We start from the raw sequence: 45,076 nt of genomic DNA, 5'->3' as shown, positions 1-45,076 counted from the left end.
ACTTTCACATGTAATTGTGGATAAATTTTTTAATAACTTATTATTTTTCCTATTAAAATCTATTAAAAATTTCCTCAAATCCTTATTAAATCAAGTAAATCTAGTGTATTTTTTTTAAAACAAATAGTTTGTGGATAAAATTGTGAATAAATATTATTTTTCTTTGAAAAAATAGTCTTTTCTAAGCTAGAAATGAATTTTACACTTAATTATCCACTTGTATAAATTCATTACAAACTTATGTGAATAATAATTAAAAATATCGGTATTTTTAAGAAAATTTTAATGAAAATTTTGTTGATAACTCTGTTTAAAACATTTAATCTACATAATTCTATTTACATAAACAATAAATAATAAATATATTTATTATTTTAATATTTTTAGCAATAACATGAAGCAAATTATAAATCCATTAAAAGGAAATGATAATAAAATACCTATTTGGTTTATGCGTCAAGCAGGTAGATATTTGCCGGAATATAAAAAAGTAAGAGAAACAACAAAAAATTTTCTAGATTTTTGTTACGATGTTAACAAAGCAACGGAAGTAACCTTACAACCGATAAAACGTTATGGATTTGATGCAGCTATTATTTTTTCCGATATATTAGTTTTACCTCATGCTTTTGGATGGGAAGTGGATTTTAAAGAAAATATAGGGCCTATATTAAAGCAATTCAAATCACAAGAAGATTTTAAATATCTGCAAATCAATCCGAATGATAAATTAGAAAAGGTTTATGAAATAATAAAAAAAGTAAAAAAAGAATTACCATCCCCCACTTCTTTAATAGGATTTGCAGGTAGTCCTTGGACAGTGATGAGTTACATGCTAGAAGGAAAAGGAAAACAGGATTTTAAAACGAGCAAAAAATTCATATATGAAAATAAAATACTTGCTGAAGAATTATTAAATTTTATTACGGAAAAAACAGCTGATCATCTTATAAATCAAGCAAAATCTGGAGTAGATGTTTTAAAGCTTTTTGATTCATGGTCAGGAGTACTTGCAGAAGAGGAATTTACTGAATTTGTAATAGAGCCGACAAAAAAGATTGTACTAAAAGTAAAAGAAGTTTTTCCAAAAACTCCTATAATTGCTTTTCCTAAAGGAGCGGGATTATTGTACGAAAAATTTATAAAAGAAGTACCGATAGATATTTTAGCTGTAGATCAAATGGTCCCTCTTGAAAAAATGAAAGAGTGGAGTGATAAAGTAATAGTACAAGGTAATTTAGATCCGGTTGTATTATTAACTAATAAAGAAATTATTAAAGAAAAGACTTATAAAATTCTTCAGGCAATGAAAGGAAAGAATTTTATCTTTAATTTAGGACATGGTATTTTGCCTGAAACACCTACGGAAAATGTAGAATTTTTGACAGAATATGTTAGGTTATATGAAGAAAAGAATAGCAATAGTACTTTTTAATTTAGGCGGTCCAAAAGACCTTAAATCAGTGAAGTCTTTTCTATTTAATCTATTCTATGACAAAGCTATAATTAATCTACCAAATCCTTTGCGTTATATTATCGCTAAAATAGTTTCTATTACTAGAGAGAAAAAATCTCAAAAAATTTATTCTTTAATCGGTGGTAAATCTTCTTTACTTCAGGAAACAGAGGAGCAGAAATTAGCACTAACCGAAAAGCTAAAGCAACTTATAAAAGAAGATTTCGCTATTTTTATAAATATGAGATATTCAGCACCTTTTGCTAAAGAAGTAATAGGTCAAATAAAAAAATATAATCCAAGCGAAATAATATTATTGCCTCTATATTCTCAATTTTCAAGTACTACGACAGGATCATCGGTTAAAAATTTTTTACAAAACCTTGATATTGATATTCCAATTAAAACAATTTGCTGTTATCCTCTAGAAAAAGATTTTATAAAAGCCCATGTTTCATTAATTAAAGAAAAACTATACGATAAAAATTTTCGTATATTATTTTCTGCTCACGGGTTACCCGAAAAAATAATAAAAGCAGGCGATCCTTATAGTTTTCAAATAAAAGAAACAGTACAAGCAATAGTTAAAGAATTAAATATAAAAGATCTAGATTATAAGATAACTTATCAAAGTAGAGTAGGACCTATAGAGTGGTTAAAACCGAATACGGAAGACGAAATAGAGCTAGCAGGAAAGTTAAAAAAAGACATAATTATCGTACCTATATCCTTTGTGTCCGAGCATGTTGAAACACTAGTAGAACTTGATATTGAATATAAATTAATCGCAGATAAATATGAAATTCAATATACCCGAATTCCGACACTTGGAACAAATAAAATTTTTATTAATAGTTTGACAAATATATTGCTACGATTTATTAGTAAGGTTGATACTAATTTAGTTATAAGTAGCTCTAGTACAAGAATATGTCCAAACGAATTTACTAAATGTTTGTGTAAGTTAACAAATTAATAAGGAAAAGAATGGCAAGTTACTATCTATGGTTTAAGTCGGTCCATCTGATATCTGCTATATGTTGGATGGCAGGACTTCTTTATTTACCTAGAATATATGTTTATCATACCAAAGCTAAAATAGGTAGTGAGCTAGATAGTACTTTACAAGTAATGGAGCTAAAATTACTCAGATTCATTATGAATCCGGCAATGATTAGCACATTTATTTTTGGTTTAATAAATGCTCATGTTTACGGGTTTGTTGCTCTTGATACTTGGTTTCACGTTAAAATGTTTGCAGTATTAATTTTAGTGATATTTCACGGTTTACTTGCAAGATGGCGAAAAAATTTTGCAAATGGTAAGAATGTCCATTCAGAAAAATTTTATCGCATAGTTAATGAGATTCCGGCTATTTGTATGATTGTTGCAGTGATTATGGTTATAGTGAAACCATTTGACTAGTACTCTTTTTATTTGAAAAGGGATTGTTAAAGATATATCGTCATTGCGAGCAGCGGTAAGCTGCGTGGCAATCTCATGAGATAATAACAAACTCCTAAGGTTGTTTCGTCAATTACTTACGTAATTTCCTCGCAATGACGTTAAAACCGATCCATGCGGGCAATGTTTTTCCGTGAAAGGAAAGCAGGAATGACATAAATAAAGCAATGTTTGTTTATCTATACTTTAGCAATACCAAATATTGCTTCTAATTCTGCTAAGCGTTTTCTCTATTGCGTTGATATCTCTCTTTTTCAAAGGTCTTTCTAGCAACTCTGCTATCTCAACTTTTAGGATTTCTAAATTTTCTTTTGAAGTAAACTCTGCTACGGGTTCAGGTAGGCTCTTGTTAGTTTGGTTGGACATGTAGTTACTCCCGATTAATTAAACTTAAATTGCTTAAGTTTCAACCACCGAAGAGAAATAAACCCTTGGTGGTCAGGGAGTTAGCAAAACTGCCAAAAGTCAGCTATAATAGGTTTTGCTTAAAGAAATGCTTTAAGCTCTGGACATACCTATTATATCCCCGACCATAAGGTCGAGGATTACATCAGTTATGTGAGAGATTTTCTCACTTTTGGTTACACCCCGAAATAGTGTTTTACTATTTCAGTTAAAGCTTATACCTAACTTCCTTTAAAAGTCAATCTATAACTTATTTTAAACTAATAGTTTATTTATCTAAAAGATTTTTTATTTCTAATATAAGTTGTAAAATTTATTTAGAATATCTATAATTCATAAAAAATAATTGGAACATTATGAATAATAGCGATGAACTTAATAAGTTAGTAATCTTTAAAGATAAAACCATTAGAAGAATTTTGCATAATAACAAATAGTGGTTTTCGGTAGTTGACGTAGTAGGAGCATTGACTGATAGTAGTGACCCTGGAGCTTATTGGAGAAAACTAAAACAAAAGTTAAACGAAGAAAAAAGTGAAGTCGTGACAAATTGTCACGGACTGAAATTAACTGCCACAGATGGAAAAAATATATAACATACAGAGTCATTACTTCGTATTATACAATCTATTCCGTCTCCAAAGGCAGAACCGTTTAAAAATGGCTTGCTAAAGTCGGTTATGAGAGGATTCAAGAAATTTCTGATCCGGAAAAGTCAATTGATAGAGCAAGGGATAATTGGAAACGACACGGTCATAGCGAGAAATGGATTCAACAATGTATGATGTGGATGGGGCAGGAAACACGAAATAAATTAACTGATTACTGGAAAAATCATGAAGTAACAAAAGAGAATGAATTTGCTATATTAACTAATATTTTTCATCAAGAATGGGCTGGTATAACTGTTAAAGAACCCAAAAATATAAAGGGCTTAACAAATCAAAATTTACGTGATCACATGAATGAAGCAAAATTAAATTTTACTGCTCTTGCTGAATTATCTACTCATCAGGTAGCAGAAACTAATAATGCAACAGGAATGGAAGAAAATAAGGTTGCAGGTAAAATAGGAGGAAGTATAGCTAAAAACGCTAAAACGGCCTTGAAAAATAAAACTGGTAAAAAAGTAATCTCAACACACCGAAATAGCATTTTGCCATTCCGGTTATGATTTTAAAAAAGTCAATTAAACTTTACTTCAGGTGGCAATGACATTAATATTGCTTCGACATTTCCATCGGTCATTAAGCCGAATTTAGTACCGCGGTCATATAGCAAATTAAATTCTACATATCTACCTCGCCTTATAAGTTGGTATTCTTTCTGCTCGGTTGTCCAAGGTAAAAATAACTTACTTCTAACGATTTCAGGATATACCGACAACAAAGCCTTACCTACGTCCTGTGTAAAGGCAAAATCCTGTTCAAAATTATCGTTATTTAAGTAATCATAGAATATTCCGCCTACTCCTCTCGGCTCTTTTCGATGCTTTAGATAAAAATATTCATCACATTGCTTTTTGAATTTAGGATAATAGCTAGAATCATACTTATCGCACGCTTCTTTAAAAACTGCATGAAACTTTACAGTTTCGTTTTCTTCCGGATAAAAAGGTGTTAAATCGCCACCGCCGCCAAACCAACTTTTAGAAGTTTCTATATAACGAGTATTAAAATGCATAGCGGGAATTAGCGGCGATTTAAGATGTGCGACTAATGAAATGCCTGTTGCAAAGAATTTCCCGTCTAGCTCTGCTCCTGGAATTTCGCTGCGGAATTCGGGAGAAAATTCACCGAATACGGTAGATATATTAACCCCGACTTTTTCAAATACTTCTCCTTTCATGAGAGACATGACACCGCCACCGCCGCCGTTACGTTGCCAGCTTGAGCGTACGAACTTAGCCGGTTTTAAACCTTTGGTTTGTGCATATTCTTCTTCGATTTTTTCAAATTCTTTGCACAATAAATCACGTAAATTAGTAAACCAACTACTTGTTATTTCTTTATTTTCTATGTTCATAATTATTAAGCAACGATTTAATTATTTTCCTCATCATATACATAATCACTAAAAATACGGCAGTAATGATCATAATATAAAAAGCCGGAGCATAGAATAAGCCTGTGCGCTCTACAAGCCAACGAGAAATAATAGGTGAAGTTCCGCCGAATATCGCTATTGCAAAATTGTAGCTGAAAGCAACACCGGTAAATCTTTGTTCTGCCGTAAACAAGGATATAACGAATATATAAGCTGTACCTGCTATGCTTCCTGCGAGCATACCAAGCATTGTAAGAGCTATAATTTGTTGCCACATCTCTTCTGTCGACATAAGTAACATGGTCGGTAAAATCAATATCAAGATAGCAACACCAACAAGCATTGCCATTTTAAATTTTCCGATAATATCGGCAGTACCGCCAGCAAGCGGCATCGCTATCATCGCAATAAACGAACTATACGCTAAATATGATAAAGCAATAGTATTACTAAGATGCATTACATTATAATAGAAAACATTTATATATGTTTTTACTAAATACATAACGCTGCTAGCGATAGCACCTATACACATAGTTAAAAACATCGATCTCCAAGCAGTTCTAATTACATTGGAAAAAGGTGCTTTAAGAACTTGTTTCTTTTTCTCAAGCATTTTAAAAATCGGTGTTTCCGATATACGCAATCGCAAGTAAAATCCTGCAAGACCCATAAATCCGCCAAGCAGAAAAGCAAAACGCCAAGCAAAATCTATATGAGAGAAATAACGTTCTATTATAATACCGATAAATGTTGCAATTAAGGTACCGGCGATATTTGAACCATGTACTAAACCTGCTGTAAAACCCGGTCTTAAATTTTGACGATGTTCAAGGATAAAAATTGCCGCTCCCGTTCCTTCACCGCTAATACATAAACCTTGAATAAGTCGCATTATAACTAGAGTTATAGGGGCATAAATCCCAATACTTGCATATGAGGGTATGAGACCCATAATAAAGGTCGGAATAGTCATACCTAGCATCGAGATTATTAAAGCGATACGTCTACCGTATCTATCACCGATATAACCGAATAATATGCCTCCTATCGGTCTTGTCAGAAAGCCAACCGCAAATACTCCAAGGCTTAGAAGAATTCTAATGAATTCTGATTCGCCTGGAAAAAAAACTTGTCCAATAATCAGCGAAAAAACTGAATATACCGTAAAATCATAATATTCGAGTACATTACCTGAAATAGCAGATAAAAAAATGAACTTAGACCTATTCATCGAGCTTTAAATAACTTAATTACTAATTAGTTATTATAGACAAGTTACATCATTTATAAAGTGTAATTTATAATATTATTAATTACAATAAAATCATAAGCACATATGCAGTATAAATATTTAATTGTCGGCATTTTAATTCTTGTGGTGATAGTAATATGTTTTTGTGGTTATAAGTTCTTGTTTAATAAACAACCTGAATCAGTTGCAAATGATTTTGAAAAAGAATTAGTAGAATGTGATAAAGCTATAAAACAAAATCCGAATGATGCAGATGCATATATTGGATATGGATTTAGACTAAGAATACTGGGACTTAGGTTTCCTGAAAAATATGAGTTGGCCCTTGAAGCTTATAACAAAGCAATTGCAATAAACCCTAATCATTTTTAGGCTTATCTTAATAAAGGAGCGGTATAGCTATAATACCCATCACCAAAGCAGTACGTCTACCGAATCTATCACCTATATTACCGAAAATAATACCGCCAAGCGGTCGTACTACAAAGCCTGTAGCAAATACCACAAAAGTTAAAGTCTCTTGCATTTCTGGATCCAGAAAAAATGCTGCCCTATAATATAAGCAAATTGCGCATATAATGCATAATCATACCATTCTATAAAGCGTTGCCGATCATGCCGGATATTACTACTTTTCTCATTAAGTTATTTTATTGATTTTAAAAAAGATAATAAGAGTAATATTTTATATTCTCAAGTAAAAATAGCTTTATTTTATGCGAATAGCTTTGCTTGCGTTGATACCGTAGTCGTCATTGCGAGAAGCGTAGCGGTGTGGCAATCTAGAACAATAATTAAAAATTCTGTAAATCAGAATTTTTACTGGATTGCTTCGTCGAATTACTGCGTAATTCTTCTCGCAATGACTATACCCTATCTATGTTTTTCATTAACCACTTTCTTAGTTAATTTAGCATTGATTTGAGAAGGAGAAACTTTAATATTTTGTTTGATGTTTTTTGTTTTTTCTTGAGATAGAAGACTTTCTTTATCATTTTGTAATGTTTTCATAAACTTATCTATATTGCTTTGTTCTAGTTTTATTGCATTATCATTATTCAAAATTAATCCTCCAAATTTTTCACCAAGTTCAGGTGCATATCTGATGGCAAAAATTGATGCCGGTACAACTATGATAGAAAAAGCCGCTCCCGCAGTCGCAACACTGATTGCTCCGACTAATAAAGCACAAACAGCACCGGCGATTTTTCCGGTTGCTTGTTTAAACATATTACTTTTTTGTGTAAATACTAAAGACCTCTCTAATATTTTATTAAATTCTTTCTTTATATAGATGGTTGCTTCATCAATATTATTATATTTCTTCATTGCATACATTACAGAAGCCTTAAATAATTTTTTGTGAGACTCCGCATAATTTATTATTTTGTCAAAATTCTTCTCTTTTAAAAGAGTTTTAAATATATTTTTAATTTTTTCTTTTTCGGTACTATTTATTTCATCTCCAAAATAAACTTCTACAAGATTTTCTGCTATTATATCTTGTGATTGCTCCAAAATATTATTCTTATTTTGCTCATTTTCGTCTTCAGAAGTAATCATTATTGCAAATAACTCTAATGCTACGGAAAAATTATCATCGTTAATAACCCGCATACCTAAATAATTTTTGAGTCTAGAAATACATTTATTAATATATTTTTCAGCTTCTGGTTTAGAATTAAGCCTTAGCGTATAATCTATAGCAAGCATATTTGCAATAGTAGAGCAAGTAGATTTCATAAGATTATTGACAAAATTATTAACAATATCTTTTTTAAATAAACTAGTATTTACGTTATTAAGTACTATTGCATTATTCATTTTGGTAATTTATTTTGAGGCTAATTCTCTGATATATAATATCAATTTAGCATAAACAAGATTAGGAGCATGATTTACTGAAAGTTTATATATATTCTTAGGTGTTAACACTTCTTCATTACGTACTCGTACAAAAGATATAAGAGTATTAGGAGGCATATAAGAATAAATTTCAGAGAATATTTTTAGAAAAGTCAAAAAATCTGCACATGCATATTTTATATTTATGCTATAATTATTTACATGAATCGATTCACCTTCTCCTTCAATCGCCTGAACATTATTTTTAAAAAATACTGAATTTATAAATACATCTATAGGTTCTACTAAATCATATTTATTGCTTAAGCTTTTTATTTTAGGAATTAGTTCTTGATAATTTAAGCAACTCACACTACTTGGCACGCTTAAATCTACATATTTTTTGTACGATTCTAATATTTCTTCTTTAGAGTTAATGACAGAATAAAGCTTTAAAACTTCCTCTGTTAAATTTTCTTGTAAAACTTGTTTATCAAGAATAGATTTACTGTATTCTTGCTGGAAAATTTTTATTATCCAAATAGTTAAGGAAATAAAGAAGAAATATATAATAAATTGAAAAAATATAAGATTCTTTAAATACATAATATATTTTTCAAACATTATTTTTACCTTGGGTTATTAGTGCCGTTGCATGATTTATGTCATTCCCGCCTACGCGGGAATGACATGGAATATTACGTTTTATTATCAACTATATTAACCGATAAAGGAATTACTACCTGACCGAATATATCAAGTATTTTATCCTTATATATAACATAATCTATCTGCAAATTAGATAATTTATTTTTTACGTTTGTCATATGATCATCTAGCATCTTTAGAGATTCATCTACCGATAGATTATTAGTATGATATTTAAGTATTAATTTGATTATTAATTGTCTCTTAGAAATTAACAAACTATTATCTATATTTGTTAATTCCCATTTAATTTCTTCTAATTTAAAAGCCGGATTTAAAGTAATTATTAGCCTTTTAAGTAAATCAAACGGCAGTGGTACCGGTGCTTCTAGTAATTTTTCTATTACATATAAATCAGCTAGGCTAGTAGTATTTTTAATATAAGGATATTTATATTTGAGACCATCATATTCTTGATTTGTTGCATAATATTTTTCATTAATAGAGTTTATGTCTTTGTAATTTTGTTTTGTATTATATTTGATAATACCGACCACTAATATTAATATTATAAGTAATGCACTATATAATTTAAATGTCAGATCCTTTATAGTAACTAGTTTTTTTATTGATTTTAAATTATTATTATAAGCGGGAAAACTTTTATATTCTAGAAACAGTCTACTAATATTCGTATCTATAAATCTTTCTTTTTCTAGAGTTTGCTTATTTAGTATATTATCAACCGGTATAAAGACTACAGGACGTTCTTCAAAATTTGTTGATTCTAATAAAGATTTTAACTCTTCATCTACTATAAGAATTATACAGGCTCTTTGGTCAAGAGTATTTATATAATTTTTAAATAATATCAAACAATCATTAATTTCTTGTTCTATAATACCTTGAACATAGCCGGTTGTTTTATCAAATGGATACTCAAGATTTCTAATTGTTATTATATTATTTTTATGTTTGATAATAAATTTTATACCGCTAGCTTGTGATACATATACACAAATTTGAAAATAATCATTATATTTGTCATTTTCTATATTCTGCACTATTTTATTTATAATAACTTTTAGCTCTAACGTTAAAAAGTAAATTCCTTTTAAATCAAGAGATCTTTTATCTATAATGCATGAAATTATATCACTTAAAGGTGTTTCAAACGGACACGACATAATTAAAGTCGACCAAATTTCACTTGGGGTAGTAGTAATTTCGTAAACACAATGTGCTATAATGTCTTCTTTATTAAAATAACCTTCAATAAATTGTTCAATAGGATCAAGTTTAACTATTGACTGTAATATAGGTATTTGATCGTGCCGTGTTTTACATTCGCTGCCGTCAAGTAAAAAATAAATATCGCTTTTTGGAAATTTACTAAAAAAGTTTTTATAAGGATTTAAGTCTATCTGTTCCCGAGTAGGGATAAATAATTTATCTAATAATTTATTATCGAGAAAAGTACTAAGAAATACACCTTTATTACCTAGTAACGCCACGATCTTTTTTCTTTTGAAAGAAAATATTTTTAATTTTATAGCAAATTGAACAAAATGTAATTTGATCAAATCAAAAATATTTTTCATAAATAAATTTATTTTAATCATAATTCAGTGTATTTTACTATACTGGACGTTCATTTCTGCGTGGATACCCGAACCGTCATTGCGAACGACTGATAAGGAGCGTGGCAACCTCAGGACTTTGGCACGAGATTGCCACGCAAGTACTACGTAATTTTCCTCGCAATGACGAAAAATGATCCTCTCCGGAATGACATAACATTAAATAATATATCTTACCATGACTAAATTTACCACCGAAGAAGTTAGAAGTAAATTTATAACTTACTTTAAAGCAAATAATCATACACATGTACCGACCAGCTCGTTAATTCCACACAATGACCCTAGCTTAATGTTTGTTAATTCCGGAATGGTACAATTTAAAAATGTTTTTACCGGACAAGAAAAAAGACCTTATAACAAAGCGGTAACTAGTCAAAAGTCTCTTAGAGCCGGCGGCAAGCATAACGACCTTGAGAATGTCGGTTATACGGCAAGACATCATACCTTTTTTGAAATGCTAGGTAATTTTTCATTCGGTGACTATTTTAAAGAACAAGCCATATATTACGCTTGGAATTTATTGACTAAAGAATTTGAACTCCCAAAAGACAAGCTTTATGCAACAATTTATCATACCGATGACGAAGCAGCTTCTTATTGGAAAAAAATAGCAGGTTTTGGGGATGATCGCATCATAAAGATCAAAACAAACGATAATTTTTGGTCAATGGGTGATACTGGCCCTTGCGGTCCTTGTTCCGAAATTTTTTACGACCACGGTGAACAAATATATGGCGGACTTCCCGGTACTAAAGATGAAGACGGTGATAGATTTATCGAGATTTGGAATATGGTATTTATGCAATATGAACAAATCGATAAAGATACTAGCATAGAATTATCGCAAAAATCTATCGATACCGGTATGGGTCTTGAGCGTATGACGGCAGTATTACAGCATGTTAACAACAATTATAATATAGATTTATTTCAGGAAATAATTAATTTTACCGAAAATATAGTAAAAGTGAAAGTAGAGGGAGAAGCTAAATTTTCTTACCGAGTTATTGCCGACCACTTACGAGCAAGTAGCTTTTTAATAGCTGACGGCGTTATTCCTTCAAATGAGGGGCGTGGTTACGTACTTCGCCGCATTATGCGAAGATCCATGAGGCATGCTCATATGCTTGGGGCAAAAGAGCCGTTAATGTATAAATTACTGCCAAAACTTGTTGATTTAATGGGGAATGTTTATCCTGAACTTAAAAGAGCAGAACGCTTTATAAGTAGTATCTTAGAACAAGAAGAAATTAGATTTAAAGCCACATTAGAACGTGGTCTCAAACTTCTTACCGAAGAAACAGAAATGCTAACAAAAGGTAATGAATTATCAGGAGAAGTAGCATTTAAACTATACGATACTTACGGATTTCCGCTTGATTTAACCGAAGATATTCTAAAAACCCGCGATATTTCCGTTGATCACAAAGGGTTTGAAGAGCAAATGCTTATGCAAAAAGAACGTGCTAGAAAATCTTGGCTTGGCTCCGGTGAATCAAAAACCGATCAGTTGTGGTTTGATATCAAAGAGCAACATGGTAGCACGGAGTTTTTAGGATATACACTTAATGAAGCAAAATGTAAAATAATTGCATTAATCAAAAATAATAATTTAGTTAATGATATAAAAGAGATAGATACACAATTCCTGCTAATCAGCAATCAAACTCCTTTCTACGGTGAATCAGGCGGTCAAATAGGTGACATCGGAACGATATTTGCAAAAGATTCTGAAGTAGAAGTAATAGATACTTTAAAATATTTAGGTTCTATTATAGTCCACAAATGTATTTTGAAAAAGGGGCAGATTAACGTAGGCGAGAATGCTAATTTTAGTATAGACATAAGATATAGGCAAAATTTAAGAATTCATCACTCGGCAACGCATATATTACATGCAGTACTGCATGAGGTACTTGGTAAACATGTTACTCAAAAAGGTTCGTTAGTCGCTCCGACTTATTTACGCTTTGATATTAGCCATTCTAAAGCTGTGACTAATGAAGAAATCACTTTAATCGAAGATAAGGTAAATGAGATTATTAGAGATAATCATGAAGTAAATACTACATTCATGGCAACTGAAGATGCAGTTAAACAAGGAGCTATGGCACTGTTTGGCGAGAAATACGACTCTGAAGTAAGAGTAGTTAAGATGGGTGAGACTTCTTTAGAATTATGCGCCGGTACGCATGTCAGACGTACCGGTGACATCGGTTGCTTTAAAATCACAAGCGAAAGTGCTATAGCAGCAGGTGTTCGTAGAATTGAAGCAGTTTGCGGTGAATTCGTAATTAAATTAATGAGAGAAAAGGATAGTTTACTTAAATCGATAGAAAGCAGTTTAAAAACTAATAAAAATGAACTTATTACTAAGGTTAATAATATCTTAGAGCGTAACAAGGAAGTTGAGAAAGAGTTAGAAAAAACTCATTTAGCTAGTTTAGATTTAAGTATAGAGCAAATTGAAAAGCAAGCCGCACAAATAACAGGAATAAAACTATTATACAAAAAAGTAGGAAATATAGACAATAAAATATTACGTCAAGCTGCCGAAAATTTAACAAAAAAAGTAGAAGATTTGATAATGGTATATATTGCCGAGGGAATTGGTAAATTATCTATTACGGTTGCGGTGAGTAAAGCTATAACAGACAAATACAATGCAGATATAATTGCAAAAAAACTTTCTTTATTCTTAGGTGGCAGCGGCGGAGGTGGACAAGCAAGCCTTGCTCAAGCCGGTGGAAATGATATAGGTAAGCTAACTAACATCCATAAAAAATTGTACAGTTTATTGACAGTGTCGTAGTGTACTAATTTTTTAGGACGTCATTACGAGTGTGCTTTGCAGATTGATACCCGGTTGTCATTGTGAGCAGCCGTAGTACTTGCGTGGCAATCTCGTCAAATATCCTGAGATTGCTTCGTCAATTACTTCGTAATTTCCTCGCAATGACAAGATGGTATCCACGTAACAATGCCTATGCAGGGAGGCATTGTAATGACAAAATTTATGGTTGTTAATACGCTGCTTTCACAAAATAAAGACCGGCGGCGGGAGCAGTAGGACCGGCGGCTTTTCTATCTTTGGCCTCTAGAACATCTTTAATTTGTTCTGCCTGCCAAATATTTTTACCAACAAGTACTAAACTGCCGACAATATTACGTACCATATGATGCAAAAATGACGGGGCTGAAAGATATAATTTTATTTCTTCGTCTTCTTTAATAATATTAAGTTCAGTTAAAGTTTTAATTGGTGATTTTGATTGACATGAGCTAGCCCTAAATGAAGTAAAATCATGTTTGCCTAATAGATAAGCGGTAGCTTGTTGCATAGCCGGAACATCTAAAGGTGAACTAATCCACCATGCTCTATTTAAATCAATTACCGATGGATAAGGTCTATTAATAATTCTATATATATAATAACGAGAGGTAGCTGAAAACCTAGCATGAAAATTATTGGGGGCTAATTCACAATTCCATACTCCTACGGCATACGGTCTTGCAAAATAGTTGATAGCCGTAATAATTTTGTGAGGTTCTAAATATTTTGAAAGATCAAAATGTGCTACTTGACCTATAGCATGAACACCAGCATCTGTCCTTCCTGACCCAAACAATATCACCTGTTCACCGGAAAACTTATAAATCGCTTCTTCTAATATTTGCTGTACCGACATTACTCCTGCTTGTTTTTGCCAACCTGCAAGATCTGTGCCTAAATATTCAATGGTAATTTTATATCGATACATAATAGCCCACTGTCATCTCCCGTGGCTTGACCACGGGATCTTGTATCACAAGCCCGTGTCCTGAGATCCCGAATCACGGGATAACAGTATAAGTATTATCATGCTTCTAGTAAATCCGATGGATTACCGTCACCACGCTTTCCTCCGCTTCTAAAGCTATTAAGTTTTTTGGATCTAATAGGATGTTGTAACTTTCTTAAAGCTTTTGACTCGATTTGTCTTATACGTTCTCTAGTTACTTTAAATTGCTGCCCTACTTCTTCTAATGTATGGTCAGTATTCATACCTATACCGAAACGCATTCTAAGCACTCTTTCTTCACGAGGCGTAAGGGTTGCAAGTACTCTAGTGGTAACTTCTCGTAAATTTGACTGAATTGCCGCATCAATCGGTGCTACTGCATTCTTATCTTCGATAAAATCGCCTAATTGACCGCCGTCACTATCATCACCTACGGGATTCTCAAGACTTATAGGTTCTTTAGCTATTTTCATGACTTTACGCACTTTATCAAGCGGCATTGAAAGACGGTTAGCGATTTCCGTTGCTGTTGGTTCGTATCCGAGTTCATTAAGCATTTGTCTTGAAGTACGTAGTATCTTATTAATTGTTTCAATCATATGCACAGGAATACGTATAGTCCTTGCTTGATCGGCAATAGCTCTTGTTATAGCTTGTCTAATCCACCACGTAGCATAGGTAGAGAATTTATAACCACGGCGATATTCAAATTTATCCACCGCTTTCATAAGTCCTATATTACCTTCTTGAATTAAATCTAAAAACTGCAATCCTCTATTAGCGTATTTTTTAGCGATAGATATAACTAAACGTAAATTCGCTTCTATCATATCTTTTTTTGCTTGTAGCGTTTGTCTCTCACTTTTTTGTATAGTATTCACTAGTTTTTTAAAATCATTAACTAAAAGACCGGTTTTAGATTCTATAACCGATAATTCAGCAATCATTTGATCTATATAATCCGATTCTTTAGTCATTAACTCTTTCCAAGCGCCTTTTTTATTTTTCAGCATTTTTTCTTTCCATGCTGCATTGATAACCGATCCTATATATTCATCAAGGAAATTTTGGCGAGTTACTCCATATTTTTCAGCAAGTTTTAAAAAAGCTGTTTCTTTATTAATTAAATCACGATTTATTCCATACATCTTACCTAAAATTTCTTCCGTTCTTTTAGAATTAAAATGTATTTCCGAAACTTCATTTATTAATAATTCCAAATTATTATATTTTTTGCTATTTTGTAAAACCTTCGGCTCAAAAGATTTCTCATAACATTTTTTAGCTTCAATGAGTAGCTCTTCGCAGATAAACGAAATCTTTTTCATACGCTCTATAATATTAGGTAATATCTGCGTTTCTACTCTAGATATAGATAAGTGGTTATCCTCATGCTCTTCTCCTTCGGTCTCACTACTATGTTCTTCATCATTTTCGGGTGTTTCGTCATGTAACATGTTAGCTTCTAAATCTATCAGATCACGTAGTAACATTTTTTCATTAACTAAATCTTCATACCATACTATAAAACAACGCATAGCAATAGGGCTTCTGCATAAGGAAGCAGTCATTGTTTTATGTCCTTCCTCAATCCTTTTTGCTATTTCTACTTCATTTTCACGAGTTAAAAGATCGACTCCCCCCATATCCTTAAGATATAATCTTACAGGATCATCGGTAGCACCTATATTTTCTTCTACCTCATCCTCAGGTTCATTATCAACATTGGTAGATAGCTTAAATTCTTCATCCATTCCGATATCAAGCTTAATTTCATCATCTTCATTAGATTCTAAAATATCTATTCCCGCATCGGAAAATTTTAATATAGCTTCCTCTAATTGTCTTATTGAAGGATTTTTATTAAGAGGAAGAGCGTTGTTTATATCATCATAAGTGACCGGTATCTTTTTAGATTTAGCTTTTTTAAGTAAACTATCTATTTTATCTAGATCATTGTCTATATTGCTATTGCTCATTAAATACCTATATGCTTTTTTCTTTTAAAAGAAGTTTGAAATAATTAAGTTATCGTGTGATTAATAAAAGATTCGTTTAAAACTTGAAGTTCATTTGCAATCTTCAGAATTTCTTTTTTATATAGTAAAACTTTTTCAAAGTCGTGATTGTCAGTACTGTTTATGGTAATAGCGTATTCTTGTTGTAAATTTATTAGATAATATTTCTTATGTAGCCACTGCCATAATAAATCCAGTCTGATATTATTTTTATTAAATGAGATATCTAAAAACAAATTATCCGTTTTTGATAATAATAAAAAAATATCAAAAAAGCTAGTTTTTTCCACAATTGCAGTAATTTCACTTGCTTCTACGTTATTATCTATAATCTCGTTTAAATACCAATTACGGAATTCTTCAAGCGATTTATTATTAAAATTTAAATTTAAGATGAAATCTCTAATATCTTTTTCTTCAAGTATTATAGGAAATTTAACCAACAAAGCACAAAAAGCGTGTTCTAACATTTCAAGCTCCGAATAGCCGTGACTTGAAATTATCGGAGCCAATTTTGAGTTTTTAGTTGTAGCTTTCTTCTGCGTTGTGACTAAATTTTGCCATATTTGATTTTTAAAAAACCTGTAATAACTTGCTTTTAAATCACTATCCGATATTTTGCTGCAATAATTTTTTAAATTTTTTTCTAAATTAGCTTTTTTTTCCGCAGTTTTAAAACTCTTACCGCTATACTCAATATGCCAAATCATTTCTGATAAGCTTATTCTTTTATCTATAAGCTTTGCAAAAAAATCAGCGCCGTTTTTATTTACTGCATCGTCGGGATCAAGTCCGCTTGGTAACCTAATAAAAGAAATTTTCTTTTCACTATTAATAAGCGGTAATGCTAAGTTAATAGTTCTTATGCTAGCTTTTATGCCTGCATTATCTCCGTCAAGACATAATATAATTTCATCGCCAGCACGCCATAATTTATGTAAGTGATTCTCGGTAACGCTAGTACCGAGACTCGCAACCGTTTCACTAAAACCTGCTTGATGTAGTGCTATAACATCAAAATAACCTTCTACTAAAATCGAATGATTTTTTTTATAGCTACTGCTTATCGCTTTATGCTCACCGTATAGAGTTTCACTTTTTTGAAATACTGTAGTTTCAGGTGAATTTAAGTATTTAGGCAGCCCCTCCCCTAGTACTCTACCGCCAAAGCCTACAATTTTATTGTAAATATTTCTAATTGGAATAGTAATACGGTTAGAAAATAAATTATATATTTCACCGTTTTCTCGCTTGCCGATTAGCCCTGCTTTACCAAGCTTTATAATATCTATATTTTTATCGTGAAAAAATTTTTCAATTTTATTATTCTTCGGGGCAAAGCCTATTGAAAACTCTTTTACTGTTTCTTCGGTAATACTCCTTTCGTGTAGATAATGTAATATTTCAGGTGTTAATTGTGTCCTGAAAAACTTATTGGCGAGTTCTAAAATATTTAGAATTTCATCGGATTCTTCATAAAATTCTTTCTGTTTCGCAGTTAATTTCGGTATCTCTATACCGTAATCGGTTGCAAGCTTTATAGCAGACTCATTATAAGATAAACCGCTAATATTAGAAGTAAATTTTATAACGTCACCGGCTGCTTTACAACCAAAACAATAGAAAAATCTCTTACTATCACTAACCGTAAAAGATGGGGTCTTTTCTTGATGGAAAGGACATAAACCTACATAGTTACCGGATTTTCTAGTTAAAGCTACTTTTTGCCGCACTACATCCGATATGTTAATACGGTTTCTTAAGAACTCATAAAATTCCGGTGCAACTCTCATTATATTACAATATGTAGGAAAGAATAGCTGTAGAAAGACAATAAGAAAGCGGTATAGACAAATTATCGTTAATTCTTAAATCTTTTGAATAAAATTCAGCTACTGTAGCCCCTATGCAGCTTATAATAATAATAATAAAACTTGTATTATATCCTAAATAGAAATACACTAATATACTTATAAAAATTGCAGAAGCTAAAAAGGTAATAGAACCGGCTATAGATTTACCGTTACCTAAGCTATTTCCTATTTTAACGCCGACAAGAGCCGCTAAACAATCTGAAATAATTAAAATCAACCACGAACAAATCACTAAATTTTTAGGAAAAAGAAGAGCAGTTAAGAAAAAACCGAGCATCATAAAGCTAACGCCGCTTAAAGCAAAAGAACCGTTATTTTCTTCAAGCCTTAAAACTTTTGAAAAAAATCTAGTTATAAATTCGCTAATTTTTGCATTATTATGACGTAATACATCTAAATATAATGTAATAGCCGTTATTATAAATAATAATAACGTAATAGCGGTTCTTGGAATAAATAAATAAAGCAGCGGAAATATTATAGCCGATAGGTGGAAATTTTTACGCTTTTTCTCAAAGTCAAAATCTTTAATTGCCATAAGATTACTAATTTGTTGCTATTGTTATATGAGAAATAATGCCAAATAATTAAAAAGGCTTATTTGACAAATTTCACTATTACAAATATACTTGCTAAAATCTATATTATTGAAAATAGTATACTAAAATTACTAAATCTATACAATATAATTATGAATACAAAATTTCCTATCACCGCTAAAGGTTTTGAAAAATTAGAACACGAGCTTAAACATTTAAAACATGTAGAACGTAAAAAAATTAGTGAAGATATAGCCGAAGCACGAGAACACGGCGATTTATCCGAGAATGCGGAATATGAAGCGGCACGTGAGAAACAAGCATTTATAGAAGGGCGTATTAAAGAGCTTGAAGATATGACGGCAAGAGCGGAAATTATTGACATTGGTAAATTATCGGGAGATAACATAAAATTCGGGGCTACGGTTACTTTAATCGACGACGATACTGAAGAAAAAGTAACATATATTATTGTAGGAGAATATGAAGCCGATATAACTAGAAAAAGAGTTTCAATCGCTTCTCCTATAGCAAAAGCTTTGATTGGAAAATCGGTAGGTGATTTTGTAGAAGTTACAACACCGAAAGGATCTAAATCATACGAAGTAGTTACCGTTGAATATAAAGAACTAGAACTTTAATTTGATTTTTTTGTCACTGTAAACGTTAACCGTATGACTTGTTATGTCATTCCCGCCTACGCGGGAACGACATCGAGTAGGTTTTTCGACCCATGCAACAACCCCTGCTCCTCGCAATGACGATTTGGGTATCAACAACGCAGGTATGACATTATTAATTACTTCTTCTTAAACATCTCGAGCATTCTTTTTGTTACTATAAATCCGCCGAAGATATTTATAGAAGCAAGCAACGTTGCAAAATACCCTAGTAGACTGGGAAACCCAAAAGCAGAACTACTTGCAGCAATCATAGAACTAAGAACTATAATACCTGAAATAGCGTTAGTAATAGACATAAGCGGAGTATGGAGTGCAGGAGTTACTTTCCACACAACATAATAGCCCACAAAAGAAGCTAATACAAAAATAGTTATAGCAAATACTAGCGGATCTATAGTACTTGTGTTTGTTTGCCAACTAGTATCTATTACCAAATCTTTTAATTTATCTGATAATTCTTGGGTATTATGGGCAATTTCAGCAGCCTGTTTAGCCATCGTCGGTAATTGATTCATATATTTAATTTCTCACTCACAATTTTTCCGTCTTTAGTAATCAACATCTCACGTACTAACGCATCATTCATATTAAACTTACCGTCTTGCAATGCATAGGTTAGAAAATTATACAAATTCTTAGCATATAATTTTGAGCTGTCGGTAGCAATTTTAGTAGCAAGGTTTGATACACCTATTATGGTAACTCCGTGCTTAGTAACGATCTTATCCGGTTCTGAACCTTCCACGTTCCCGCCTGTACTAGTCGCTATATCAACAATCACTGAGCCGCGCTTCATGGATTCTAGCATTTTTTCTGTAACAAGCAGAGGTGCTTTTTTTCCCGGAATTTGTGCAGTAGTAATAACTATATCATATCCTTTAATAATTTTTGCTAAAAACTCTTCTTGTTTAGCTTTATAATCTTCCGAACTCTCGTGAGCATAGCCTGATTTATCTTGTAAATCCTCCTGTAATTCCGGTGAAACAAATTTAGCTCCTAAGCTTTCTACCTGCTCTTTGGTAGCAGCTCTTACATCATATCCTGCAACAATGCTACCAAGCCTTTTTGCCGTTGCAATAGCTTGAAGACCGGCAACACCGATACCAAGCACTAAAGTTTTACACGGTGAAATCGTCCCTGCTGCCGTCATCATCATAGGAAAAGCCCTTGTGTAATGATAGCTTGCTTCAATTACCGCTCTATAGCCTACTAAGTTACTTTGAGAAGATAAAGCGTCCATATTTTGAGCTTTAGTAATTCTCGGCACAAACTCCATAGCAAAAGTCGTAAGGTTTTTTTTAGCTGCCGCTTTTATATATTCATGATTTAAATAAGGCGACAATAATCCTACAATAATTGCTCCTTTTTTTGCAAATTCAAGCTCACTATATTTATCCGTAACGGATGAAGGTTGTACCTTTAATATAATATCAGCATCAGAAATAATTTCGAGTGGTACCGAAGATATTTTAGCACCTAGAGCAACATATTCTTCATCAAGAAAACCGGCATGAAGCCCTATATCTTTTTCTACCGTAACCGCATAGCCTTTTTTGACTAGCAATCCTGCTACTTCAGGCGTTATAACGGCTCGTGTTTCATGCTTGGCTTTTTCTTTTAAAGCAACGATTTTCATAAATACTAATTATATTTTGCATTAACTGAATACATAAGGTATTTTAAACATAATTTAAAATATAAAACAACAAAAATGAAAAAAATATTTTTTCTAATCATTATTTATCTTTTTGTGAATTCAAGCTTAGCATTTGGGGTAGATGATAAAACAGCTATTTCGGAGCTAAAAACTTATCTACGTACGATAAAATCGGTTGCGATAGATTTTACTCAAGAAGATTCGTACAGTAAAATAGTTAAAGGAAAATTACTGATCCATAAACCTTATAATTTTAGATATAATTATTATCCTCCTTTCCCTTTAGTTATAATAGGTACTAAAAATTTCGTATCGATGTATGATTATGATATGGAGCAAGTAAGCCGTATTAATAGAAGCGAAAATACATTTAATTTTTTATTAGAAGATAATGAGCATTTTGACAAGGATTTTATTTTTGAATCGGTAATTAACGAAAGAAATATTTCTAAAATTACTATCTATCATACTCTAACGGAAAAACGTAGCGAAATTACTTTTAATAAAGCTACTCAACAAATTGAAGCATTAAAAATATTTGAAGATAATAATATAGTCACTATTACTTTTGATAAAATAGCTAAAGTACAAAAATTTTCCGATGATTTGTTTAAATTAAAAAACCCTGAAATATTCGGTCCTCCTGAAAGATTAACAAAATCGGAAATAGAAAAAAAATATATTGTTTCTTGAAAATAAACAGGTTATGTTAATTATGCTAGTAGTGGGCATTGTACCTTTTTAGTCGGTCAGGTCTGAAAGGAAGCAGCCAGAGAGGGATTCGATGGGTCATTACTAGCATTATTCTAATTTTTATGTCATTTCTACAGCAAGGCGGCTCTCGTTTTATGTCATTCCCGCTTTCGCGGGAATGACATAGAGAACCCTGCAATAAAGCCAGTTTTTTGCTAAAATGACATAAAAAGTCTTATAACTATCGTGCTAGATATAAATTCATCAAATCAATATATTCCTTTTGCAAGGAAATATCGTCCTAGTAACTTTGCCGAGCTTCAGGGGCAAGAGGTATTAGTCAAAGTTTTAAGCTATACTATTTTAAACGATAGGCTAGCCGGAGGCTATCTTTTAACAGGTATTAGAGGAGTCGGTAAAACTACTTCCGCCCGAATTATTGCTAAAGCCGTAAACTGTTCTGCTTTAATTACCGAAAATACGACTATTAAAACATGCGAGGAATGTACGAATTGCATCAGCTTTAATAATCATAATCACCCTGATATAATCGAAATTGATGCGGCAAGTAAAACTAGCGTAGATGACATACGTAGAATTATAGAATCCGCCGAGTATAAGCCCCTACAAGGTAAGCATAAAATCTTCATTATTGATGAGGTGCATATGCTCTCTAAAGGGGCATTTAATGCACTTCTTAAGACACTGGAAGAACCGCCACCTCATATAATATTTATCCTTGCAACGACGGAAGTACAAAAGATACCTGCAACTATTATCTCAAGATGTCAACGTTATGATTTAAGGCGGTTGAGTTTTGAAGAGATTTTTAAGCTACTTGAATATATAACTAAGCAAGAAAATTTAAAAACCGATATAGAAGCACTAAGAATTATAGCTTACAAATCGGAAGGGTCGGCACGTGATGCAGTCTCTATTTTAGATCAAGCAGCTAGTATGTCGGTGAAATCTGACAATATAATTAGTCCTCAAGTAATTAATCAAATGCTTGGGCTTGTCGATAGTTCGGTTATAATAGAATTTGTCGAATGTATTATCCACAGAGAGACGGAAAAAGCTATAAATTTAATAAATAAACTTTACGGTTCTTCGGTTAATCTTGAGATTTTTATAGAATCGGCATCAGATTTTATTGCTTATCTTAATAAAGTAAAAATGTTACCTAATTATAGTTTGCCTATATATGAATCATTTAATGATAGAACTAAAAGCATATTAGATAAAACCAGCTTGCCGCACTTATCAATCTTATGGCAAATATATAATAAGGGAGTAGGGGAAATAAAAATTTCCTATAACCAACTAACAGAAACGGAAATGTTAGTTATAAAATCTATATATTCGACGTCGCTACCCTTGCTTACAGATTTTGACGGTAATAATCAAAATTTAAATCAATCAATTAATCCGGAAATAAAAAAAAAATTTGAAATTGTAGATTTTCTTGAATATTTATATAAAAATAATGAGATAGATATATATTATTTCCTACTCAATCATACGGAACTTAAAAATCTCAGTAATAATAGATTAGAGTTCGTAAGTCTTGAAGTTACAAGCAAAATAAAAAAACAAATAGAAGATTTGTTAGCTGTTTTTACTAATGAAAAGTTTGAGATAGTAATAATAAAAGAGCAGAACAAGCAAACCTTAAAGAATCAGTTAATTGATAAGATTGAAGCAAGTAACGATTTTGGTTTAATTAAAAAACATTTCCCAAATATAACAATTTCGGATATTTTACTTAAAAGCTAAAAATATATAGGATAGAATTATGGTAAATTTTAATCAGTTTTTAAAGCAAGCCCAATCAATGCAAAAGAAAATGCAAGAAGCTCAAGAGCAAATGGCAAATGCAAGATATACCGGTAAAGCCGGCGGCAGACTTGTTGAGGTTATTGCAACCGGTAAAGGCGAAGTTGAAAAGATTTCAATTGATGAATCTTTATTAAAAGCAGAAGAAAAAGAAATGCTTGAGGACTTAATTAAAGTTGCCTTTAATGATGCTAAACAAAAATGTGATGAAGATTCTCAAAATTCTTTATCAGGAGCCTTAAATGGTATGAGCTTACCACCAGGCTTTAAAATGCCGTTTTAACACGGCTCTTATGTCATTCTTGCAAAGGTCGTGTTGAGTGGATACAAGTCGTCATTGCACGCGAACGTTAGTGAGCGTGGCAATCTCAGGAATTCTTTCCAAGATTGCTTCGTCAATTTACTATTGTAAATTTCTTCGCAATGACGGAAAAACTGCTCCACGCAACAACATCTTTAGTCGCTTAGCTCATGACGATTTGGTATCCATATTTATTCACAAAATAGTATTAAACAAATTGATTTTAAAATCGTTTTCGTCATATTTAGATTTATACATAAAACCCCTTTTATTTAAAAAAGCATGTTAGCACTTTTTGATATAAAGGTCAAGAAATAATTAATAATTTAACTATTTCTTAATAAAAAGGAAGTTTGTAAAAAATAGACATCTTTCCAAAGCAGTTTATAGAGAGGAATTTAAAGGATACACGGAAGCACTTGCCGCTGCAGCATATATAGACATACGTGAAGATTAGGGATTAGGATCGACGTACAAATTGCCTTTAGAAGCAAGTTATGCAGGAAGTCTAATAATTCAAGATCAATAAATCCTTATCAATCCTGAAACCTTTGAAACGCTCAAGTAGCGACATACCAAGAAGCGAAATATCAAGGTCACCAAGACCTACATGTCCTTTGATGTTCTTAAATGCCGTACCGATTACTACACTATTTAAGGTTATAGGAGCGGCTTTATTTTCGCCGTTAGCTGTTAGATAAGTTCTAGTATATTTTAATTTAGTTAAGTCAAAGCCTAATTTTTGAGCATCTTCTTTAGTTAAAGCTATATCACTTGCCCCTGTATCTACCATAAATTTTATTTTAACGTTATTTACAAAAGCATTGATATAAAAATGCCCGTCTCTGCTACGGGCTATAATAATTTCTCCGACTTCAGTAGACCATTTATATGATGGAATTAAAGCAGACATTACTCTATGATAAGCGTAGTTCAGCTCAAACCTAAAAGCATAACCGGTTATTATAACTAAGAAAATTGCTGCCCACATTGCTAGTTGCAAACAAAATCTGCGTATTTCATTTTGGCTAATAGTACTGTAAATTATACTAAATAATATTAATAATGACGCACAAAAACTCCCTATATTTTGTGGTGCTTTAAAAAATTCTGGATAATGTTGATTGATATATTTGTATAATAAACCGGTTACAATTACGGTGCTGCAAATGATAAAAATAAGTTTTATGAGTTTTTTATTCATATAATATACTACAAGTAAATAAAAAATAGGTATACGAAGTTCTATCTGAGTATATAATTTTAATCTATATAATCAAACCAAAGTCCCAGCCCATTTTTAAGTGGAAAACTACCTTTTTGGTTCACTAGAATAATAATTCCAAGTTCTTCTGACGGTATAAAGCCAATAAAAGAATTAATACCGTTAATATAGCCTGAGTGAAAAATTAAATCCTTGAGCGTCCTTTTACTTTAAGAATACAGCCATCCAAGAGCATAATATGACTCAATCATTTTTTGATCAATAGGCCAAATCGGTTGCCATTTAAATCCAAAAACATCTTTGTTTGATTTTACTATTTTATACAGCGGTAATATTTGTATATCTTGTGTTTTAAGCGTTGTACGCAAATTATCTATTTGCAGCATTTAAACTTGATTTTTTTACAATTTAAAGCTTCTTCAAGTAAACTAAAAACGATGTTACTATACTTATAGCATTGCCCGGGTTTATACAACTAGCTTGTTGTTTTTTTAGCAACGTTAAAAGCTTTGAGCGATTCATTCCTTGCTCAATTTCAATATTTCCTGAGAATTGATAACCTTTTGTATGGCTTAAAATATTATTAAGACTAATAGCATTTTTTAGGTATGGTAATTTGAACTTTTCGTCAAAATCTAAACTTTCTTGATCTACCATTAATGCAATTGCCGTTGCTGAAACAGCTTTTGAAACCGATGCTAAAGGAAATAAAGTTTTATCCGTAATAACTCCACTATTACCTTTCTGATTTCCAAACGTTGTTTTATAAATAACTTCACCTTTGTATAGAATTGCAATTGCTCCTCCTTGTAATTCGTCTTTTTGCAATTCAAGCTTTTTAGTTTTTACGGTAATTCTACTCGTGTCTGTACCAAAAAACTGTACGATGTGATAATAGTAACATTATACTAAAAATAGGATAAGCTTTTTATTCATATGGCGATATTATTTATTGATTCTATATGTCATTCCTGCGAAAGCAGGAATCCAGCTTTCTAAACAAATTATATACTAAATTTTTATATGATTTTTTTTATTTTTACCATTTTTTACTGGATTCCCGCTCTCGCAGGAATGACAAAAGCTACTTTTTTAACCGCTATTGCCTTTTCTTTATCTTTTAATCTAATAACTAGCAAGCTCTAATAAATATTTGTCATCTAAAGCTTCAATAATTTGCTCATATAATTCAGCCGGAATTAGATAAGCAGTCGGTTTATTATGATTTAATAAGGCAACAGGCTCACCACTTGCCTTATCCAATAATGCAGTAGGGCTTTTTTTAATTCTGATATACTAACTGCTAGATTTGCATAAATATGTTCCATTATTGACTCCAAGTAAACGAAGAAAGTTATACGAAGATCAACTTGGAAAAGAGCAAGGAGTCTGCAAGACTAGGAGCGGAGCGTATACTTAATACGTGGCTACCTGCGAACTTATTTAGACGACGTAGCCAATTTTTCAAGTTCATCGAGTATACCTATAATTAATACTAAATTAAATACTAATTATAGGCTATAATTTTATCTTTATCAAGAAAATCACATTAAATCGCCGATATTCTCTAAAAACAACCTAGCTCGATGCGATGTCGGTTTATTAAAAAAATCCTCGGCAGGCTGATTTGCTAAAATCTGTCCTTGATCCATAAAAATAACACGATCCGCTATTAATTTTGCAAACTTCAAATGGTGCGTGACCACTACCATGCTCATTTGATCTTTTAATAAATTTATATTCTCTATAACATCTTTAATATTTTCAGGATCGAGTGCCGAAGTCGGTTCGTCGAATAACAAAATTTCCGGCTTCATCATTAAAGCCCTTGCTATTGCGGTACGTTGCTTTTGCCCTCCTGATAGGCTTGCCGGATATGAGTTAAATTTTTGTGTTAGCTTAAATTTTGCAAGCAATTCCTTTGCCATAGAAATTGCTTGTTCTTTTGGCAAAATTAAAACATTTACCGGCGTATAGATTAGGTTTTCTCCTACCGTTAAATGCGGGAATAGATTAAAATTTTGAAAAACCATACCAACTTTTAAACAAAGCTTTCTTCTATCTTTAAGCAGTAGCTTCTTCCCGTCTACCAAAAAAGTACCGCTACTTGGTTCTTCTAAATTATTTAAAATTCTAAGCAGAGTAGTTTTACCGCTTCCCGAAGGACCGATTATTACAGTAGTTTCCTTGGTAGTAAAACTTAAATCAATATTCTTAATTGCGTAATTCTTGCCATAACGCTTACAAACTTTTTCTAAAATAATCATAAACTAGACCGTAAATTTATAACCGTCATAAAGCGGCTTAACGTTATTTGGAAGCATTTTCGTAATCTCATGATAATCTATCGTGTGTCTCATATTGGTTAATAATATCTGCTCAGGTTTATATTTTTCACGCCATTCTAGAACTTTATCAAGCCCTGCATGATTCGGATTTGATTTATAATCCATACAATCTAATATCCATATTTTTATATCTTTTAAAAATTTATCTGATTCAGGAGGAAAATCAATTACATCGGGCGAATAAACGAAATCACCTATACGTAAACCCAAGCTATCTATAGGACCGTGATGCTGTCTAAAAAATTGTATTTCTATAGTATTAATCTTAATTTTATCAAAAAAACTAACAGATTGAGTTGTGAACAGTCGCCCAAGCTTAAATAACTTATTGTTAAATAGATAATCAAATTTTGTATGGAGCTTTGCCGTACTATCGTGATCTGTATAGATTTCAAATGGCTTGCCTTGCATAAAAGTAAATACTCGTAAATCATCGATACCGTTAACGTGATCGGAATGATAATGTGTTAATATAGCACAATCGAGCTTATTTATCTTTTCTCGTAATAGTTGATTTCTAATATCAAAACCGAAATCAACTAATATTTGACTATTTTCATCGTTAATATATATTGCTGATCTAGTCCTTTTATTGTACTTTGAAGGAGATGTGCAAGTACTACAATCGCACCTGATCACCGGTACGCCTATAGATGCTCCACACCCAAGTATTGTTACTTGTAACATAAATATTTAAAATAATGTTTGAAGTTTTTTATAATTTTTGCGGCTTAAATCAAGAAATATTCTTATTTTTGAATAAAATTACTAATATCGGCTTTATACCTTATTTTTTTAAAATAATTTCGTTTTGTTTTAATATCGCTAATTTCGCCTTAATATATATTTTATACCGTATATATTTTTATATTCAATTAAAGAAAACCAAAAATGATAAGAAGCGGCAAAATAAATTCTGGCACGATTATAATAAGTTAGTTGAAATCGGTATAATATACGGGGTATTCGGTTTAATTTTTACCGCTCTTAAATTTTCAGTTAATTTCCCTCGCCCTTATTGCAGTCTTCCTGTAGATAGTTTCATGACCATAATAAATACTGCAAACGAAAGATGCTTTTCAAGCTTTCCAAGCAGCCACGCAGCTCTTAGCGTGTTAGTAACGTATTTTGCTTGGAATTATATAAAATTACCATTAAAAATCTTAATGATTTGTGTTATTATGCTCGTGTCTTTATCTCGCATAAGCCTTGCTATGCATTACCCAAGTGATATAATCTACGGCATTATTATTGCATTTATAACAATACTGATAGGTAAGTTAATTTATCGCATCTTTGCAAATCATATAATAAGAAAGATCGGGGATTTTCTATTAATGAGGCAGTAATTAAGAAAAAACATATAAAAAACTTGTTTTTAATCTTGAAAGTTTTTAATATGTGCGCTACAATGTAGCTACATTATTGAAAGAAGATTTTTATGTCTGCTGATTCTATTGTGCGAGCCCGTATTAATGAAGACGTGAAAGAAGAAGCAGCTTTAGTGCTTGCTGCTATGGGACTTACTTTATCTGATGCTGTTCGTATGCTGTTATTTCGTGTTGCTCGTGAAAAAGCATTGCCGTTTGAGCCACTTATCCCAAATGATGAAACAATTAAAGCTATGAAAGCTGCAAGAAGCGGCAAATTAGTTCATGTTGGTAATATCAATAATTTGTTATCTGATTTAAATGAGAACGATTAAACGTACTGCATAGTTTAAACGTGAAAAACGTAGAAAACATGGAATAAATTTGGATGATATTTTACTGAAAGCAGTTAGGTACTTGGTTGCTGATATAACATGACCTATACATATGAGAGACCATGCCCTTATAGTAATTGGAAAGATTGTAGAGATTGTCATATTAAACCGGATTTAGTATTAATTTATAGAAAACCCGATGCTGACACATTGGAGTTAATACGATTAGGTTCACACAGTGCACTTGGTTTTTAATTATTTTGAAATGAACCGGGAACGAGTTCCTACAAAACCCATCTAACCATCCATAGTACTGGACAGTTTTTGAAAAGCGTTTGATGTCGCTCCTAGCTAAAAACGAGAATGACATCAAAAAACCAAACAAACATTATGATACTACTATACCGAAAATACTTTATAAAAAATATCTTACCGCTGCTTATAGTCGTTACTTTTTCAGTGACTAGTATAGTATGGATAACGCAAATATTAAAACTTTTATATTTATTTGATAAAGGTATAAAAGTTATGGACTTCTTCAGTTTAATAGTTTTAGTACTTCCTACTTTATTATTTATTCTGTTACCGGTAATAACGGTTATTACCGTGATTTATATCTATAATAATTTAAAAGTCGAGCGACAATTAATTATATTACAAGCTTCAGGAGTTGATAATGTACAGCTAGCACTGCCTGCTTTATATGTCGCATTAATAGTTATGCTACTTGCTTATTATATATCTTCTACCATCCTGCCGTTATCTCATATAAACTTAAAATCACGTTTAAACTTTATAAAGAATAATTATATCTCAAGTATGATTGAAGAGAAAACTTTTAATAAAGTAACGAAAGATATCACTGTTTTTATAGATAAAAAATCAGCAGGAAATATTATGAACGGCGTAATAATATTTGATAATCGCAACGCTGATAACCCATCAGTAGTATTTGCGGGTTCAGGTACTCTTAATATATATGATAATAGCCCGATTTTTGAACTTAATAAAGGCAGAAGACAAGAATATGACGTAAATGGTAATTTAACTCAGTTAACTTTCGATTCTTTAATGATAAAACTGCAAAATGATAATCCTTTAGTATCGCAAAGAACTAAACATAATAAAGAAGCAAACGAATATTATATAAGCGAATTACTTGCCCCTCCTCATGATTTAGCTATTACTAAAAAAATTAAATTAATTGCTGAAGCACATCAAAGAATAATTTGGCCTTTATACAATTTTGTATTACCTTTTGTAACACTTGCAGTTTTTTTGAGATATCCTTATAGTAAAAAAACAACTTTTATGCCGGTATTATTTTCTGCCTTAATAGTATTGCTAGTTACTTCAATTCATTTTATATTACAAAATTTTGCTTCAAAAAATCTAGATTTTATTTTTGCTTGTTATTTCAATTTGGTTATTGCTTTAACGATCGGATTATATTTATTTGTACGTAAAAGAATATAAATTTATTAGACTACTTTACTCCAAGCTCCACGAGGATTTTGAGTAAAACAATCTATTTTGTTTTCCTGTCCGGTAAATTTATTTATTTTAACTGTTAATTCTTTTAAATCTTCCGGTAAATCGGTTATTATAATTATCCTTTTGAAAACTCTTATATATTCTTTTGCTTGTAAAATTTTTCCTATATCTGTAGGCGAAATAATAACAAGCACACTAGCATTATTAGGATTTTGTAACTCATCGGTAATATAAATCGGCTGTTTTTCAGGCTGCGGATCAAGTTTACTACCGTGAGGTATAAATTGCTTACGTGAATAAGTCCAAAGATTTTTATTGAGCATTTCTTGTTGATCTGCATCTGCAGTTAATATCACGCTTTTAAGATCAGAGTAATAGCATTTTTCTATCAGAAGCAATATCGACTTTAGAAGCAATTCATCGCTTGTTTGATAAATACTAAATTGCTGCATAAAAATTTTATGTTATTTTTTATGAGAAAATTTAAGTGGTACGGATGAAGGGACTTGAACCCCCACGCCTCGCGGCACAAGAACCTAAATCTTGCATGTCTACCAGTTCCATCACATCCGCGTATGGTAATACCATTCCTGCCTCTGCGGGAATGACATTAAAGTATTTCCATCAAAAAGTTATAATACACATCATATAATTTTTGTAAATCGCTAATTTTTGTGTATTCGTTTATTTTATGTGCCGTTTCGGATAATAAACCAAACTCTACTAACGGACAATAATTTTTGACGAATCTTGCATCCGACGTACCGCCGCTTGTAGAGAATTCAGGCTTTATTTTAAGCGTATGCTCTACTACTTTAGCAAATTCTTTTATTTTATCGCTAGGGTTCTGAATAAAACTTTCAGCAGAACTACTATATTCTAACTTATAATCTACTTTATATTCTTTACAATGCTGTTTAATAATTTCTTCTACCTGTTTTGCTAAAGTTTCTGCACTATGTAAATTATTAAAACGTATATTGAAAGATGCTTCCGTACTTGCCGGAATTACGTTTGAAGTATTATTACTGACCTCGATATTCGTTACTTCAAGATTTGAACGTTGAAAAAATTCAATACCTTCATCAAGTTTTATATTTGTTAACTCATTCAATATTATTATTAAGCAAGGCAATGGGTTATTTGCTTTATGAGGATAAGCTACATGCCCGCTTAAGCCTTCTATATTTAATTTAAAGTTAACACTTCCTCTTCTGCCAATCTTAATTGCATCGCCTATTTCTTTTTCACAAGTAGGTTCACCGACAATAGCAAAATTTATCTTATATCCTTGATCATAAATATATTGCAGCATTTCTTTAGTACCATGCTTTGCTTTTCCCTCTTCATCACTAGTAAGTAAGAAACTAATGGAACCTTTAAAATCGGTATTATTTTTTATAAAATCTAAACTGGCAGCTAGAAAGCACGCTATAGCCCCTTTCATATCCACCGCACCTCTGCCATATATCTTATCGTCTTGCTGGCTAGCTTTAAATGGACTCGCATTATGCCAAAGCTCATGATTGCCTGCCAGCACTACATCTACATGACCAACAAAGCAAATATTAGGCTCATTGCTACCGAAAACAGCATAAAGATTAGTGACTTGCTCGCTTTTAGAATCACCGAATATTTTTATTTCGGTCTTAAAGCCGTGCTGTTTAAGCAAATCATCAATATACTCAATAGCCCCATCGCTCTTAGGAGTTACAGACTTAAAACCAATCAAATCTTTTAAGTAGTTAATGTACATCAATTATTGCCAAAGAGAATTTAATGTGGTTTTTAGTTTGTTTTCAAATTGTTTTATATAGTTTTTAAGGCTGTCAATCTCACTTTGATTATTATCAAACTCTGTTACTATTTTTTGCTGTTCTTCAAGAGGCGGGATAGGAATTTGTAAATCCTCTAAATCTTTCAAATAAACGTGAGGTTGACCTGATGATCCAGCTTGCTTTTGGTATATTATATTTTGCTGAGATTTTAAAATATAATATAGATATTTAGTTAACAATAGTTTTTTCATTAATTGAATAGATTACGTTACAATCTGAAGCCCACATTGGCGAATTATGATACCAAATATATCCAGCATATGCTCCCGATGAAGAAATAGTGATTATGTTATCGTTAAAATTATATTGATTATGTGAATAAGGACTAACCCGACCAGCTGCTATTACTGGAATATCCCCCTTAATTGCAATATTAATGTTAATCATTTTACCTTTTTTACCTACTATTAACGTTGTATACTCCTTATGCTCAAGAGATAAAATATTACTTTTTAATTTATTGATAATGATATCGCCAAATTTAACAATTTCTCATTGTTTATTTATTTCCAAATAAAAGGATGCCCCAATTATCTATTATCTGTTTTGCCCCCTCTATTATCTTTTGATAGCTATTCAATTCTTCAATAATTTCCTGTTGTTGTTCTAGAGATGGAAGAGGAATATAAATTGAGTTTATATGTTCTCTATTTAAACCAGGCTGAGCACTTTTATTATAAGCTAAGTTCTTAATTTGATTTTGAATTATATCGCTATTTAAACAATAAAATAAATAAGATTGATGTATAAATATTCGGTTTCCCTCTAAAAATATAAACATGTTCATTAATCATTACTTCTATTTGTGGTAAAATTTTATCATCTACAAAACACACTTTACCCTTTAATGCTCCGTCTTTACACATTAAAATATCATTGTTTTTCACCAATCCTTTTTTAGCTATTTGATAAAAATCGAGATCTATAAAAGGAATTTTAGATAAATTTAATTTTCCATCCTCGCCTGTTTAAATCATTTATACCGACAATTTTTCTTTTTTTATTGTCTAGAGTAACGCCGATATTCTTAACCTCAATATTCTTTTTGATTATTCGGTTTATGTGCATCGATAAAATAAAGTATTGACGTTTTTACTCCTGTATAAGGTAAAAAAGTACCTTGCGGTAGAGAGATAACGAGTTGCAGCTTTGCTTTTGATAGTAAAAATTGACGAACAGCAGCGGTGTCTTTTCTGAATAAGAACCCTTCAGGTACTACCAATGCCGTTATAATAAAGAGGAGTTATATGATTTTCTATTATAGTTTTGCCGTTTTTGCTAGTTTTTTTAGTGATAGTTTGAGAAAATGGCAATTAGTACCAATTACATCAAACTTTAACTGCTGATCAGTTAAGGGTTTAACATCATTAGGGTTCTCAAGACTATTTATTTGCTGAATTCCGCTATGTCCGTCACCATGCAAAATCATATTCATCTTAGCGATTCTAGCGGTTTTGGTTAACTCTCGCCCATATTAAATCTTCATCGGTATTAATTATATTATTTTCTTTGATATAATTAAAAGCTTCAGTTAAGAACCCACCGGTACCGCAAAAAGGATCATAAATTGTTTCTTTAAATTTAGGATCAACCAAATTAATAATGGTTTTAACGATATTTCTCGGTGTAAAATATTCGCCTAAATCATTTTCCGTTGATGTAGTTTTTTCTAAGAAATACTCGAATGCATCGCCTTTTATATCTGTATCTATCGTAGAAAAATAAGAGGATCAATTGCATCGATAATGTGGTGGAGAGTAATGGAATTGCCTAGAGAAATAGGCGTTAAAAACATCACCACCGTATTTATTCTTAATTTGTTCTATAACATAGCTATTAATGTAACCGATAATATCATCGTTTGATTGTGCTTTGATATTATTCCACCAAGATTTTTCGTTGTTTTCACTTAATAATTTTAAGAATAATATATTTGCAAATTCGCTAAATCTTTCTATTTCTGCTCGGAGCCCTTCACTTCTTAAAAGATTATTCAAGTTTTTAAATATCGATATTAATTCTTCACGTGATACTTTAATTTCTTTCGGTATTAGTCCAAGCTTTATTACTGCTTGCTTCTAACAAAGCTAATAATTCTTTTTCATGTAGTAATTCCCTTACTTCATCACCGTTTAATAAGCTCTTTATTATTAGCAACAAAATGAGCTTCGCAGTAAGCTCCATTCATTGCGAACACTATAGGTACATCAAACAATTTTGCATATTCCGTTGCTTGATCTAAAGCTTGCCTTAAATCCACTCCTGTTTTTTGCTTCTATTATTGCAATAGGTTTATTATTATTACTTTCATATAAGATATAATCCGGTCTTTTTCCGTTTAATCTTGTCTGTTCTGTTTTTGATTTTGGTTTTTGAAAATAAACATTCTTTTTAGTATCATTATCCTATATGCCATCCCTTATTTACAAGGTTATTGCGGATAATCCATTCGGTTTGCTGTTCTGTTAACATAAGAATTGCTTAGATATTTTTTTGTAATTAATAATTATATCTTCTTACACTTATTATTATACAAGCTTATAAAAAAGTACAAAAAACAACTTTTTATCTCACTAAAAAATAAATTATTGCTATGGATTTATATAGATTTTTGACTTTCTTAATGAATTTAAATAACTTATTATGAGCTTGTTATAACTAATATTAAAATCATGAGTATAAATAACCAGTTAAGAGAATTAATTAAATCAGGTACTTTTGCCGGTATATTATTAATTATTGCTTTTACCTTAGCAATAATTGTCAGCAATAACATTTTCCTAACGAAATATTATTCTTCTTTTATTTACAGTAAATTTTCTTTAACAATAGGAAATGTACGTTTACAAACAACGTTTATAGAGTTAGTTAATGACGGTCTCATGACTTTCTTCTTTTTATTAATAGGTTTAGAGATGAAATTTCACCTAGTAGAAGGTGAACATAAAAATAAAAAAAAACTAATATTACCTGCTGTGGCAGCCCTTGGAGGTGTGGTAGTTCCTGTCTTAATATACATGTTTTTTAATTACGATAAACCGAGATTAATAAAAGGATGGGCTATTCCTATCGCAACTGATACTGCTTTTGTCCTTGGTATTTTATCTTTTTTCAGCCGACATATATCTTTAGAATTACGAGCTTTTATTATAGGTTTCTCATTAATTGACGATGCTTTTGCGTTAATTATACTAGCCTTGTTTTATACTAAAACAATCAATACTCCGGCATTATTAATTTCCTCTGTAATTATATTCATCTTGTTTATATTGAATTATCGACAAGTTAAACAATTATTTTATTATATAATTGTAGGTTTATTATTATGGATTAGTATGGTGGAGTCAGGTATTCAAGGTACTTTATGTGGAGCCATTATAGCACTTTTTATACCTGTTAATATAAAAGGAGAATTTAACACTTCTTTTAAAAAACTTGAAAACTTAACTAGTCCTTTTGTAAATTACTTTATTTTACCGCTTTTTGTATTTATGAATTCCGGTATCCTTTTAGAATATTTTGCATTTAAAGGCACTTGTTCCAACTCAATACTTGCTTTAATTTATGGGATAATATTTGGTTTATTTGTAGGTAAGCAATTAGGTATTATGCTATTTTCATATCCATTTGTAAAATTTAAACTCTGTAATTTACCAAGTGATACTTCATGGTTAAAATTTTATTCTATAGCTATACTTGGAGGGATTGGATTTACCCTAAGTTTATTTATAGGTAGTATTACGTTTGAGAGCAGCTGCCCTTCAAACTCTATGAGAGCTGCAGTAATAATAGGCTCTTTAATTTCTGCATTATTTGGCGTAGCCGTTCTAAAATATTGTACTGGAAAAGAGTAAAGGAGCAAATTAAACGAGTATACTCATTAAATAACGATGATAGGATTTTAATAACACATCATATTTTTGTTTGGAAAAAACAGGATATGGTACTATATAGATATTATGAGAAGAATGAATCACTTTTTCAAGCTTATTTAGCATAAAAGGCATATTATAATTATGCTCTACTAAAATTATTGAAGTAAGATTGTAAGTTACAATAAAATCAACCGCTTTCTTAATATTATCTTCTTCAGACATTATTTTACTCGGAGCAAGTATTACCTGCTGTTCTATAACATTACGTTCCTTTAACAAATTTTTTAATTGCTCTGTAGATTCTATACCAGTAATAAATAATATAGGTGCATAGCCTGCCTTAAGCAAAGCACTACCGGTTTCAATTTTATGTCCTCCTCCTGCAAATACTATTATTGCATTAGTGGTATTACTATTAAGCTTATAAGAATTTATTAAATATAAATAATAACCAAAACCACCGACCCAAAGAGCAAAAATTGTGAGTAAAAATTTTCTGATCATTTAAATATTTTATTAAATTCAGTTTGAATAATTTTATCAAATTCAGACATTTCAACATGAATCCCTAACTGATTTAAAGATGTTATTAAAGAATTTTCAAGTCCACAAGGAATAATCCCACTAAACTTACTTAAATCTGTTGAAATATTTATAGCTACACCGTGATATGTAACCCATTTTCTTACTCTAACACCTATTGCAGCAATTTTAGCAAATTCATCTTTCCTTACTTTTGCCCAAATTCCTACTTTATCTTTAATAATATATGCTTTAATTCCAAAATAATTTAAGCTATTTATAATCCATTCTTCAAGCATTTTTATATATAGTTTTAAATCTTTGTGTCGATTTGGTGAAGCTAAATTAAGAATTGGATAAATAACACGCTGACCCGGTCCATGAAAAGTAAATTTACCGCCACGTCCTGTGTAAATGACCGGAATATCACCGTAATTTAATAATTCTTCTTGTTTATAATTAGTACCGGCTGTATATACTTCCGAATGTTCAACTAAATAAATAATTTCCGGCTCATGATCACTAATTACTTTGTTAACGTAATCTTCCATTAATTTCAAAGTAACTTGATAATCCGCAAAATCCGGTATAGTTATAAACCTTATCATATTAATTCAGGTGTATATTTCAATATTAATGCATCTAAAATTGCTATGGTTTCAGCATCCAAATTGCCGGAAAAATTACTAGGACGAAAATGCATTTGAAACGAAATTATAATATCTTTCATTTTAGAGTCTAAAATTCCGGTAACTTCAAGTTTATAACCGTATGTAATAAATTTTTGCTGAATTGCTGCAATATCGGTTATGTCGACTTGCGGCAATAGATCGTTAAACACCTGTTCATCATACCAAGCTCCAATATCGTTATCATATAATAGTTTCCAAGGAAATAGCGGGCCAGGGTCCTGTTTTCTACCTGGAGCAATATCAGAATGCCCAACCACTCTAGTAGGTTTAATATCATATCTAGCAATAATCTGTTTACACAAACTTATAACACTATTAATTTGCCTTTCCGAATAGGGTAGCCAAACTATATCATTATTTTTTGCATTTACTTCAAAAGCAGGATTTACGATTTCAATACCGATTGATGTATCATTAATACGCTCTTGACCTTGCCAGTAACTTACTCCAGCATGCCATGCTCTATCATGCTCTTCTACTAATTGAAATATATGTTCAGGGTTTTCATTGTTTATTAAATAATGGCTACTTAACTTTTCACCGGTTAAAAAATCTAAAGACTGCTTAAAATCACACTGTGTATAATGTAGCACTAGGAATTTAATACGTTTATCAAATCCCACAGCTCTATAAGATGTTTTATCGATTACTATCATAATAATTCTTGTGAAAGCTTGCTTGCATGGATCGGTAAATCGTCATTGCGAGAAGAATTACGCAGTAATTCGACGAAGCAATCTCAGGAGTTTGTTATTATTTCATGAGATTGCCACGCAGCCTACTGCTGCTCGCAATGACGATTTGGTATCTATATAAAGGATAGCCCCAGTATGACAAGAAAAATTTTGATGGTGCCGGATATCGGATTTGAACTGATGACCTACCGCTTACAAGGCGGTTGCTCTACCACTGAGCTAATCCGGCATATTAATATGATTATAGAGAAGAGATATGTCATACCGTGGCTTGACCACGATATCTAGAAAAACAACTTGTAATAGTCAAATTTACTAAATCCCGCAATCAAATAGCGGGATGACAGGGGCTGAATTGATCCACACAGTCAATGCCTGCTCGCAATGACGAAAAATACACTATAAACTAAGCTTCTTTATCTTCCTTTTTACTTGGTCTAGCTTTACGGTTTTTTGCTTTCACTTCCATTTCCTTTTTAACTTTCTCAGGAAGAGTAACACCCGCTTGCTCAATAAATTTTGCGACTCGCTCAGTTGGTTTAGCACCGGTGCCCAGCCAATATTCTATACGATCTTTTTTTAAAACAACACGCTCACTATTATCTAAAGCAAGCATTGGATCATAAGTTCCGACTTTTTCTAAAAAGTCACCGTCACGAGGTGCTGTTGCGTTAGCTACTACTACACGGTAAAAAGGACGCTTTTTAGCACCGCCTCTAGCTAAACGAATTTTTACTGCCATATATTACTTACAATTATTTTATTTTTTCTTCTTTAAAAAGAACATGTTTTCTAACTACTTTATCATACTTACGAAAAGAAAGCTTCTCAGTTTGGGTCTTCGGATTACGTTTCTTTACCCAAAAAACACCTGTGCCGGCAGTACTTACTAGCCTTACCAAAACATTTTTATTTTTCTTTGCCATTAGCTGACACCTTAAATCAAGATATTATTTTATTACTCTAAGAAAAGCAGAATAAAACGAAATTGAAAAATAGTCAAGTAAAAACTAGGCATTGCAAGATAAAGAGAGATACGCCATTGCGAACGACTGCAAGGAGTGCGGCAATCTCGGGAAATTAAAACTAGATTGCCATGCTCCTTTTAGTCGTTCACAATGACGCCAATTTTTCAAATTAAACGAGTTACCGTCCAAATAAGCGTTCGATATCCTTAAGCTTCAACTCAATATAAGTAGGTCTGCCGTGGTTACATTGACCTGAAAGCGGCGTATTTTCCATTTGACGCAGTAAGGCATTCATTTCATCTGCCGATAATTTTCGTCCTGCTCTAATAGAGTAATGACAGGCATAAGTTTTCGTTACATGCTCGATTAACTCTGTCAAAGCTATATTCTTGCCAAAATCCGATAAATGATCGGCGAGATCTTGAATTAACTTTTGTACGTTTACATCTCCAAGGATATTTGGAATTTCAGTTACTATAATAGATTTTTCACCGAATTTTTCTAGAGTTAAACCGAGTTTATATAGTTTTTCTCTATGGTCATATAAACAATCTGCTTTTTTTTCATTTGGCAGTTCTACTATCTCAGGGATAAGCAAACGCTGTTTGATTAACTCTTCCGTTTTAAGGTAATCTTTTATTTTTTCATACCCTAAACGTTCGTGTGCTGCATGCTGGTCGGTAATCACTATACTATCTTCGGTTTGTGAAATAATATAAGTCGTATGAAATTGTGCTTTAGCTGCCCCAAGTTTATATTGTTTACGGGTTTGCTGTTCATGTTCTATACGGTTTTCTACTTCTTGTTCTATTTTAGCATGTGATAATGTATCGATTAATTTTTGACAAACATGATTTTGAGGAACTGTATTAAGTGTAGAATGAGTAGTAGGTCTATAATCTGCCGATTTACTATTAACCTTTATAACTTTACTTACTGGCGATTGTTTGTTAACTAAAGGATTTTTAAATAACTCAAGAGCATCAGAGGCGATAGTAGTAGAAGAAGTAACATGGCTTTTATTTGTTAAAGCATTTTTAATTGCTTCTATTAATAAGTTTCGCACATAATTCGGGTCATGAAACCTAACCTCTGCTTTTGCCGGATGTACGTTAACGTCAACAAGTTGCGGATCGATTTGTAAGAATATAGCACATAGCGGATAACGATCACGAGCTAAATAATCTTGATATGCTACCCTTAAAGCTACCTGTAATAATTTATCTTTTACCGGTCTATTATTAATAAATAAAAACTGATCTTCACTTGAAGCTCTATTGTATGTCGGGCTACTAGTATAGCCGCAAATAGAGAAATTAGGTGTTTTGAAGTCTATATAAGCGGCGTTTTTTATAAAATCATCACCTATTACATCAATTATACGCTGTTTTAGGTTAGTTTTAGCATCTTTATTTTGTCCCTTTAGTTTTAATAAATTCTTGCCGTCATGTGTTAAACTAAAAGAAGTTTCAGGATGTGCTAGAGCGATTTTCTTAACCACATCTACAGTTGCTGCAAGCTCTGTTTTATCGGCTCTAAGAAATTTTAAACGTGCAGGTGTTGCGAAAAATAAATCACGTATCTCTATTTTAGTACCTTCATTATGAACAGAAATAGTAACTTGTTTTTCATTGCCGCCAATTAACTTAATCTGAAATGCTTTGTCGGCATCTCGTTTTTTAGAAGTAATTAGCATTTTGCTAATAGCAGCAATAGACGGCAGTGCTTCACCCCTAAAACCGAAAGTATGAATATTTAGAAAATCGCTTTCATCAAACTTAGAAGTTGTATGACGTTCAACGGCAATTTCTAATTCCTTATCAGTCATACCGATACCGTCATCAGAAATAATGATTAGATTTTTACCGGCACGTTCTAAAATAATATCTATTTTAGTACTACTTGCATCAACAGCATTTTCAACTAATTCCTTTACTACCGATGCGGGCCTTTCTATAACCTCACCAGCAGCAATTTGGTTGATAGTACTTTCTGACAGAAATTTTATAGTCATTTTGTTACTAATTTAAATTTCTTACTACAATATGGGCAGATAACTTCCTTTTTTTCTTTATCTATCTCTAAATAAACTTTCGGATGGTCATATAGAGGTTCTTTGCCCTGGCAAGATACAGATGCATCAACGCTATTAACAATTTCCATAGATTTATACATTATTTCTTTAAGTGAAATCTAATATAAGTTACTTTTAAATAAAAGACAAATATTACTTGATTAACTATGTCATCCCGTGACTTAATCAGCTTTGTTGCATGGTTCTAATTTTCTCGTCATTGCGAGGAAATTACGTAAGTAATTGACGCAGCAATCTAGTGCCAAAGTTCTGAGATTGCCACGCAGCCTATGGCTGCTCACAATGACGATTTAGCTGGCTGGTACAAGCCCACGGTATGACAGTGCATATTTTATAAGGAGATAAAAATGAAAGAATTCGGTAAAATAGACATATTAGTAAATAATGCAGGTATTCAGCATGTTGCTCCTATCGATGAATTTCCTGAAGATAAATGGGAGCAAATTTTGTGTATAGATTTAATAGCATCTTTCTATACTACAAAATACGCAATACAGATTATGAAAAAAAACGGCTTCGGGCGAATTGTTAATATCGCTTCCGCTCATGCATATGTCGCATCACCCTTCAAGTCGGCATATGTAGCAGCAAAGCACGGTATCCTTGGACTTACCAAAACCGTTGCTTTAGAAGTGGCTGAGAATAATATTACAGTTAATGCTATCTGTTCCGGTTACGTCAACACACCCTTAGTAAGGAATCAAATAGCAGATACTGCTAAAGCTAGACATATCAGTGAAGAATCAGCGTTAAGGGATGTAATCCTTAAATCTCAAGCTACGAAAAAATTTGTAGAAGCTGATGAAATAGCAAACTTAGTAATATTCTTATGTGACGAAAAAGCTTCATCAATAACAGGTAGTGGACTCTTGATAGATGGCGGCTGGACGGCACAGTAGTTTTTAATTCTTAATATTTGTTAGTTATTGAGAAATAACTAACAATAAAAACTTCTTGCAAAAATTTAATTTACTCCTTTACACTTGAAATAAACCACAATTTATTTAAGGAGGAATTTATGCCAGAAAAAAACATCTACATTTTCAAACTGAAGAAACTGAATTAAATAGGGTAAAAATACCAAATTAATTCATTTTAAAGATGAACTGGGCAGCCCCATAGATGGGCAATTAAGTTATAGGAGAAGTTGAAGAAGTAAAAGAAAAAGAATCTTCTAGACCCGTAGAAGTTGAGGTAAAGCGTAATTTGGGTACAAAGCTCTAACCTATCTTGGAATTATTAAAAATACGAATTAGATTTCCATGAAGAAAAACTTTACGCATATGATCTTAGTGGTACAAAAGTTGGAGAAGTAGGTGATTTTGGAAAAGTAGTATTAGATGAGAATATTAAGCTTGATGAAACTATTATTCTTCAAAAAAAATGGTAAATTCTTAGATTTAGAAGGTAAAGCTTTACAAAATCAAAATCAGTGTATACAAAAAGGTAGCGGAGTTTACCATTTAAGTACTGCTACAGACGTAAAATATTTTGATAAAGATTGAAAGTATTAAGACTTCAAAAGGTGTTACGAATCTTAACACAAAGCCCGTAAAAAGTGCTCTTAAAGGTAGCAGAGAAGCTGCAAAAATAGGAGAAAAACTACGAAAACAACAAGAAGAACAGAAATTTGCAGGAATTAAAAAGCCAAAAGGAGCTAAACTTACAAAAGTAGGAATTCCGGTAGTTCCCACTAGAGGATAACTAAGTTATAAGTGCTTGACCATTATAACGTGTATATTATAATAGTCATAATTTATTATGACTATTATTTAGCCTTTTTGCATGTCTAATATAGCTTGTATTTGAGCTTGTGTCTCAAAGTCATTTGGCTCTAATTCTAATGCTTTGTTGTATGATTCAAGAGATAAATGTCAGAATAACCTAAATCGTCATCATGCCTATATGTGAGTGCTCTATCATATGCCTCAAGAGCTGCTTCGTAATTTCCAAGTTCATCGAATAATTTACTCTTATTAAAATAAGCATCGGAATAATTAGGATCAATTTCAATTGCTTTATTGTATGCTTCAAGTGCTAGTTCGTATTTTTCAAGCTTTCTTAATATTTCTGCTTTATTGTTAAGGCATAAGGATGACTTGGATCTACGATTGCCTTATTATAAGCTTCTAAAGCTAAATCGTATTTTCCCAACTGAATCTATGGCAATAACGACTGCCGGGATAGGGCTCTTACCAAGTTATAAAACTATTGGAATTGTCGCTCCTATTATTTTAACTATTATCAGACTCATACAAGGTTTTTCTTTAGGAGGGGAATTTAGCGGTTGTATTTCGTATATTGTAGAACATGCTTCGTTCGAGCAGCGAGGACTTGCGGGGAGTAGCTCAGTTGTTAGTATGTGCGGGCGGTATGCTGCTTGGACTTGGTACAGCAGCTGGTTTTTCTTATTTTATGCCTGCCGATATGCTATTTGAATGGGGTTGGAGGATACCTTTTATTGCCGGTTTATTTATTAGCTCCGTAGGTTTATATATTAGAAAAAACCTAGCAGAAAGTCCTATTTATAAAAAAGCTAAGGAACAGGGCGTTTAGCACGTTTTCCTTTACGAGAAACATTAACAAAATACCCAAAAGAACTAAAATTATCGCACTTGGTCTTTATATTACCGTAACTGCTCCTTTTTATACTTCTACGGTTTTTATTGGTAATTTTATGCACACACTCGGTTATGCTAATCAGCAAAGCACAATTGTTAGTAGTATAATATTAATCGTAATGATGATAGTATTTCCTATATCTGCGTATGTTTCGGATAAGGTGGGGCGACGTCCTGTACTAATATATGGGGGGATTATCTTGTTAATTTTATCAGTCTATCCTATTTTTGTAGCCTTAGGGTCGATGAATTTTACTTTAGCTATAATATCTCAAGTAATATTTGCTGGAGTTATTAGCATTTATATGAGGCCTATTCCAACGGTTTTAGTAGAGATATTTCCGACTAGCATAAGATTTACCGGTGTTGCACTTTCATACAACCTTGCAGCTGCTATATTTTGGCGGTACTGCTCCAATGTTAGCAATGATATTAACGAAAGTTACCGGAGACAATTATGCTATTGCATATTATTTAATTGCACTTGTCTTGTTATCTTCTATAATTCTAAAATTCTATAAAGAAACCTATAAAAAGAATCTAGTAAATTAATATGAGCGAAGTTTTTGAAATACCAAACGGTGAAAGCAAGGTTTTACTCCATTGTTGTTGTGCTCCTTGTGTTGGTCCTTTAATGGAAAAAATGATCGATACCGGCATTAAGTTTATGCTTTTTTTCTATAATCCTAATATTCATCCTAAAAAAGAATATGAGCTTCGTAAAAACGAAAATATTAAATTTGCCGAGAAACATAATATAGAATTTATCGATGCAGATTATGATCCGCAAAATTGGTTTAGGCGTGCTAAAGGGATGGAGTTTGAGCCTGAGAGAGGTATACGCTGTACAATG

General features: G+C 31.9%; 50 protein-coding genes, 2 tRNA genes, 1 other RNA gene and 8 pseudogenes (1 of these 61 only partly in view). 21 read left to right on the top strand and 40 right to left on the bottom strand.

Annotated elements, in window-relative coordinates; translation table 11 throughout:
* The first annotated feature begins 394 nt into the window (after positions 1–394).
* Genes hemE through hemJ form a run of 3 tightly spaced genes read left to right on the top strand, consistent with a single transcriptional unit; the run spans position 395 to position 2,881 of the window.
* A complete protein-coding gene (hemE, locus tag RMA_RS07405) occupies positions 395–1,435 on the top strand; it encodes a uroporphyrinogen decarboxylase (protein ID WP_041404921.1) in 1,041 nt (346 codons plus the stop codon).
* Positions 1,392–2,432, top strand: coding sequence for a ferrochelatase (gene hemH / locus RMA_RS07400; RefSeq protein ID WP_012153276.1), 1,041 nt, complete (start codon positions 1,392–1,394; stop codon positions 2,430–2,432). The genes hemE and hemH overlap by 44 nt, the downstream gene beginning before the upstream one ends.
* Before the next feature lie 11 nt (positions 2,433–2,443).
* Entirely contained in the window at positions 2,444–2,881 is a 438-nt protein-coding gene (hemJ, locus tag RMA_RS07395; protein ID WP_014366205.1) for a protoporphyrinogen oxidase HemJ, read from the top strand.
* 225 nt (positions 2,882–3,106) lie between these two features.
* Here hemJ and RMA_RS07390 read toward each other — a convergent pair whose 3' ends face one another.
* The gene (locus RMA_RS07390) at positions 3,107–3,286 is read right to left on the bottom strand and encodes a hypothetical protein (protein ID WP_041404920.1); all 180 of its coding nucleotides are present in this window, start codon (positions 3,284–3,286) and stop codon (positions 3,107–3,109) included.
* Positions 3,287–4,115: 829 nt separating this feature from the next.
* On the opposite strand from RMA_RS07390, the gene RMA_RS11570 reads away from it, so the two are divergent.
* Complete coding sequence (locus RMA_RS11570) at positions 4,116–4,499, top strand: hypothetical protein (protein WP_238375484.1); 384 nt, start codon at positions 4,116–4,118, stop codon at positions 4,497–4,499.
* Positions 4,500–4,510: 11 nt separating this feature from the next.
* On the opposite strand, the gene hemF is transcribed toward RMA_RS11570, so the two are convergent.
* Complete coding sequence (gene hemF, locus RMA_RS07380; RefSeq protein ID WP_041404919.1) at positions 4,511–5,350, bottom strand: oxygen-dependent coproporphyrinogen oxidase; 840 nt, start codon at positions 5,348–5,350, stop codon at positions 4,511–4,513.
* Positions 5,334–6,605 carry an MFS transporter gene (locus tag RMA_RS07375; protein ID WP_012153273.1) on the bottom strand — a complete coding sequence of 424 codons (1,272 nt, stop codon included), beginning with the start codon at positions 6,603–6,605 and terminating at the stop codon, positions 5,334–5,336. Before RMA_RS07375 ends, hemF begins: the two co-directional genes overlap by 17 nt.
* Positions 6,606–6,785: 180 nt before the next feature.
* On the opposite strand from RMA_RS07375, the pseudogene RMA_RS07370 reads away from it, so the two are divergent.
* Positions 6,786–6,995, top strand: a pseudogene (locus tag RMA_RS07370) (peptide transporter); the annotation flags it as partial.
* Between the two features lie 19 nt (positions 6,996–7,014).
* Here RMA_RS07370 and RMA_RS11565 read toward each other — a convergent pair.
* The 4 genes and pseudogenes from RMA_RS11565 to RMA_RS07350 form a co-directional block, all read right to left on the bottom strand.
* Positions 7,015–7,267 (bottom strand): annotated as a pseudogene (locus RMA_RS11565) (MFS transporter); the annotation flags it as partial.
* A gap of 232 nt (positions 7,268–7,499) precedes the next feature.
* Positions 7,500–8,450, bottom strand: coding sequence for an RP853 family protein (locus tag RMA_RS07360; protein WP_041404917.1), 951 nt, complete (start codon positions 8,448–8,450; stop codon positions 7,500–7,502).
* A gap of 9 nt (positions 8,451–8,459) precedes the next feature.
* A complete protein-coding gene (locus tag RMA_RS07355; protein WP_014366199.1) occupies positions 8,460–9,095 on the bottom strand; it encodes a hypothetical protein in 636 nt (211 codons plus the stop codon).
* Between the two features lie 74 nt (positions 9,096–9,169).
* On the bottom strand, positions 9,170–10,741 hold the full coding sequence (locus RMA_RS07350; RefSeq protein ID WP_041404916.1) for a hypothetical protein: 1,572 nt from the start codon (positions 10,739–10,741) through the stop codon (positions 9,170–9,172).
* A 196-nt stretch (positions 10,742–10,937) separates the two neighbouring features.
* Between RMA_RS07350 and alaS the strand changes: the two genes are divergently transcribed.
* Complete coding sequence (alaS, locus tag RMA_RS07345) at positions 10,938–13,574, top strand: alanine--tRNA ligase (protein WP_041404915.1); 2,637 nt, start codon at positions 10,938–10,940, stop codon at positions 13,572–13,574.
* A gap of 211 nt (positions 13,575–13,785) precedes the next feature.
* Here alaS and truA read toward each other — a convergent pair whose 3' ends face one another.
* The 4 genes from truA to RMA_RS07325 form a co-directional block, all read right to left on the bottom strand.
* Positions 13,786–14,523 (bottom strand): tRNA pseudouridine(38-40) synthase TruA, encoded by a 738-nt coding sequence (gene truA, locus RMA_RS07340; RefSeq protein ID WP_041404914.1) that lies wholly within the window; start codon positions 14,521–14,523, stop codon positions 13,786–13,788.
* A gap of 98 nt (positions 14,524–14,621) precedes the next feature.
* Positions 14,622–16,523 (bottom strand): RNA polymerase sigma factor RpoD, encoded by a 1,902-nt coding sequence (rpoD, locus tag RMA_RS07335; protein ID WP_012153267.1) that lies wholly within the window; start codon positions 16,521–16,523, stop codon positions 14,622–14,624.
* Positions 16,524–16,567: 44 nt separating this feature from the next.
* The gene (dnaG, locus tag RMA_RS07330; protein WP_041404913.1) at positions 16,568–18,355 is read right to left on the bottom strand and encodes a DNA primase; all 1,788 of its coding nucleotides are present in this window, start codon (positions 18,353–18,355) and stop codon (positions 16,568–16,570) included.
* 4 nt (positions 18,356–18,359) lie between these two features.
* Positions 18,360–18,974, bottom strand: coding sequence for a diacylglycerol/polyprenol kinase family protein (locus RMA_RS07325; protein WP_041404912.1), 615 nt, complete (start codon positions 18,972–18,974; stop codon positions 18,360–18,362).
* Between the two features lie 153 nt (positions 18,975–19,127).
* On the opposite strand from RMA_RS07325, the gene greA reads away from it, so the two are divergent.
* Entirely contained in the window at positions 19,128–19,616 is a 489-nt protein-coding gene (gene greA / locus RMA_RS07320; RefSeq protein WP_014366193.1) for a transcription elongation factor GreA, read from the top strand.
* Positions 19,617–19,774: 158 nt separating this feature from the next.
* On the opposite strand, the gene RMA_RS07315 is transcribed toward greA, so the two are convergent.
* Positions 19,775–20,173 carry an NAD(P) transhydrogenase subunit alpha gene (locus tag RMA_RS07315; RefSeq protein WP_014408062.1) on the bottom strand — a complete coding sequence of 133 codons (399 nt, stop codon included), beginning with the start codon at positions 20,171–20,173 and terminating at the stop codon, positions 19,775–19,777.
* The gene (locus RMA_RS07310; RefSeq protein WP_012153262.1) at positions 20,170–21,294 is read right to left on the bottom strand and encodes an NAD(P) transhydrogenase subunit alpha; all 1,125 of its coding nucleotides are present in this window, start codon (positions 21,292–21,294) and stop codon (positions 20,170–20,172) included. The genes RMA_RS07315 and RMA_RS07310 overlap by 4 nt, the downstream gene beginning before the upstream one ends.
* 75 nt (positions 21,295–21,369) lie before the next feature.
* Here RMA_RS07310 and RMA_RS07305 point away from each other — a divergent pair, with 75 nt between their 5' ends.
* The 4 genes from RMA_RS07305 to RMA_RS07295 all read left to right on the top strand — a co-directional run bounded on the left by RMA_RS07305 (position 21,370) and on the right by RMA_RS07295 (position 24,127).
* The gene (locus RMA_RS07305) at positions 21,370–22,008 is read left to right on the top strand and encodes an outer-membrane lipoprotein carrier protein LolA (protein WP_014366190.1); all 639 of its coding nucleotides are present in this window, start codon (positions 21,370–21,372) and stop codon (positions 22,006–22,008) included.
* A 20-nt stretch (positions 22,009–22,028) separates the two neighbouring features.
* An RNA gene (gene ffs / locus RMA_RS07715) (signal recognition particle sRNA small type) lies at positions 22,029–22,122 on the top strand.
* A 132-nt stretch (positions 22,123–22,254) separates the two neighbouring features.
* Positions 22,255–23,784 (top strand): DNA polymerase III subunit gamma/tau, encoded by a 1,530-nt coding sequence (gene dnaX, locus RMA_RS07300; protein WP_041404911.1) that lies wholly within the window; start codon positions 22,255–22,257, stop codon positions 23,782–23,784.
* Positions 23,785–23,803: 19 nt separating this feature from the next.
* A complete protein-coding gene (locus tag RMA_RS07295) occupies positions 23,804–24,127 on the top strand; it encodes a YbaB/EbfC family nucleoid-associated protein (RefSeq protein ID WP_014366189.1) in 324 nt (107 codons plus the stop codon).
* Between the two features lie 526 nt (positions 24,128–24,653).
* On the opposite strand, the gene RMA_RS07290 is transcribed toward RMA_RS07295, so the two are convergent.
* The 6 genes and pseudogenes from RMA_RS07290 to RMA_RS07265 all read right to left on the bottom strand — a co-directional run bounded on the left by RMA_RS07290 (position 24,654) and on the right by RMA_RS07265 (position 28,405).
* The gene (locus RMA_RS07290) at positions 24,654–25,349 is read right to left on the bottom strand and encodes a TIGR02281 family clan AA aspartic protease (protein WP_014366188.1); all 696 of its coding nucleotides are present in this window, start codon (positions 25,347–25,349) and stop codon (positions 24,654–24,656) included.
* 230 nt (positions 25,350–25,579) lie between these two features.
* The gene (locus tag RMA_RS11560; protein ID WP_238375483.1) at positions 25,580–25,756 is read right to left on the bottom strand and encodes a hypothetical protein; all 177 of its coding nucleotides are present in this window, start codon (positions 25,754–25,756) and stop codon (positions 25,580–25,582) included.
* A gap of 22 nt (positions 25,757–25,778) precedes the next feature.
* Entirely contained in the window at positions 25,779–26,198 is a 420-nt protein-coding gene (locus RMA_RS07280; protein ID WP_041404910.1) for a serine hydrolase, read from the bottom strand.
* Positions 26,199–26,419: 221 nt separating this feature from the next.
* Positions 26,420–26,698: pseudogene (locus RMA_RS12170) on the bottom strand (type II toxin-antitoxin system Phd/YefM family antitoxin).
* A 216-nt stretch (positions 26,699–26,914) separates the two neighbouring features.
* Entirely contained in the window at positions 26,915–27,637 is a 723-nt protein-coding gene (locus RMA_RS07270; RefSeq protein WP_012153256.1) for an amino acid ABC transporter ATP-binding protein, read from the bottom strand.
* Positions 27,638–27,640: 3 nt separating this feature from the next.
* Positions 27,641–28,405, bottom strand: a complete 765-nt coding sequence (locus RMA_RS07265) for an MBL fold metallo-hydrolase (RefSeq protein ID WP_014408053.1) — start codon at positions 28,403–28,405, stop codon at positions 27,641–27,643.
* Between the two features lie 14 nt (positions 28,406–28,419).
* Between RMA_RS07265 and RMA_RS07260 the strand changes: the two genes are divergently transcribed.
* The 4 genes and pseudogenes from RMA_RS07260 (at position 28,420) to RMA_RS07250 (ending at position 30,899) form a co-directional block, all read left to right on the top strand.
* Positions 28,420–29,067, top strand: coding sequence for a phosphatase PAP2 family protein (locus RMA_RS07260; RefSeq protein ID WP_014408052.1), 648 nt, complete (start codon positions 28,420–28,422; stop codon positions 29,065–29,067).
* A 92-nt stretch (positions 29,068–29,159) separates the two neighbouring features.
* Entirely contained in the window at positions 29,160–29,423 is a 264-nt protein-coding gene (locus RMA_RS07255) for a type II toxin-antitoxin system RelB/DinJ family antitoxin (protein WP_012151450.1), read from the top strand.
* Positions 29,424–29,481: 58 nt separating this feature from the next.
* A pseudogene (locus RMA_RS09035) lies at positions 29,482–29,678 on the top strand (type II toxin-antitoxin system YafQ family toxin).
* A gap of 138 nt (positions 29,679–29,816) precedes the next feature.
* A complete protein-coding gene (locus RMA_RS07250; protein WP_041405063.1) occupies positions 29,817–30,899 on the top strand; it encodes an LptF/LptG family permease in 1,083 nt (360 codons plus the stop codon).
* A 5-nt stretch (positions 30,900–30,904) separates the two neighbouring features.
* Here RMA_RS07250 and RMA_RS07245 read toward each other — a convergent pair whose 3' ends face one another.
* The 12 genes and pseudogenes from RMA_RS07245 to RMA_RS11815 form a co-directional block, all read right to left on the bottom strand.
* Complete coding sequence (locus RMA_RS07245; RefSeq protein WP_014408049.1) at positions 30,905–31,369, bottom strand: DNA polymerase III subunit chi; 465 nt, start codon at positions 31,367–31,369, stop codon at positions 30,905–30,907.
* A gap of 36 nt (positions 31,370–31,405) precedes the next feature.
* Positions 31,406–31,490, bottom strand: a tRNA-Leu gene (locus RMA_RS07240).
* Between the two features lie 37 nt (positions 31,491–31,527).
* Positions 31,528–32,673 carry a succinyl-diaminopimelate desuccinylase gene (dapE, locus tag RMA_RS07235; RefSeq protein WP_014366180.1) on the bottom strand — a complete coding sequence of 382 codons (1,146 nt, stop codon included), beginning with the start codon at positions 32,671–32,673 and terminating at the stop codon, positions 31,528–31,530.
* A gap of 3 nt (positions 32,674–32,676) precedes the next feature.
* Positions 32,677–32,946, bottom strand: a complete 270-nt coding sequence (locus RMA_RS07230; protein ID WP_238375481.1) for a restriction endonuclease subunit S — start codon at positions 32,944–32,946, stop codon at positions 32,677–32,679.
* Entirely contained in the window at positions 32,924–33,142 is a 219-nt protein-coding gene (locus tag RMA_RS07225) for a hypothetical protein (RefSeq protein WP_041404909.1), read from the bottom strand. Before RMA_RS07225 ends, RMA_RS07230 begins: the two co-directional genes overlap by 23 nt.
* A 112-nt stretch (positions 33,143–33,254) precedes the next feature.
* Positions 33,255–33,449: a restriction endonuclease subunit S gene (locus tag RMA_RS07220; RefSeq protein WP_231288620.1), complete on the bottom strand. Its 195-nt coding sequence runs from the start codon at positions 33,447–33,449 to the stop codon at positions 33,255–33,257.
* A pseudogene (locus RMA_RS11550) lies at positions 33,447–33,642 on the bottom strand (hypothetical protein); the annotation flags it as partial. The gene RMA_RS07220 and the pseudogene RMA_RS11550, both read right to left, overlap by 3 nt.
* 49 nt (positions 33,643–33,691) lie before the next feature.
* Positions 33,692–33,823 carry a hypothetical protein gene (locus RMA_RS11830; RefSeq protein WP_274377938.1) on the bottom strand — a complete coding sequence of 44 codons (132 nt, stop codon included), beginning with the start codon at positions 33,821–33,823 and terminating at the stop codon, positions 33,692–33,694.
* Positions 33,789–34,184, bottom strand: a pseudogene (locus RMA_RS11825) (N-6 DNA methylase). Before RMA_RS11825 ends, RMA_RS11830 begins: the two are co-directional and overlap by 35 nt.
* Before the next feature lie 16 nt (positions 34,185–34,200).
* A complete protein-coding gene (locus RMA_RS11820) occupies positions 34,201–34,455 on the bottom strand; it encodes a class I SAM-dependent DNA methyltransferase (RefSeq protein ID WP_274377935.1) in 255 nt (84 codons plus the stop codon).
* 30 nt (positions 34,456–34,485) lie between these two features.
* Positions 34,486–34,752: an SAM-dependent DNA methyltransferase gene (locus tag RMA_RS11540; protein WP_238375480.1), complete on the bottom strand. Its 267-nt coding sequence runs from the start codon at positions 34,750–34,752 to the stop codon at positions 34,486–34,488.
* A gap of 37 nt (positions 34,753–34,789) precedes the next feature.
* Entirely contained in the window at positions 34,790–34,912 is a 123-nt protein-coding gene (locus RMA_RS11815) for a hypothetical protein (protein WP_274377914.1), read from the bottom strand.
* A gap of 515 nt (positions 34,913–35,427) precedes the next feature.
* On the opposite strand from RMA_RS11815, the gene nhaA reads away from it, so the two are divergent.
* Entirely contained in the window at positions 35,428–36,609 is a 1,182-nt protein-coding gene (nhaA, locus tag RMA_RS07200) for a Na+/H+ antiporter NhaA (protein WP_041404907.1), read from the top strand.
* A gap of 9 nt (positions 36,610–36,618) precedes the next feature.
* On the opposite strand, the gene RMA_RS07195 is transcribed toward nhaA, so the two are convergent.
* The 8 genes from RMA_RS07195 to RMA_RS09015 all read right to left on the bottom strand — a co-directional run bounded on the left by RMA_RS07195 (position 36,619) and on the right by RMA_RS09015 (position 41,682).
* Positions 36,619–37,134 (bottom strand): YdcF family protein, encoded by a 516-nt coding sequence (locus RMA_RS07195; RefSeq protein WP_012153247.1) that lies wholly within the window; start codon positions 37,132–37,134, stop codon positions 36,619–36,621.
* Complete coding sequence (lipB, locus tag RMA_RS07190; RefSeq protein WP_041404906.1) at positions 37,131–37,760, bottom strand: lipoyl(octanoyl) transferase LipB; 630 nt, start codon at positions 37,758–37,760, stop codon at positions 37,131–37,133. The genes RMA_RS07195 and lipB overlap by 4 nt, the downstream gene beginning before the upstream one ends.
* Positions 37,757–38,500 (bottom strand): N-acetylmuramoyl-L-alanine amidase, encoded by a 744-nt coding sequence (locus RMA_RS07185; RefSeq protein ID WP_041404905.1) that lies wholly within the window; start codon positions 38,498–38,500, stop codon positions 37,757–37,759. Before RMA_RS07185 ends, lipB begins: the two co-directional genes overlap by 4 nt.
* A gap of 193 nt (positions 38,501–38,693) precedes the next feature.
* Positions 38,694–38,768: transfer RNA gene (locus RMA_RS07180), tRNA-Thr, on the bottom strand.
* Positions 38,769–38,945: 177 nt separating this feature from the next.
* Positions 38,946–39,281: a 30S ribosomal protein S16 gene (gene rpsP, locus RMA_RS07175; protein ID WP_012153244.1), complete on the bottom strand. Its 336-nt coding sequence runs from the start codon at positions 39,279–39,281 to the stop codon at positions 38,946–38,948.
* Positions 39,282–39,294: 13 nt separating this feature from the next.
* Positions 39,295–39,465 carry a 50S ribosomal protein L33 gene (rpmG, locus tag RMA_RS07170; protein ID WP_004997072.1) on the bottom strand — a complete coding sequence of 57 codons (171 nt, stop codon included), beginning with the start codon at positions 39,463–39,465 and terminating at the stop codon, positions 39,295–39,297.
* Between the two features lie 220 nt (positions 39,466–39,685).
* Positions 39,686–41,521 carry a DNA mismatch repair endonuclease MutL gene (mutL, locus tag RMA_RS07165; RefSeq protein ID WP_041404904.1) on the bottom strand — a complete coding sequence of 612 codons (1,836 nt, stop codon included), beginning with the start codon at positions 41,519–41,521 and terminating at the stop codon, positions 39,686–39,688.
* Entirely contained in the window at positions 41,518–41,682 is a 165-nt protein-coding gene (locus RMA_RS09015) for a zinc-finger domain-containing protein (protein WP_081427909.1), read from the bottom strand. The genes mutL and RMA_RS09015 overlap by 4 nt, the downstream gene beginning before the upstream one ends.
* 267 nt (positions 41,683–41,949) lie before the next feature.
* Here RMA_RS09015 and RMA_RS07160 point away from each other — a divergent pair, with 267 nt between their 5' ends.
* The 3 genes from RMA_RS07160 (at position 41,950) to RMA_RS07690 (ending at position 43,306) form a co-directional block, all read left to right on the top strand.
* The gene (locus tag RMA_RS07160) at positions 41,950–42,501 is read left to right on the top strand and encodes a 3-hydroxybutyrate dehydrogenase (RefSeq protein ID WP_041404903.1); all 552 of its coding nucleotides are present in this window, start codon (positions 41,950–41,952) and stop codon (positions 42,499–42,501) included.
* Positions 42,502–42,960: 459 nt separating this feature from the next.
* Entirely contained in the window at positions 42,961–43,107 is a 147-nt protein-coding gene (locus tag RMA_RS11535; protein ID WP_238375479.1) for a hypothetical protein, read from the top strand.
* Positions 43,094–43,306, top strand: coding sequence for a hypothetical protein (locus RMA_RS07690; RefSeq protein WP_049749381.1), 213 nt, complete (start codon positions 43,094–43,096; stop codon positions 43,304–43,306). The genes RMA_RS11535 and RMA_RS07690 overlap by 14 nt, the downstream gene beginning before the upstream one ends.
* Before the next feature lie 68 nt (positions 43,307–43,374).
* Here the strand turns inward: RMA_RS07690 and RMA_RS12350 are convergent.
* Positions 43,375–43,750: pseudogene (locus tag RMA_RS12350) on the bottom strand (tetratricopeptide repeat protein); the annotation flags it as partial.
* A gap of 11 nt (positions 43,751–43,761) precedes the next feature.
* Here RMA_RS12350 and RMA_RS09655 point away from each other — a divergent pair.
* Both RMA_RS09655 and RMA_RS07145 read left to right on the top strand, forming a co-directional pair.
* A pseudogene (locus RMA_RS09655) lies at positions 43,762–44,775 on the top strand (MFS transporter); the annotation flags it as partial.
* Position 44,776: 1 nt separating this feature from the next.
* A protein-coding gene (locus tag RMA_RS07145; protein WP_014409708.1) for an epoxyqueuosine reductase QueH crosses the window boundary here: on the top strand, positions 44,777–45,076 show its beginning. 330 nt of this gene lie beyond the right edge of the window; the window shows 300 of its 630 coding nt (coding positions 1–300); its start codon is at positions 44,777–44,779; the stop codon falls past the right edge of the window.

It is taken from the genome of Rickettsia massiliae MTU5 (assembly GCF_000016625.1).
Classification (GTDB): Bacteria; Pseudomonadota; Alphaproteobacteria; order Rickettsiales; family Rickettsiaceae; genus Rickettsia; species Rickettsia rickettsii.
This window is presented reverse-complemented; position numbering and strand designations above follow the sequence as displayed.

Coding starts and splice junctions, on each gene's coding strand:
- hemE (WP_041404921.1), top strand. CDS start 395: ATGAAGCAAATTATAAATCCATTAAAAGGAAATGATAATAAAATACCT.
- hemH (WP_012153276.1), top strand. CDS start 1,392: ATGTTAGGTTATATGAAGAAAAGAATAGCAATAGTACTTTTTAATTTA.
- hemJ (WP_014366205.1), top strand. CDS start 2,444: ATGGCAAGTTACTATCTATGGTTTAAGTCGGTCCATCTGATATCTGCT.
- RMA_RS07390 (WP_041404920.1), bottom strand. CDS start 3,286: ATGTCCAACCAAACTAACAAGAGCCTACCTGAACCCGTAGCAGAGTTT.
- RMA_RS11570 (WP_238375484.1), top strand. CDS start 4,116: ATGGGGCAGGAAACACGAAATAAATTAACTGATTACTGGAAAAATCAT.
- hemF (WP_041404919.1), bottom strand. CDS start 5,350: ATGAACATAGAAAATAAAGAAATAACAAGTAGTTGGTTTACTAATTTA.
- RMA_RS07375 (WP_012153273.1), bottom strand. CDS start 6,605: ATGAATAGGTCTAAGTTCATTTTTTTATCTGCTATTTCAGGTAATGTA.
- RMA_RS07360 (WP_041404917.1), bottom strand. CDS start 8,450: ATGAATAATGCAATAGTACTTAATAACGTAAATACTAGTTTATTTAAA.
- RMA_RS07355 (WP_014366199.1), bottom strand. CDS start 9,095: ATGTTTGAAAAATATATTATGTATTTAAAGAATCTTATATTTTTTCAA.
- RMA_RS07350 (WP_041404916.1), bottom strand. CDS start 10,741: ATGATTAAAATAAATTTATTTATGAAAAATATTTTTGATTTGATCAAA.
- alaS (WP_041404915.1), top strand. CDS start 10,938: ATGACTAAATTTACCACCGAAGAAGTTAGAAGTAAATTTATAACTTAC.
- truA (WP_041404914.1), bottom strand. CDS start 14,523: ATGTATCGATATAAAATTACCATTGAATATTTAGGCACAGATCTTGCA.
- rpoD (WP_012153267.1), bottom strand. CDS start 16,523: ATGAGCAATAGCAATATAGACAATGATCTAGATAAAATAGATAGTTTA.
- dnaG (WP_041404913.1), bottom strand. CDS start 18,355: ATGAGAGTTGCACCGGAATTTTATGAGTTCTTAAGAAACCGTATTAAC.
- RMA_RS07325 (WP_041404912.1), bottom strand. CDS start 18,974: ATGGCAATTAAAGATTTTGACTTTGAGAAAAAGCGTAAAAATTTCCAC.
- greA (WP_014366193.1), top strand. CDS start 19,128: ATGAATACAAAATTTCCTATCACCGCTAAAGGTTTTGAAAAATTAGAA.
- RMA_RS07315 (WP_014408062.1), bottom strand. CDS start 20,173: ATGAATCAATTACCGACGATGGCTAAACAGGCTGCTGAAATTGCCCAT.
- RMA_RS07310 (WP_012153262.1), bottom strand. CDS start 21,294: ATGAAAATCGTTGCTTTAAAAGAAAAAGCCAAGCATGAAACACGAGCC.
- RMA_RS07305 (WP_014366190.1), top strand. CDS start 21,370: ATGAAAAAAATATTTTTTCTAATCATTATTTATCTTTTTGTGAATTCA.
- RMA_RS07295 (WP_014366189.1), top strand. CDS start 23,804: ATGGTAAATTTTAATCAGTTTTTAAAGCAAGCCCAATCAATGCAAAAG.
- RMA_RS07290 (WP_014366188.1), bottom strand. CDS start 25,349: ATGAATAAAAAACTCATAAAACTTATTTTTATCATTTGCAGCACCGTA.
- RMA_RS11560 (WP_238375483.1), bottom strand. CDS start 25,756: ATGCTGCAAATAGATAATTTGCGTACAACGCTTAAAACACAAGATATA.
- RMA_RS07270 (WP_012153256.1), bottom strand. CDS start 27,637: ATGATTATTTTAGAAAAAGTTTGTAAGCGTTATGGCAAGAATTACGCA.
- RMA_RS07265 (WP_014408053.1), bottom strand. CDS start 28,405: ATGTTACAAGTAACAATACTTGGGTGTGGAGCATCTATAGGCGTACCG.
- RMA_RS07260 (WP_014408052.1), top strand. CDS start 28,420: ATGTTTGAAGTTTTTTATAATTTTTGCGGCTTAAATCAAGAAATATTC.
- RMA_RS07255 (WP_012151450.1), top strand. CDS start 29,160: ATGTCTGCTGATTCTATTGTGCGAGCCCGTATTAATGAAGACGTGAAA.
- RMA_RS07245 (WP_014408049.1), bottom strand. CDS start 31,369: ATGCAGCAATTTAGTATTTATCAAACAAGCGATGAATTGCTTCTAAAG.
- dapE (WP_014366180.1), bottom strand. CDS start 32,673: ATGTACATTAACTACTTAAAAGATTTGATTGGTTTTAAGTCTGTAACT.
- RMA_RS07230 (WP_238375481.1), bottom strand. CDS start 32,946: ATGAAAAAACTATTGTTAACTAAATATCTATATTATATTTTAAAATCT.
- RMA_RS07225 (WP_041404909.1), bottom strand. CDS start 33,142: ATGATTAACATTAATATTGCAATTAAGGGGGATATTCCAGTAATAGCA.
- RMA_RS11830 (WP_274377938.1), bottom strand. CDS start 33,823: ATGCACATAAACCGAATAATCAAAAAGAATATTGAGGTTAAGAATATC.
- nhaA (WP_041404907.1), top strand. CDS start 35,428: ATGAGTATAAATAACCAGTTAAGAGAATTAATTAAATCAGGTACTTTT.
- RMA_RS07195 (WP_012153247.1), bottom strand. CDS start 37,134: ATGATCAGAAAATTTTTACTCACAATTTTTGCTCTTTGGGTCGGTGGT.
- lipB (WP_041404906.1), bottom strand. CDS start 37,760: ATGATAAGGTTTATAACTATACCGGATTTTGCGGATTATCAAGTTACT.
- RMA_RS07185 (WP_041404905.1), bottom strand. CDS start 38,500: ATGATAGTAATCGATAAAACATCTTATAGAGCTGTGGGATTTGATAAA.
- rpsP (WP_012153244.1), bottom strand. CDS start 39,281: ATGGCAGTAAAAATTCGTTTAGCTAGAGGCGGTGCTAAAAAGCGTCCT.
- rpmG (WP_004997072.1), bottom strand. CDS start 39,465: ATGGCAAAGAAAAATAAAAATGTTTTGGTAAGGCTAGTAAGTACTGCC.
- mutL (WP_041404904.1), bottom strand. CDS start 41,521: ATGACTATAAAATTTCTGTCAGAAAGTACTATCAACCAAATTGCTGCT.
- RMA_RS09015 (WP_081427909.1), bottom strand. CDS start 41,682: ATGTATAAATCTATGGAAATTGTTAATAGCGTTGATGCATCTGTATCT.
- RMA_RS07160 (WP_041404903.1), top strand. CDS start 41,950: ATGAAAGAATTCGGTAAAATAGACATATTAGTAAATAATGCAGGTATT.
- RMA_RS11535 (WP_238375479.1), top strand. CDS start 42,961: ATGAAACTATTATTCTTCAAAAAAAATGGTAAATTCTTAGATTTAGAA.